This window comes from Pseudoalteromonas aliena (genome assembly GCF_038155085.1).
GTDB classification, from domain to species: domain Bacteria; phylum Pseudomonadota; class Gammaproteobacteria; order Enterobacterales; family Alteromonadaceae; genus Pseudoalteromonas; species Pseudoalteromonas aliena_A.
This window is the reverse complement of sequence record NZ_JBAKAU010000004.1, coordinates 1-57,671: the sequence shown is the minus strand read 5'-3', so window position 1 is coordinate 57,671 and position 57,671 is coordinate 1. Positions and strand designations below refer to the sequence as shown.

Here is a 57,671-nt window from a genome sequence, read left to right as displayed (position 1 = left end):
AGACAAGTAATGTATCGCCTTTTTTAAAGCCTACTTTGGTTTTATCGAGTTTAATAACACGGTACTGCGTGTTGCTTTGCTTACCATTAGTTAAGCGTTTAGCTTGCTGCGTTTTTACGTCAAACGCCCAAATATCGTATTTACTATAAGCAAGCACTTGGCTGCTATCGATCATCCAACCAGCAAAACCGTAGCCAGGTTGAGTCGATGGGTAGTCGTGCTTGTCATCTGCAAAGATTGCTTGAATCGCTTTTGTAAGCGATGTTACTTTATTCTTTTTTAAATCTTTTAGCTGTATTTGGCTATCGCTAAAATAAGCCGCAAACTCACCATTAGGGGCAAGGCTCGGTCTAAACGGATAGTTACTTATAATTGGCGTTTGTTTACCGGTATTTATATTTACTGCAAAGTAATCAGCAAAAAAACCGCCATACATTATTTTTTCTAGGTAGGGAATGTTAGATGATCCAAGTAAAGAGGCATCTCGCTCAGGGTTTAGTACAACCTCTGGCATATTAGTGGTACTTAGTTGTACCACTTTTTGCGAGTTAACGTGGTATACCGCGCTGTAATGGCGGTTTTTGTTAACTTCGTTCCATTGCTGTTCTTCACGCGGTTTTATTTGCGCATCTTTGTTGTGCCATATATTAAGACCTTTGTGTTCACGAATGGTGTCAAGGTCGTACAATGAAGCTTCGTCGGTATATTCTTTAGTTTCTACTTTAGCGGCAAGCTTTGGATGGTTTTCAAAATATAAACGCTCGCCATTTTCAGACCACTCAAGGGTGGCTGTTTTACCTAAAGTCCAGGTTTTATCAGGTGAATCTATAGTTAAAAGCTTTTCGTTTTTGTATAGTTGTAAAGTGTAGCTTCGGCGACGCGTGTCATCATTTACATAGTTACCCAATGTAAATGCTGCAATATTGTCAGTGGGGTGCCACGCTATTTTATTTGCGATTACGCCCGGTTCATCAATTAATACGCTGCTATTAAAGTCACTTAGCTCAATTAACGCTATTTGGTTGTTATTACCATCGCTGTAACTTTGACTCACTAATAGCTGGCTGTTAGCTGAGTTAATAGCGTAGCTAAATACGTTTTCTATTGAGTGGCTGCGTTTATCAGATAAATTTACGATAACAAGCGGATAGCTCTTATCTTTTTTGTCGGGCGTGATAGCGCTATCGGTTTTATCTGCTACTTTTGCGCCATCGTCTTTTTTATTCAAACGATAAGTAAGCCACATACCGTCATCGGATAATGTGTAATCTTTTACATCAGCAAAGCTTTGTTGAGCACCCGATTGTGTGTTTACGAGTACCAGGTTGTTTTTAAGGGTATCTTTTTTTTTGGTTGTTTCTTTTTCAAGTAAGGTAGGTACTTGTGTAAAAGCGACCCAGTTAGCGGCTTTATTAATATGAGGCTTAATGCCGCGCTCCACTTCTGCGATGAGTGTATTGCTTTGTAGTGAGTAAACTTGGCCGGTTGCATTCCCACGATACGGCGTTGCACTAAAAGTGAGTACTTGACCATTGTCAGATAGTTGCGTGCTTTTAGCTGATTTAAAACTAAATACATCTTTAAATTGTAATGCGTCTTTTGCATAGATTGTCGTGCTAGCTAAGCTAGCAATGAGCGCGGAGCTTAATAGGGTGAGCTTTGTATTCATTATTGCATCTCGTTTTTTAACATTAATTTATTGTAACGAGTTTTGTTTATATTTCGACTAGATCAGACAGGTAGCAGGCTAGGGAGATAAGTAACATAGAGATATAAAAAAACGACCAAAAGGTCGTTTTTTTAAGCAAAGTTAATTATAAAGTTGACTAATATTTACAGCCAAATTTTTTGCAACTCAAGCCATTGTTTTTCAAATTGAACACTTGGCCTTGCTTTAAAGTCGCTACGTACAAACTGATTCATTTTACCTTCAACGTAGGCAAGTAAAAAATTTGCAAGTGTAAGCTCATCACTTTGAAAGTTTTTACCTTCACGTAATTTACGTTCACGAAGTACTTGTTTAAACTGAGTTTCTAGCTTTTCAAACAAGCTTTGTACGCGCTCGCGTAAACGATCCTGCTCACCCTGTAAAGCATCGCCAGTTAAAATACGGGTAATACCTGGGTTTTTTTCAGCAAAGGTTAAAAGTAATAAGAGAATGTTATAAATACGCGCTTGGCTTTCTTTTTCGTTTTCAATAATAATATTTATACGAGATAAAAGGGTGTCTTCAATAAACTCGATTAAGCCTTCAAACATACGCGCTTTGCTAGGGAAATGACGGTATAGCGCAGCTTCAGATACACCCACCTCAGCTGCTAGTTTTGCTGTAGTGATGCGTTGCCCTAAATTAGTTTCTAACATCTGTGCGAGTGCTTGCAGTATTTGCTCTTTGCGATTACTTCTTTTTGTCGCAGGCATGAACATTCCTTTTTTATTAGTTATTCTTAGTGGCGCAGTTAAGAACCCTAATCATTTTTTGTTCAAATGAATGGCTTATGTTAATGTTTTATTCAGTTTGTTTCCAGCCTTTTATAGATGTTTAGCTAGCTGTTCGATCACCTTGCATGCTATTTCTGTTTTGCTTGCTATCGGTAATTCTAGTTGTTCATTATGCCAGTATAGAGTTAAAGCATTATGATCGGAATTAAATCCTAAGCCACTTTGTGATACATCATTAGCGCAAATCATATCGAGATTTTTATTTTTTAGTTTACCCTTAGCGTAGCTTTCTACATGTTGAGTTTCGGCCGCAAAGCCAACAGTATAAGGGCGTTTTTGTTTAAGATTAGCAATCGCTGCAATTACATCAGGGTTTTTAGTTAAGGTAAGTGTAAGTTCGTCGCCTTGCTTTTTCATTTTTTGAGTCGCAACTTCTGCAGTTCGATAATCCGCTACGGCAGCGCAACCTATAAATGCATTTGATTGCGGTGCATAAGTAAGCGATTCAGTTAATAACTCCTCAGCACTTTCTATATTAATAAGGTTTACGCCAGTTGGGGCTTTTATAGTTACAGGGCCTGAAATTAAATTAACTTGAGCGCCCAGTTGTAAAGCGGCTTCTGCAAGTGCATAACCCATTTTACCTGAACTGTGATTTGATATAAAACGAACCGGATCGAGAGGCTCACGCGTTGGGCCTGCTGTTATTGTAATTGTTTTTCCTGCAAGTAATTGCGATTGCTCTTTTGCAGTACATAGCGTAACTAGCTCATATGGCTCTAACATGCGTCCAGCGCCTATATCACCACAAGCTTGCTCACCTTTACCCGGGCCCCAAATAAGAACGTTACGCGCTTTTAATGTGGCTAAATTAGCTTGTGTTGCTGCGTGTGCATACATTTGCTGGTTCATGGCTGGTGCTACAGCTACTTTTGCAGGCGTTGCTAGCAGTAACGTTGTTAGTAAGTCATCAGCAATGCCAGCTGCCATTTTTGCAATAATATTGCAGGTAGCTGGGGCGACTAAAATTAAGTCAGCCCATTTTGCAAATTCAATATGCCCCATTGAAGCTTCAGCGGAAGGGTCTAGTAGTGAGTCAGAGACTGTTTCTCCACTAACTGCCTGCATGGTTAATGGTGTTATAAAGTGCTTGGCTGATTCAGTCATAACCACTTTTACTTCACAGCCACTATCTTTTAATCGTCTTACTAGTTCTGCACATTTATAAGCAGCAATACCACCGCTAATACCGAGTACAATCTTTTTGTTGGTGAGGTTAATCATGGCTTTTCATCAATCTTATTTAATATTGTGGCTAAAATAACAAATCTTTACGTGCACAGCTAAGCTTTTAATTTGAAATAATCACGCTAATTTTTAAATTTGCATTACAGTTAATTAAGATATTTTCGCTCTTTAAGGATGAGTGATGCAACTAACATCTCTACCCAATTCAATGCGCCCGCGAGAAAAGCTCATTGCAAAAGGGGCAAAAGCACTGAGCGATGCAGAATTGCTCGCTATATTTTTGCGTACAGGGCTACCCGGTATGAATGCGATAGAACTTGCCCAGCACTTGCTTAACGAAAATAAAACATTACATAACTTATTCAATGCGAGCATAGATGAGTTTTGTGCTCAAAAAGGACTTGGTACAGCTAAATATGTACAATTACAAGCAGTGCTAGAATTAAGTCAGCGATATATGCAGGAGCGATGTCAACGAGAAGCTGTATTTAATTCTCCAAATTCAGTCTACGACTATCTGACCATTCAAATGCGTGGTTTGCAGCAAGAAGTATTTATGGTGTTGTATCTTGATAGCCAAAACCGGTTAGTAAGAGATGAAGTTCTTTTTTATGGCACAATTAACTCCGCTAGCGTGTACCCTAGAGAAGTGGTTAAGGCTGCACTTAAAAATAATGCCGCAGCAGTTATTTTAGCTCATAATCATCCAAGTGGTATTGCCGAACCTAGCCAAGCAGACAAACTTATAACAAATAAATTACAACAAGCGCTGCAATTGGTTGACATAAATGTGCTAGATCACATCATTGTTGGTGGTGAAACGTGTGTTTCATTTGCTGAGCGAGGTCTTATTTAATATTACTTAGCTAATAAGTGTACTAAAAATGAGCTGTTTAGAGGGTTTTAGTAAATTAGTTTAATTTAAATGCAGTTTTTACTTTCCCTAAGGGCATTCGATCTTTATAATTAGCCGCTATCAAATTTACATATATGAGCTGATTGGATAGATCAGTGTTTGATCTTTGCCTGTAAAAGCTGTATAAAGAGCGCCCTTCGATTTATCTCTAGGGTGGAAATACACGGCCTTAGATTAAATTAAGCTCGAGCGAAGTTATTGGAGATATATAGACATGTCTAAAGTATGTCAAGTTACAGGTAAGCGTCCAGCGGTTGGTAATCACCGTTCACACGCGAGAAACGCGACTAGACGTCGTTTCCTACCTAACCTACAAACACACCGTTTCTGGGTTGAAAGTGAAAAACGTTTTGTAACATTACGCACTACTACTAAAGGTATGCGTATTATCGATAAAAAAGGCATCGACACGGTTCTTACAGAAATCCGTGCTCGCGGCGAAAAAGTTTAAGGTATTGAATTATGCGCGATAAAATCCGTTTAGTTTCAACTGCTGGTACTGGTTTCTTTTACACTACCGACAAAAACAAGCGTAACATGCCTGAAAAAATGGAAATCAAAAAATTCGATCCTAAGGCTCGTAAACACGTGATTTTCAAAGAAGCTAAAATTAAGTAACTTTAGTTTTCTTTCAGAATGTAAAAACCCAGCTAATGCTGGGTTTTTTGTTTTAAAATTAAATGACATAATTTAAAGCGAGTTCACTACAGTGCCTTACTTTATCAGAGGAAGTTATTATGGCTGATATTGAGCACTTAGTGTTAAACCAGAAAAAGTACTGTAAGCATTAACACTTAAATGCCAAGTGCCTGCTTGTGGATTATTAAATGTACATGTTTCTTCATTACCATTTTTATATGGGCGACAATCGTAGCTAGATGTTGTTGGTTGACTACCGTATTTAACGAATAAGTCAGCATCACCAGTGCCACCAGAGGTTGTGACTGTTAAGATACTCATACCCGTTGGCACGTTTAACGTATAATGCTTCCAATCTCCCGTTGTTACACTTACATCACTTACTGAGCCGCCACCACCTGCTTCAGGTGTGCTTGAGTCTCCGTCACTTGCAGCCATAATTGCTGCTGTGGCATCAACAATGCCTGTGCCACAGTTAGTACACGCAGCAGGAAAAGAGCGACTGGTTGATTTTAAAATGCTTTCGATTTCATCGGGTGTTGCATTTGGCTTTGCTTGTTTTATAAGAGCAGCTACACCTGCAACATGAGGTGCAGCCATCGATGTACCTTGTGAAAAGCCATAACTATCGCTTGAAGGAGAAGACGAACCTGAGTTATAGGTAGATAAAACCCCCTCAGAGTCGTTTGCAAAACTTTGCGCACCACCCGGAGCAGCTATATCTATATTACTGCCATAGTTTGAGTAATAAGCTCGTCCGCCATTACGACCCACAGATGCTACATTGACCACACCCTCACAGTTGCCTGGGTTATAGTTTGCAGAATTATCGTTATCGTTGCCTGCAGCAATGACTACAACGGTACCGTTACTGCGTGCTGTGTTAATTGCGTTTTGAGTTGTAGAGCTACATGAACCGCTGCCGCCTAAACTCATGTTAATTACATCGGCAGGATTTGAATTTGTAGGTATGCCTGAAACATTACCGCCCGATGCCCAAATAATACCGTCAGCTATATCTGATGTTAACCCCCCACATTTACCGAGGACACGTACAGGAACCACTTTTGCATCATAGGCAACGCCTGCAACACCTTCGCCATTATTCGTTACTGCAGCGACAGTGCCGGCAACATGGGTGCCATGCCAGCTGGAATTTTGTGCATTATTAGTACCACATTCGTTAGTAGCAACAGCATCGCCAGGATCGCGTGCATCGGTATCGCGACCATCACCATCATTTGCTACTGATAGGTTAGAGATCATATCGTAACCAGGTAAAATATTAGCATCTAAATCAGCGTGTGGACGGTAACCTGTATCAAGTACCGCCACAACTACACCGTTACCAGTAACTGTATCCCACGCGGTAGGCAAGTTTAGACCACCTGCTTGCTCGTAGTAGTGCCATTGATCATCAAAACGAGGATCATTAGGAATAGAAAATGGTTTTAATATTTGATCAATTTCAATGTATTCCACATTTCCAGAGTTAACCATTTCCTGCATGAACTCTTGTGCCTCAGGTAAACTTAATTTTCTATCTGCGCGCATAACATGGTGGTTATTAAGTGCCATTGCACGAATATATCTAGCTTTAATTTTACTTTTCTTAGAAGTAAAATTTGTAACAAAGTTTTGAGCTTGTTTTTTTATGCTTGATGAATGGGTATCTACATTTGAAAAGCTAGCCACTTCGCTATTTTCTTTGTATTTAATGATGAACTGTGTTTCAAAGCCACCTTGGCTTTGCAGTTTAGCCGATGTATCAGCCATGAGACTTGAAGCCGGTAGCGCTATGCCCGGTATTGCTGTTAAAAGTGTACTCATAGTTAGTGCAATTGCGCATTTTTTAAAAACTTTACTTGTTGTCATAATTATCCCTAGGTTTATTTATTATTTTATGATGTCAATCACAATTCGGGTACAAAGGTAGCGTTAATGTTAATTAGGTTAAAATATTAATTAATTATTTGTCTATTTCATTTAGTTATAACTCAGGATTTTAGCGGGTTGCTAGCTATTTGGCAGGTGTAATTAAAATTAAAGTAGGTAAAAAGGCTTGTTTTTATGCATGGCTAATTACTAACTATTAGGTATAGATGCAAATTTTATTGTGTTATTGGTAATAATGTAAATGCTGCGTCGTCAGGATTAAACTTTGCTATAATTGGAAAAATTTTTAATGAGATAAATATATGACCCAAGTAGATGTAATTGTAATAGGAGCGGGAGCTGCAGGTTTGATGTGTGCTGCACAAGCAGGGTACCGTGGCCGAAGCGTTACAGTACTTGATATGGGGAAAAAAACAGGTCGTAAAATTTTAATAAGTGGCGGTGGACGTTGCAATTTTACAAATGAAAACGCAACATCAGATAATTATTTATGTGGTAATGCTCATTTTGTTAAATCATGTTTAAGTCGCTATACACAACATGACTTTATTGAGTTAGTGGATAGGCATGGCTTGGCATATCATCATAAAACATTAGGTCAGCTTTTTTGTGATAACAATGCACAAGATATTGTTGATATTTTACTAACTGAGTGCGAGTGGGCAGGAGTAAATATAAAGTTACGCAATGAAGTAATGGGTGTATCAAAAACGGAAACAGGTTATAAGGTTGTCACTGAGCAGGGAACATTAAGCAGCGAATCGCTTGTCATTGCATCCGGTGGTTTAACTATGCCAAAGCTAGGTGCAACTCCAATAGGCTATAAAATTGCAGAACAGTTTGGCTTAAAAGTATTACCTACCATGGCGGCGCTTGTGCCATTTACTTTGCATCAACACGATAAAGAACGTTTTGAAGGGCTATCAGGCATTAGTATACCGTGTGAAGTTTCAAGCGAAGACGGCACAGTCTTTAAAGAAAATATCTTATTTACTCACCGTGGTTTGTCGGGACCTGCTATATTGCAAATAAGCTCATTTTGGCGAGCAGGGCAGGCAGTAACTATAAACTTGCTCCCTGAACTCGATTTAAAACAGCAATTGGCTGATTGGCGAGAAATACACTCTCAAAAGTCATTAAAAAATAGCCTATCGACTATTTTACCAAAGCGCTTTATAGAAATATTGCATGAAAGCAAAGCGATTCCAGATTGTAATATTAATCAACTTACACATGCTCAAATAGATGAATTAGTAAATTATATTCATGCTTGGAAAATTAAGCCAAATGGAACAGAAGGCTATCGAACAGCGGAGGTAACTTTAGGCGGTGTAGATACCGACGAGCTTAGTTCTAAAACCTTTGAGGCCAAAAAAGCCAAAGGTTTATACTTTATAGGTGAAGTTACAGATGTAACTGGCTGGCTGGGTGGATATAACTTTCAGTATGCGTGGAGTAGTGGCTTTGCTTGTGGGCAATATGCTTAGGTGTTTAGACAGTACTCATGATTACAGTAAGTATATGCTTTGTTTTTTATTTTACTGAAAATAATTGATTTATAAATTTATTAGGTTACGGAACATTACCTCTGTTGAGCTGATTGCATAATATAAAAATCTTTAGAAGATGTTAGGCTATCTCAGAGGGTCTTATAAAGCATTAAATATACTATGTTTAATGCTTTATAAGGGAGCTATGTAGTCCATTAAGCTAAAATCCTCTAACCATACTTAAGAAAATACTATTTAGCTTTCATAAATATTAACTCTCTATTTTTCATATACCTATGAAATCAATCGATATTTTTGTAGTTTGCTATTTGGTTTGTCAGGTATTGTCATTTCTATTAGTGCGGCATCCATTGCTGGTTTTAGGTAGCGTTCTCTAAAGTGCTTCCTATCTTTCAGAGCTAATCTAGCTTGTAATTGTTTTCGATTTAATGCTTCTCCAGCTTCTTCTAATACATTTATTAAGGCTTTAACTTGGAGAGTTTCTGCAGCGCTTTCTTTTTTTGGAAGAGCTTGAGGCTCAGGAGCTTCTGCTTGTAGTTGTAGAGTCAAGTCTTTGGATACATCTAAAATGTTTTTGAGTATGTACTCAATAAACACGGAGGAATCTCCTGTTTTAGTACTGCAATTTATTGCTTCACAGTATTGTTCTTTTGTATTGGCAACAATGCTTTCTATTGGGAGTAAAGTGAATAATGGGTTCCATTGCTGTAATATTTTAGTCTGCCAAATACACCCTATAAGAGTATTTCTATCAACAAATGGGTGAATAAATTTTAGTTCATAATGGAAAACTGAGCTTTTTATCAAAGGGTGTTCGGTTGAGCTTACAAACCAATTTAAAAGCTCGTCTATCATTTTTGGAATATGTAAAGCCTGTGGGGCCATTTGTAACTTTTTACCATTGGCAATATTATTGAGTCGGTAACTCCCAGCAAAACTTTCATTTTTTGGTGTTAATTCTTTATGTAGATTTAACAAATCATTAGATTGATCCTTATCCCAATCAACCAAGTGATTATAAAATTTAATAAATACAATTACTTTTTCAATAAGTTGCTTTGGTAAGTCAATATTATCATTGTGATAAATCGCACTTATTTGAGATTGTGTTAAATGAATATTTTCAACAGCTAAAGCGCTTTGGATTGCTAGCTCTTTGCCTTGCTGAGAATTATCTTTAGTATATAAAACTGATATTTTACCAAGGGCTTCTGCTATATCTGAAATGTAGTGAATTATTTTTGATGTGGTAGTAAAAGGGGGTTTGAAATTACTCATGAGATAATAAATTTTAAGCTTTAATTCGATCTATACGATACTCTAAACATGAGGCTTAGTATAATTAAAATAGTTAGAAAAGTAATTTTCCTACAATACAAATAAAAGAGTTACTTACTTTCACAAGTTTATATTAACTTTAATCTACCTGAAACAACTTAATTAAGGGGCATTAAATTAATTTTCACATATTTTATGTTTTTTAAATTATCCCACTTTTAGCTCTTATTCAGCTTATATATATTTCCCTACTGCTAATTTGATATTGTTTCAAATAAATAACTTAAGGATAAAAATGAAAGTAGTGATCCCTGTAGCTGGTTTGGGTACCAGGATGTTACCAATGACGAAGGCTATTCCTAAAGAAATGTTACCTTTGGTTGATAAGCCATTAATCCAATATATAGTTGATGAATGTATTGCTGCTGGCATTAAAGATATTGTATTAGTAACACATAGTTCTAAAAATGCGATTGAAAACCATTTTGATACCAGTTTTGAATTAGAAGCCACTCTTGAAAAGCGCGTAAAACGAGTGCTACTTGATGAAGTTCGCTCTATTTGTCCTGCGGATGTCACTATTATGAGTGTACGCCAAGGTGAAGCTAAAGGGCTGGGACATGCTATTTTGTGTGCTAAACCAATAGTTGGCAATGAAGATTTCGCCGTTTTATTACCTGATGTTATTTTAGATGCTTATACTGCTGATCAAAAAACTGAAAATTTAGCCGCAATGATTAAGCGCTTTAATGAAACCAAAGCAAGCCAAATCATGCTAGAGCCAGTATCACAAGAAGACGTAAGTAAATATGGTATTGCTGATATTAACGGTGTACAGCTAACACCAGGTAATAGTGCCGCAATTAAAACAATGGTTGAAAAGCCTGATGTAGGTGAAGCGCCTTCAAACCTTGCGGTTGTTGGTCGTTATGTATTAAGCAAAAATATTTGGCCTTTGCTCGCTACAACTTCAGTTGGAGCTGGGGGAGAGATACAGTTAACGGATGCTATTGATGCTTTAATTAAGCAGGATAAAGTTGAAGCATTCCATATGAGTGGTCGTGCGCATGATTGTGGTGATAAACTTGGATATTTGAAAGCAATCGTTGAGTACGGTCTTCGCGATAAAGTACTTGGAGATGAGTTTTCTGAATTTTTAAATCAATTAGACTATGAAAGTAAATAGCCTGTACTTTATTTCAATCATGTAATTGAATCAATTATTGTAGTTCGTTACATTAAATTGTCATGAATAGTTAATACTCTACGCGCGTATCATAAAGGGAACCTAGATTTATGCGCGTGTCATCTTTTACTCGATTGTTGGCTGTATTATTAGCCTTAGCAAGTATCTTGTTGGGGTCTACTTTATTTTGGGCAAGTCAAACCCTAATTAAATTAGAGCAACAGCATACAGCCTATAGTCGGCTAAAAAATACAATTGTAGTAGATTTAGCTGGCTACTTAGCTCGTTACTTAGAGGTTGGAGGCGGTCAAGATCTAAATCGAGCTTCTAATCTAATTGATACGATAAAACAGGAACAACTGCCTGTCTTACCGACTTCATCACATACCCAAATTGCGTTGCAATTAACTTATATCAATACCGATATAAATGGAAAATATCGTGCTCTAGGTAAGCTTTCCGGTAATAAAACAGCTTTGCTCGATAACGCGATTAGACAAATGGCTGGTTCTGCCTCTGCACTAATTAATTAAGCAAAAAAAGCACCAGAGCAAAATGAAATAGTATTGAATTACTATTCACTTGCTAGTGATTATTATCATGAAGTAATAAACCTTTCTTTGTTTACCTACCAGTTAATAACTCAATACGATGAAAGGACTTACCAAAGCCTACAGCAGAGTATTGGAAACTTAAATCGTTTAGCTAAAGTAATTGAAGCATTACCTAATTTAGGTGTAATGAGCGAAGTTGATAATGACGCACTTTTCTTTGATGAGGAAAAAGAAGATTTAGTAGATGAAATTAAGTCAGAGCTTTTTAGTTGGCCTAATCGATATCCTCGTGATCTAATTGGCACTCTTGAACAAAGCCAATTGCGGGAAAAGGGATCTAATAATTTACGTGCTCAAATTGATATACTTTCAAATACAGTAATAAATGCAGAGCAGGGACTTAAAATTGAACAAGATAAATTAAAGCAACAAGTGTTATGGGGATTTTGCGTTGCAATAAGTACATTAGTTATATTGGCTATAAGTGTTTATTTTATGCAACGTAAACAAGTATTAGGTCCATTAAGGCAATTACGTGATGGTTTTGCATTCTTAATTGAAAGCAATGAACTTAAAAAAATAGAAAGTAAAAGTAGTAAGACCGAAGTTGGCGAGATAGCGCTATTTTTTAATCAGTTAATAGACCGCCAACGAGCCGAAGCTGAAGAGCGAGCTCTGATGTTAAAAGTACTTAATGAGTTTATGTTGCAGATGAATGAACATTTGTGTGCAATTAGTAAGCAAACTTCACTTACTCACGGTCAAGTAGAACAAAACCAAAATTTATTGGAAGATATTCAAACTCTTGGTGAACAAGTAAATAATATTAACTCCAAAGTGGCAGACAATGAACAACGTACTTTTACGGCAATGCAAAGCAGTTTAGTTTTTGCAGATAACATGCTTATTGCTAGCTCTGATACGCAAGTACGAGTTGAGCAGGGGATGAATAGCTTGAAGGAGCTATTAACTGGTGTTGAAGGGGTAAATAAAATAATAGAAGTAATAAGTAACATTGCTGAGAAAACAAATTTATTAGCATTAAATGCAGCCATCGAGTCCGCTAGAGCGGGTGAGCATGGGCGAGGCTTTGCTATTGTAGCAGATGAAGTTAGGCAACTTGCAAAGCAAACATTAGGTTCATTAATGGATATAAGTGATCAACTTGGGTTATTAACCGATAGCTCGCGAGTTGTATCTAACCAAATTACTGCATTAGCTAACGGTGCGCAGTCACAAACTCAAAATGCGCAAGAATTGAAGTTAAACTCCGAAGGCGTTGCAATTGATGCACAAAATGCTAACGATGTTGCTTTTGAAGCTATGGAATTAGCTAAACAACAAAATAGTCTACTTGGCAATTTTAGCCAGTCAATGGAAAACATGAAAGGGCAGGTAAGTGAGTCTAGTTTGCTAGTCGATAATATCCGGGAGCAATTACAGCAGCAAATAAAATCAATAAAAGAAAATCTAGGGTTGTGACTAAACTGAGTGGGACTTTTCTAGGCTATGCTGCACTGCACTTAAGTTGTATGCTATCACCTATTTATATAAATGAAATTAAGGACTGATGATGATTAAACAAGGCCAAACGTTACCTGCTATAAAATTAATGCAATTAAGCAGTGATGGAGTGCAAACCCTCACTAATAAAGAGCTATTCGAAGGTAAGAAAGTGGTGCTATTTTCTGTTCCTGGTGCATTCACACCTACGTGTTCAAATGCTCATTTACCTGAGTTTATTACTCTAGCTGATAAAATTAAAGCGAAAGGTATAGACGCTATTTATTGTGTATCCGTAAACGATGCATTTGTCATGAAAGCGTGGGGGAACTCTCAAAATGCGCAAGAAATATTGATGCTGGCAGATGGTAATGCTAGTTTTACTAAGGCTCTAGGGCTTGATAAGGATACTGCTGATTTCGGAGGAGTACGTTCAACACGCTATGCAATGATCGTGGATGACGCTGTAGTAACTGGTTTATTTGTGGAGCAAGATAAAGAGTTCTCTGTTAGTAGAGCACAAAATGTTTTAGATAAGCTATAAAAGTTGGATAGCCTATAGCGGTGAGGCTTACGCCCCATCTTTGAGTACCAAGTGAGTGTTTACTTATTTTTGGTGGATATTATAACTCAAAAGGCGCTACACCTACCGCCTTCATTTTATATCCTACTTGGGCTATTTCGCCCGACCATGTTTCTGTGCTTATTATTCCGGTTACAACGATTGCGTCGTACAGACTATCTATAGGCACACCACCCTTAATCGTTACATGAACTATTTGGTTTGGTGGTGGTGGTGGTACGTGTATACAGGCGCCAAAATAAGGGACGAGTAAAAACTCGGTAATGACTTCGCTATCGCCCTCTAATGGTACAACAAAGCCGGGTAAACTTACCGATTGACCATCAAGCGCTTTTACCACTGGAGCATCTAAATCGGGTTGCACCCAGTTTTGATCGCTACCTTCGTGATTCGCTTGTGCTTGAGTGTCTATTTGCATATGACCTTTGGGAATTAAGTCTTCCCAAAAAATTTCTTTCGGCGGATTGGCATAACTCGCTACACTTATAAATAATAAGCTAATAGCTGCGATGTATTGAAAAGCTGTTTTGAAAAATGTCATAAAATACCTAAAAATTATGCTTTTATACTCATGCCATCGCTGAGTGAATAAAAATAAGCGCGAGTAGCGGGTATTAAGCTAATAATAAAACCTGAGGCCATAATAACCCCGATTAAGCCCAGTTCATAGTAAGAGAGCATTGTGATATTTACGCTTATACCGGCATGGCTTTGTAAGTAACCGCCGGCTGAAAAAATAACTAAGTAATAAAGCGCGCTACCTACTACGCAACCAAGCAAAGTGGTCAGTAGTGACTCAATACTTATAAGTGTAAATAAATGCCAAGGGCGGGCACCCACCGAGCGCAATATAGCAAGTTCGCGACGACGTTGACTCAAGTTCGCAAGCAATGTTGTTAACATGCCAAGTAAGCTTACTAACACGACAACAGCTGAGAATAGCAACAGTACTTTTTCTACTATGGCGAGCATTTCCCATAGCTCTTTAAGTGTTACGGTTGGCATAATGCCAAGTAAAGCTTCTTGCTTATATTGATTTATATTGCGCCTAATTTGTAATGTGTACAAAGGCGAATTAAATCCCATTAAAAATGCTGTAATTTGTTTTGGGTGACCAACTAGGTTGTTATGTTCGTCATGCTCATGCTCATGCTCATGCTCATGCTCATGCTCATGCTCATGCTCAAGGCTAGCTTTACCACCGTGAATTAAATCAATTGCAGCCAAAGGAATATGCAGCGTTTTATCAACTGGTGTGCCTGTAGGGTTTAAAATGCCGACGACTTTAAATGGGTTATCGTCATGATGATGAAAACTGGTATTCCCCATACCGTGCGATATAACAATAGAGTCGTTAAGTTTGTAGCCTAGTTTATTTGCTACTTCGCTACCTAGCACCACTTCGTTAATTGCGGCAAAAGGGCGGCCTTTGTTAAAGATTAAATTTTGTTTTTTTGCAAAGCGATAATGGCTAAAGTAATCAAGTGTTGTGCCTAGTACCGCTTGGCCTTTATGGCTGTCACCTAGGCTTATAGGTATGCTCCATTTTACGCCTCGCTGACTCGTTATGTATTGATAACTTTTCCAACTGACGCCGTTATTAGTATGGCCAATTCTAAATACTGACAAAAGCAGCAACTGTATGTCGCCGGTACGCGCACCGACAACTAAATCAGTGCCAGAGATAGTATTGCTAAAACTACTTTTAGCATCAATTCGTACACGCTCAATACTTAAAAGTAGCATTACACTAATTGCAATAGTAAATAATGTAAGAAGTACACTTGCGCGGCGATTTAATAAGCTTTTGTAAGCAAGTTTGGCGATGATCATACTTGCTCCTGCAAATTTATAAGGTCAATGGATCGGTTAAATAAAGGCTTTAGTGTTTCATCGTGGCTCACAAACACCAGCGTACTATCAGATAACTTTGCCTGCTCAAACAGTAACTTTATAAAGCTTTCGCGGTTATTTGTATCGAGTGCTGATGTGGGCTCATCAGCAATTATTAATTCAGGGCTACCTATAAATGCGCGAGCGGCAGCAACGCGCTGTTGCTGTCCAATACTTAATGTCGCTACGTCTTTATGGTGATACTGCGGTGTAAGTCCTAAAGCATTTAATAACCGTATCGCTTCTTTTTGTAACGCAGAGTTTTTATTTGATGATTGCTTTAATATTGTTTGTTTTCGGCTTTTTGAAAACTCACACCCAAGCGTTATATTTTCAATAGGAGTTAAATAAGGAAGCAGGTTAAAGTTTTGAAAAATATAGCCAATGTGGTCGGCCCTAAAAATATCACGGGTAGTATTACTTAGCGTATTGAGGTTTTGATTTAAAATTGATACCTCACCGCTGGTGGCTTTATTAATGCCAGCAAGAATCGCTAATAATGTAGATTTACCTGAGCCACTAGGACCGTGTAAAAAAATATGTTCACCTTTTTCGATAACTAACTCTTTTATGTTGAGCGTGGGTAGGCTATCGCTTTTATGCCACTTAAAAGTAACGTTTTTTAGGTTGATCATGACTTTATTCTACCATTTCCAATAATTAAGTTTTTTACGCATTTTAAAACTTCTAATTATATTAAGTGGTTTTGGCTTTAGTTTCTCGTTACTTTGTAAAAATTCATTTGCTGCATTTAATACGCGCTGGCTAGATTGACCATCGGTATACGGATGAAGTTCTTGGCAATAGCTTTCAATATTTTGCATTAAATCACTAGGTTTAGTAAGCGCGTGTTCAATGGCTGCTTCTACTTCATCGGCCTGAGTAACATCAAGAAGGTGAGGGAAGGGCTGTCTTGTGCAAAAAGTTACAACGGGCTTGTGCTGTACTAAAAACATTTGCATAACCGATGAGGTATCACAAAGCATTACATCAGCGACTTGGAGTAATGGGAGTACATTATCAGTTTCTACAAAAGTTAAATTTTGATTACTTAACGCTTTATATTTAGTAACCCACTCAGTTTGCATCTTTGGGTGAAATTGAACTAATATCCTCCACTTTCCTTGTGTACTAAAGCTTTTAATTTTTTCATAGAGTCTAGGCGCAAGTGTTAGTCTATGTGAGAAAGTAGAACATATTAATAATGTAGGTCGGGGATCGTCGCTTTTGTAAGGGTTGTCAGTTGTTTTGCTAAATAATGGGTCTAGGGTCGGCCAGCCTGTTTGAGCTACCTTAAAATGACCGTGCTTTTGCGCCGATTTTGCAAACCGCTTTGTTGTATTAGGGCCTTGCGTACAATATAAGTCGAAACAACCTCTAATCGCAAAGTGACCTTTTTCTCCATTTGTATCTCTTTTGTGGGCATCAAAACCATGAAAAACAGCTACTTTTATTCCTGGAAAAAATGTAGGTATTAAATTAGCTGGAGCAAAAGTGGCGTCAGGAGACCATTCATGAATCTCCTCAATCGAATTAAGCTGTTCCTCATGGTTCTTTAAAAAGCTTGGATTTACATCAGTACCTTGCAAAAACCATCGAACTTCACCACCATATGCCAATATTTGCGCCTGCAAAGGCCTCAAAATAGCGTACGAATAATTTTGAGAAATATACATTAAATATTTTTTATTTTTAGTGGCAGTTAAGTAGTTCAAGCTATCTCCTTAGGCTGGTTTGCCCATTAAGTTTACCCCATTGCGACTTGCTTATAAATATATGCCTTTATTTGTTTTAAGCATCCGATTGAGCTTTGAGGTTGGCTAGATTATTATACAGCCCATATAACCCCATACCATACTTTGCTCTTTGAGCATCCCTAACCCCGGAGATAGCATGACTAGCTATAAAGTTTTAGACGTAAACGATGATTTACCCATTCGTACCAAAGGTGAAGTGCACAGCGGTAAAGTTCGTTCAGTTTATTGGTTAACTGATGAAGACAGCGCTCGATTAATTAAAGATAAAGGCTACCAAGTACCGACTGGTACTGAGCTTGCGATTATGGTTATTTCAGACCGTATTTCTGCATTTGATTGCATTTGGCAAGGCGAAAATGGTTTAAATGGCGTACCGGGTAAAGGTATAGCTTTAAACTCAGTGGCAGCCCATTGGTTTAAGTTATTTGATAAAGCAGGTCTTGCGGGTAATCATATTGTTGATATTCCACATCCGTATGTGTGGATTGTACGTAAAGCCAGTACCGTAAAAGTAGAGGCAATTGCTCGCCAATATATTACGGGTAGCATGTGGCGTGACTACGCTAAAGGCATACGTAACTTTTGTGGTATTGAATTACCAGAAGGTTTAAAAGCAAACCAAAAGCTTGATAACGTTTTAATTACGCCATCAACAAAAGGTATTATTGAAGGCGTTGCTGATATTCCACCTGTTGATGATGTAAATATTACTCGCGCTAATATTACTAACAACTTAGACGTATTTAACTTTAAATCGGCAGATGATGTAACCAAATACGAAAAACTGTTAGTTGAAGGTTTTAAATTAATTAGTGATGAACTAGCGAAGCTTGACCAAATTTTTGTAGATACTAAATTTGAGTTTGGTTATGTAGAGGATTTAAATGGCGCGCAACAGCTTATATATATTGATGAAGTAGGCACGCCTGATTCGTCACGTATTTGGGATGAAGTAGCTTACAAAGATGGTAAAATTGTTGAAAATTCTAAAGAAGGTTTTCGTCAATTACTTATTAATAACGTGCCAGAGAGCGACGTATTATTAAATAAAGATCGCATGAGTGAGCGTGAGAAATTAGCTAAAGATTATATTTTACCAGAATCAGTAATGCTTGAAGTGTCAAATACCTATGTTGACATAGCAAGCAAAATTGTTGGAAAAGATATAGTGATCCCAGAAGATCCTCGCCAAGAAGTAATTACTATTTTAGATACCGACTATGGACTTATTATTAAATAGTAATACTAAAGGATGTTAGTAATATTTATATTTCAATAACTGGATTATAATTCTTGCAATTAGGTCCCGTCTTTAATTAACTTAACCTTATATTAATATTTAGGTTCTGTTACGTTTGGGCGGGCATTGAAATAATAAGTTTACTTTTATCGCTCTCATTTTATTATTAATAGAAAGCCAGTATGGTTTAGTACATTTGAATAATGTAATTAAATTGAGCAAGCTTAATACACGTTACTTATTTCTGTGGTGAGGCTAGTTAGCTTTACTTAACTTTAAGCACTTGATAAAGCCCTGCTAGCTTGCTGTAAAAATATGAACAGTGTCAAGTTAGTATGCGACATCTCTTTTAAAGTGTGACACTGGAGAATAAAAATCATAATAATAAATTCTCAAAAAAAATTATTGGTAGTTATAAATATCTCCATACCAGTACCTACAAACATATTTTTCAGAAATTTTAAGGCTGGTAATGACTAATAGTTTACGAAACCGTATAACCATTTTATGTGTTGGCTTAGTGCTATTGACCACTATGGTTAGCTTGTTTGGTTTTTGGTGGTCTACGAGTAAATTTCAAGAAGAAAAAGTAAACCAGGATATTAGCGTTGCACAAAGTGTCTATAAGCAATATTTAAAGTCAAAAGAAAGCTTATTGCTAACTGCTGCAAAAGTTCTAACCTCAGATTTTGGTTTTAAACAAGCTGTCGCAACCCGTGATGCTGCCACAATAAGTAGCGTGCTATTTAACCACAGCCAACGTATTGATGCAGAGCTAATGTTGCTAATTGACTTGTCGGGTAAATTAATCTCAGCTAATACAAACGAAGATGTCTTTGCTCATAATTTACAACCTTTAATGAAAAAGTTGTTGAGTGCGCCAGAAGAATCGAAATTTGTGGTTCTTAATAATGCTCTTTATCAAGTTATTTTATTACCCGTTAGAGCACCAAGGACTGTTGCTTATAGTTTGGTTGGCTTTAAAATAGATGATGACGTTGCTAATGAGCTAAAAAGCTTAACAGGAATGGATGTTAGCTTTATTGGTAGTGCTGATGATGTTGTTATTAGCTCTTTAGTCAATCGTCCCGAGCCATTTGAACCGGTTAGTTACTTTAGTACAGCGACTACATCACGTTTTTTAGGAGAATATCCAGTTTACAGAAACCTTGATATAGAGCTGCCCTCCTTGTTAACTCATCCTATTATTATTTTATTAAGTGCGGATTTAACGCAAAGTTATAATGATTTTGAAAAGCTCTTATTCACATTAACTATTTTAGCTATATTAACTATATTTGTGGGGGTTATAACAAGTGGTTTATTTGCAAGTAATTTAACTACACCACTTTCTCAGCTTGCTATTATTGCAAAGCAATTTGCACAAGGTAACTATAGATTTGAGTTTAGTGATAAAAAGCAAAGTACTGAAATAGCTACATTAGTGGCTGCGTTCGATAGTATGGGTAATGATATAAATGAGCGTGAGCAGCAAATTAGCTTCCAAGCCCGCCACGACTCTTTAACTGGCTTTTATAATCGTTCTGCGATGCTTGAAATACTAGATAATGAACTAGATAAATTGGTTGAGTACACATTAGTGGCAATTGATATCAAAGGGCTTCGGCACATTAATGATAAGCTCGGTCCGCGGGTAGGTGATGATTGTTTAAAAGCTGTTGCTTGTAGAATAAGTGAGTTTTCAGATGAATTAGGTGGTTTTCACGCTCGTATTGGGGGGGATGAGTTTTTAACAGTGTTTCCTACCGCTGCTGCTCGGGATCAAAAAAGCGGTATTGTTGGCTTAATGGCACAGTTACAAGCTTGTTATACGATCCAAAAGTTAAAAATTAACTTACATTTTAGCGCAGGTATTGTGCAGTACCCTATGCAAGGTATGGCAAGTGATGATTTAATGCGCCGTGTATTAATTGCTGTAGAAAGTGCTACAAACGCTCAAGAGAGTATACATTATTATAAAAGTGGTGAAGAGGAAGCTCATTTAGAGCGTTTAATTATGCTTGATGAGTTAAAACAAGCCATTACTGAAAATGATGGTCAATTGTTTATGACTTATCAGCCAAAACTACACATGAAAACGCAAAAAATAGATAAAGTTGAATCACTTATCCGCTGGCAGCGAAAAGATGGTAGTTGGGTAAACCCAGAGTTGTTCATTGATTTAGCAGAGCAATCAGGGCTCATTGTGGAGTTAACAGCGTGGGTTGTTAATACGGTTGTTGCACAAGTTGCTGATTGGCAATCAAAAGGTCTTGAGATACAAGCGGCAATTAATGTATCGGCACAAGATATCGCCTTTTCAGGATTTCATTCCGCGTTAGTGCGTACACTTAAAAAATACAAAGTAGACCCTCGGTTGATCACAATAGAGCTTACTGAGCGTGATATGATCGAAAACGAAGAAAAGGGCATCAAAGCGCTTGAAAACCTAAAAGCAATTGGCGTTAAAATATCGTTAGATGACTACGGGGTAGGGCAAACATCACTAGGGCGTTTAAAAATGCTACCCATTGATGAGCTAAAGCTAGATAAATGCTTTATTTTAAAATTGGATGAATCAATGGAAGACCAATTTATTGTACAGTCATCAATTACACTAGGTCATCAGTTAGGGTTTTCTGTTGTAGCCGAAGGGGTGGAAACTCTGAGTTCGTTAGAACTGCTAAAAGGTATGCAATGCGACCATGCTCAAGGTTACTACTTAAGCAGGCCTTTAAAGGCCGACTTATTAGAAGTTTGGCTGCACGAATATTATAAAAAACATTAGGGCGTGTTGATCTTTGTGGATTGAAATTTGTTCAATCTAGGGGCGATTAAATCGCGGCGCGAGGTTTGTAACCTAGTGGGCTAAGTAAAAACCGAGCAACAAAGAGTTAATCGTCCCTAGAAAGAACCCAAAGGGCAGCGCATGTTTGGTATTTATGCTGCATTATCGCCTATTCATGGGGAATAACCACACTACATAGGCTCCGCCTTGCCTAAAAACCAAACATACTGCTGCAAATTCACCCACCAAAGATCAACACGCCCTAGGGTCAATATATCGAGTGCTATCAGCTATAGCCTGTTTAAAATGAAAATATAGAAACTTAGCCTTATTTTTCTAGTAAAAAAATGCTCGCTTCAGCTATTTTTTCTGGCGTGATTTCTTCGATTATTTCGGTATCATTTAGTCTATTCCCATTCGCGACTAGGGATACTTTATTTTCATACTTGGGTTCCACAATACTCCAGGGTGAAGTGCCTAAACCAACTACGGCAACAAATGCTGTTTTTGTTGCAGATGCTATATGCATTGCGCCAGAATCAATGGTAATCAATAAATCTACGCTGGCAATTATGTCGACCAGTTCGGTTAAATTTGTTTTGCCTGTTAGATCTTGAAAATCGATATTATTATCGCTTAAGTCTTGTGATATTTTAGCATTTTCGGATGTCTCTTGATTGTCTCCGACAAGTATAAAGTGAGATGGCGATATTTGATCTATAAGAGCTAAAGATCTAAATGCTTGAGGAGATGGATAATGCCTACATTTTTTTACCAAGCCACCATAATAAACAGCAATTACAGGTTTGCTGTGATTCGCTTTAATTAACTCACTCTTTTTGCTAAAAATATAGGTTGAAGGAGATGAAGAAAATGGTTGGCCGTGGGGTTCATTTACTAGGCGGCAATACCTATTTATGTAGTGATGACTATTATTTAGCTTATATTTGTGACTTAGTAGCCAAGAGCGTCCATTCTTTTTGTAGCCAATTTTGTATTTGATATTTGCTAAAGTGCATAGCAAGGCCTCAGAAAATGCACTTCTCATAATTACTGCAAGTTGAACATTGTGCTCTTTTATTTTTTTAGCTTGATAAAATATAGATTTTTTTTGTTTTTTATCATAACGTTCATCTACCATCACCGTTAAATTTAAACGATCGTCACGTTCGAATATAGGTGCCAAAAGGGGCTTAACTAGTACAATTATTTTATTGTTAGGATAAAGCTTTCTTAATAGTGATATAGCAGTCATATTATTAATGGCATCACCGATAAACTTTGGCTGAATGACTAAAATGGCGCCAGTTATTTTTTTATTTATTGGCCGTGTCATAATTAATATGTTTTCTCAATTAAATTTATTAATAATATTAACTCAATTCATTGAAGTTTTTAAGTATTATGTATTTCTTGGATATAAATAATGAAGAATCTAATTACCTGCCAGCAATTACATAACCGATTGAATAACCGTTCGTTAGTAGTATTTGATGCTGGTATGCTGCATCCAGGCGTTTTAGGTATTTATTCACCGCAAGCCATGCTCCCTAATGCTAAACGTTTTGACATAAAAAACGAGTTGGCCGATAGTTCAAACCCCTTGCCAAGTACTGTATGCAGTGAGCAGCAATTTACTCATGTTATGCAAAATGCAGGCGTAAATAACGATTCGTTTATAGTTGTATATGAAGATGGCGGTTTATTTAGCGCAGCACGGGCATGGTGGATGTTAAAGGCTATGGGGCATCAAAATGTAAAAGTACTCAGTGGAGGCCTTAAAAAGTGGTTAGAGTGCGGTTACGCCACGCAGCAAGGTTATAGCAAATCGTTAGATAAAGGTGATTTTACGGCAAGCTATAATTGTGAGTATTTTATTAATAGCCAACAAGTGTTTGACGCAATAGATGAGCCCAACACTGTATTGCTAGATGCACGTGCTTATAAACGATTTACAGGCGAAGAAAGTGAACCCCGAAAAGGTATGCGTAGCGGGCATATCCCAAATAGTCGCTCGTTGCCCTTTATGGATTTACTTAATAAAGGTGAAGCCAAACCACTCACTGAAATTAAAGCGATACTTGGTGATGTGGTCGATGATGCGCAGCAGTTACAATTTAGCTGTGGCTCAGGTATTACGGCGTGTGTTTTAGCGTTATTTGCCACCGAGTGTGGCTACAGTAATTTAAGTGTTTATGATGGCTCGTGGAGTGAGTGGGGCGCAAGTGATTCATTGCCCATCGCCACGGGAGAAAAGTAGATGTGTTGTGGGTATAGAGCTTGCTCACGTTAAAAGCGTAGCTTTTGTGGTTTAATTTACTACGTACTTTATTTTTTAAAACCATAAGGGCAGTTTTTACAACCATTTTTGCAGCACGAACCACGCTTTAAAAAAAACCACTTACTAAATATCATGTAACCACTTTGCATGGTGTAGTCGAGTCCTTCAATTAAATTCTCGTTACCTCTAAATTGCTTTGCAAAGTCTATTTGGGTTTTAATTGGCTGTGTATAAACACCCTCTAAAAAAGTATTTATTTTATTAAGCGTGCACTTGCGGCATAAACAACTTGTTGCTGTGATATCAAGCGGTAAAATAGCTGGCAGCTCATTGCACCAACACGCTGATATATCGTCTACATTACACGTTAGAGTCCTGTGGCATTGAGTGCAGTTAAGTTGAGTCATTATAATTCTTTTTAGTAACAGTGAGTCAAGAATAACAAATATTATGAATACACAAAAAGCATTAGCTGAGTTTATTACGTTTGGTGAGCAAAGGGACGAAGCTATATCGGTTATCGTTTCAAGCCCTGCTGATAGCAATAGAGCTCACTATACTCTCTCAGCCGAGGTTTTAATTGATGTACTTAAGCGCTGTTTAAGTAACGAAATAGATGTAGATGATTTAGAGCTTTGGGCAAACGTAATTGAATCGCGAGATGATATTGATTGTGCTGAGCTCGAAGGTTTTATTTATGCGCTCAGTAATAGCGAGCAAATGGGAGAGCTTAATCATCAAAAGCTTGCTCAAATAGTTGCGTTAGTAAAAGTTTGATTTGTTTAAAAAGCAAGGTATAAAACTCACCGACAACACGGAGCATAAACCTGTAGGTGCGAATTTACTTTGCGCTCATATAACGTGGCTTTGGTGGTTAAAAAGCGAGGTGTAAAACCTCACCTACAAAAAAACCGCACTTCAATTGAATGCGGTTTTTAAATTGAAGGCAATCGTTTTAAGCGATTATTTATGATATCCCAAGCATGTTTCTACTTCGTTTTTAGAACCTAAAATAACGGCTACGCGCTGGTGGATTGCATCAGGCTGAATATCCATAATGCGCTCGGTACCGGTTGATGCAATACCGCCAGCTTGCTCTACCAACATAGCCATTGGATTTGCTTCGTAAAGTAGGCGTAATTTATTTGGCTTTTTAGGATCTTTAGTATCGGTAGGGTAAGTAAACAAACCACCACGGCTAAGTACGCGATGCACATCGCCCACCATTGCTGCAATCCAGCGCATATTAAAGTTTTTAGCGCGAGGGCCAGTATCGCCTGCGAGTAAATCGTTGATGTAGTTTTGCATAGCTGGTTGCCAATGGCGCTGATTAGATGAATTAATAGCAAATTCGTTAGTATCAGCAGGAATGCTTGCAAAATCTTGTGTAAGTAAAAAGCTGCCTTGTGTTTTATCAAGAGTAAACATGCGCGTGCCTTTACCTGTAGTTAGCGCAAGCATAGTTGATGGGCCGTAAAGTACGTAACCTGCTGCAACTTGCTTGTGGCCTGGCTGCATAAATATGCTTTGATCAGCAGCGTCAGAACCTTCAGGCGCTTCCATAATAGAAAATATAGTACCGACTAGCGAGTTAATGTCGGTATTTGACGAGCCATCGAGTGGATCAAATGCCACTATAAATTTAGCGTCTGGATTACCTGCTACTGTGTAGTCTTCTTCTTCAGAGGCGATTGCTTTAACCGTACCTGATTCCAGTAAAATATCTTTTAACAGCTGATTAGATAATACATCGAGCTTTTTTTGAGTTTCACCTTGAATGTTTTCATCAAGGGTTGAGCCTAATACGCCAGAAAGCGCGCCTTGACCAACGCGAAACGAAATTTCTTTACATGCCGCTAAAACTGTTCGAATTAACGATAAAAGTTCTCTTGAACAACCATCTTCAAGTAATACTGGAGGGAGTCTACGCATTCTATTTTCCTGATAACGTGTTAAAACCAATCATAATGTGAGAGAGATTAGCTTAGAGCGCTGAAATTTGTCTTAAATACCTGTATTGTTTAAATAGCACCCTATAATGGGACCACCTAATCGTACTTAAAACACAAATAACAAAGATAAGATTATGAAAAAAATACCACTACTAAGTTACATATTCTTTACTGTGCTGTGCTCTATCATAACTCAAGCGCACGCAGCAATTAAGTCAATTGATGAATTTACTACGCAAATGAATCATTTTCCGGGCTATTATTCGTTTTTTTACGATACCCAAAACGGAAAAGTATATTTAAAAGTTGATAAGTTTGAACAACAATTTTTATTACAGCAAAGTTTGCCTTACGGTATTGGCTCTAACGACATAGGCCTTGATAGAGGTCAGCTTGGTAATGCTCACCTTGTGCAGTTTGAGCGTTTTGGTGACAAAGTAATGCTGCGGGCTGTAAATACTTACTATCGTGCTAATACAAGTAACAAGGCTGAACAGCAAAGTATTAAAGAAGCGTTTGCATCAAGTATACTTGCTGGTTTTAAAGTGGTCGCAGAAAATAAAGCCACAGTACTTATTGATTACACGCCTTATTTATTAAGTGATGTACATGGCGTAAGCCGAACGCTTGCTGCACGAAAACAAGGTAACTTTAGCCTTGATGAATCACGTAGCGCCGTTTATATGAATCGCTCAAAAGCATTTGTAAAAAACACCGAGCTTGAAGCTGTACTTACATTCAAGGGCACAAACCCAGGTGAATTTGTTCGCCAAGTAAGTGCTGACCCTTATGCGCTTACCGTTCATATGCATCATTCACTAATTCAACTACCAGATGATAACTACACGCCTCGTAAGTTTAATCCGCAATCAGGTTTTTGGAGCATAGAACATAAAGATTACGCAGCGCCGCTTGGTGAGTCTATGTACGTACGTTACATACCACGCCACCGTCTAACTAAAAAAGACTCAAGTTTACCTATTAGTGAACCTGTTAAACCAATTGTTTATTACCTTGATCCTGGCGTTCCAGAGCCCGTTAAAAGCGCTTTGCTTGAAGGTGGAAAGTGGTGGAACGATGCATTTACTGCTGCAGGATATAAAAACGCATTTATAGTAAAAGTGCTGCCAAGTAGCGCCGACCCGATGGATATTCGTTACAACGTAATTCAATGGGTACACCGTGCAACCCGAGGTTGGTCATACGGTAGTTCGGTAATTGACCCACGCACGGGTGAAATACTTAAAGGGCATGTAACGCTCGGCTCACTGCGTGTTCGCCAAGATATATTAATTGCTGAAGCACTTGCTGCTCCTTATTTAAAAGGCAATGAAGTTGCTAAAAACTTGCAAGCAATGGCGCTTGATCGTATTCGCCAATTAAGCGCACATGAAATTGGCCATACTTTAGGTATTGCTCATAACTTTGCGGCATCGGTAGGTGATAGAGCTTCTGTAATGGACTACCCACATCCGCTACTTAGTTTTAATGAACAAGGTAAGCTTGATGTAACGCGCGGTTATGCAACAGGAATGGGTGTGTGGGATACCCAAGTAATTAAATATGGCTATAGCGATTTTACTAACCAAGATGAAAGCGCAGAACTCACTGCTATTTTAAAAGAGAACAAAACTAAAGGCCTTGAGTTTATATCTGACAGCGACGCTCGTGCTAAAGGTGGCGCGCATCCAACAGCTCATTTATGGGATAACGGCACTAATCCTTCTCAGGAGCTTTTACGCGTACTCGACGTACGAAAAAAAGCGCTTTCGCAGTTTGGTATTAATAATATTAAAACGGGCGATGCATTATCGCAATTAGAAGAAAAACTAGTCCCGCTTTATCTGTTTCATCGTTTTCAGGTTGAGGCTGCAGTTAAGCTTATAGCCGGTGTCGATTACGAATACGAAACACGCGGTGACTCACCCGTAAAAGGCGCACAAGTCGTTAATAAAAAAACACAGCAAGAAGCGGTAAACGCTATTTTTGCAACACTTAAGCCAAGTAACTTATTACTTCCTGAATCTGTGTTATCGCTAATTCCGCCAAAAGCATATGGCGAGTCTAAATCGCGCGAGAGCATAGTTGGGCGCACTGGGTTAACGCTCGATGCAATGGCATTACCCGAGGTTGCAGTGCAGCACAGCTTGTCGCTTTTATTAAATGCACAGCGTTTAAATCGCTTAGCGCAGCAACAAACGCGTAGTAATGACTTTTATAGTTTAGATGAGTTACTTGAGGAGCTATATGGCCATGTGTTTAACGCGTCATCACCTAATACAATGACAGGTAAAATCACTCAGCGCGTGCAATTTTTAACTGCAAAAACCATGGCTGATTTAGTAGCAAGCGATAGTGCAAGCCCTGAAGTACAAGCACAGTTACGGTACTACTTAGTTAAGTTAAGTGAAGACTTTAACCAGAACTCAATGTTGAGCCATACAAGTACTGGTGAGAGTGCATTTAAGCAATATTTAGCTGAACAAGTGGATCAATTTTTGAATAAAGGACAATGGCCTAGTAATTTCAAAGCATTACCTATTCCACCGGGTTCACCTATTTAGGGTAAAACTTTAAGTGCTCAGTTTTAATAAGTTACCAGTAAAACAGCGAGTATATGTATACTTGGTGTTTTCCTGATAGCTTTACTTTTACTTGCATAAAGTTGGTTTTTTGTTAACCTACTTACCTTCCATTTTAGTCTTTTTGAGGTGTTTATGGCGTTTTTATCTCGTTCGATATTGGCGTTGTCCATAGCACTTTCAAGCCCCAGTGTATTTGCGCAAAAGCAATGTGATGTAGAGCTAAGGCATGGTTTAATAATTACCGACGATGTAATTCGAATTGTTGACAAAGGTCAAACTCGTGTGCAAATCAACAATAATAACCAATTATTTATTCGAGGTTATTGGGTTGATTTAAGTGATGATGAAAGCAAAGTACTTGAACAATTTAGTAATGGTATTCGCCATACCGTTCCGGAATTAGTAAACCTAGCCACCGATGGTGTTAATTTAGGTTTAAGTGCGATTGAGCACGTAGTCGAAGGCATGTCAGATAAAGAACCAGAAGTACTTAAAACTCAACTGCAATATGTAGAGCGTGCGCTAATGGATAAATTTAAGCGTGGTGATGACTTCTTTTTTATAGCTCCGCAATCACTTTCACAAATAGATGATTTTTTTACTAAAGAAATTAGCCAAAAAATTCACTCCGCAGTGCATGGTTCCCTTGGTGCTATTTTAGTGTCGTTAGGGGATGCATTTAAATCCCGTGAAGGTAATATAGAAGATCGTATTAACGACATGGGCCAGCGCATGGATATCATCACAAAAGAGATTGATAAGTCTTTACAAAAAAAAGCACATCAGCTTGAGCTTAAAGCGTCTGAATATTGTGAATGCTTAAATGCCCTGGATGTTACTGAGTCACGTTTGCAAGCTATTGTGCCAGGCATGGCTGACTTTGACTTAGTGCAGATAAAATCGTAACTTGAGCCTTTGCTATCAATTAATAGTTATCAGAAAGTAGATTATTTCTTACACAGATAGCATTTTCACCAGTGAATCTATATTTTTGACAACGTTTACAACTTAATTTCTTCGAGTGTTAATAATCGATATTCACCACTAGCTAAGTTTTCATCTAGGGTAATCCCTGCAATCTGCTCGCGATGCAACTCAATTACTTTGTTATCTACCGCATAAAGCATGCGTTTAACTTGATGATATTTACCTTCACTTATTGATAAACGCAGGCCGTAATTAGCAAGCTTCTCAGCAATAGCTGGGCGAGTTAAATCTTTTTCGTTATGCAGCATGACACCTGTGCGTAATTGCTCAAGGGCTTCATCGGTAATAGGTTCTTGGGTTTCAACGAGGTAGGTTTTAAATTTATTGCTTTTAGGTGACGTAATTTTATGTGACCAATCGCCATCATTGGTAATAATAACTAACCCTGTGGTATCTATATCAAGGCGCCCTGCAACGTGAAAGTCGCTCATATTTGGCTCATCAAGTAAGTCAAAAACGGTTTTATGTAGCTCGTCACTGTTAGCACATACATAGCCAACCGGTTTATTTAGCATGTAGTAGCGCTTACCTAAAAATACCAAAGGCGTACCTTGGTGCAGTACTTCATCTTGCTGGGCTAGCTGAAAATTATGTGAGGTAATTATTTCCCCATTAACGCTTACTTCTTTACGCTTAATGCTAGCGCGAGCTTGCGTGCGCGGTATTTCAGCTAAGTGGCTAATAAATTTATCTAAGCGGCAAGGGAATTTCATTTTGGTTCACATTTTTAGTCGGCTACAATGGGCGCGATTATAGCCGATAGTGAAATACCATGACAGTGTACAGCACACAAATTTTAAGCCTTTACCAAGCAAAAATAGACACAGGTGAACTGTGTTTTGATGCGGCGCAGCAAAATGCAGTGGAGGCTTTAAATACGCTAAGCGAGCAACTTCAAGCTCACACACTATGGTGGCAAAATACCCCCCAAATAAAAGGAATTTATTTATATGGGCCAGTAGGGCGTGGCAAATCCATGCTAATGGATTTATTTTATAAAAACCTACCTATTGAGCAAAAGCAGCGCCTGCATTTTCATCATTTTATAGCGCAAGTGCATGCTCAGCTTTCGCAGCTACAAGGTCAAAAAAATCCACTAATCCTAATTGCAAAACAGTGGGCTAAAAATATTCGTGTATTGTGTTTTGACGAGTTTTTTGTGAGCGACATTGGCGATGCCATGATTATGTCCAGATTGTTTAATGCGTTGTTTGAACAAGGTGTTGTGCTGGTGGCCACATCGAACGCAAAGCCAGAGCAGCTTTATTACAATGGCCTGCAACGAGCGCGATTTTTACCTACTATCGATTTAATTAATAACCATTGCCATATAATTAACGTGGCAGGGGAGGACGATCACCGCTTTAGATATGGTAAAAACAGTCGTCACTATTTTATTAATTTATCAAATCACGATTTTAAAAATGAGTTTTTAGCTTCGCATTCAGTAGTAACATGTAGCAATACAATTACTGTACATGGCCGCGATTTACCTTATTTATTTAAAGCAGATAATGCCTTGATGATTGATTTTATGGCGCTATGCTCAGGCCCTCGTAGTGCTAACGATTATATGTTTTTAGCAACGCAATTTGATGTGTTATATGTATCGAACGTGCCGCAAATGGGTGTTAAAGCAACGGGTAAAGTTATTGTGCATGGTATAGAAGATAGCTATCAACGCGAAAAGCAAATGCTTGATGAGCACACTTTTGATGACGAAGCACGGCGCTTTATAGCATTGGTTGATGAGTTTTACGATTGCCATAAATTACTGGTAATAAATGCGCAAACCGACATTGAACATTTGTATAAAGGTAAAAAGTTGAGCTTTGAATATGCACGCACGCAATCACGCATAGTCGAAATGCAAAATTGGTAACGCTTTAATATATTATAAACGAGCTTGCTCAATTGAGAAGCGCAGCTTCTAATTATGAAGTTATTTTAAAAACTGCGTTTTACACGCCAGCAAGCTAAGCGCCTACAAGTAAATTGAACTACGGTGTTAAACTTACCCTTCTTGGCGCACTATATTCTCAAGAGCGCGAATGTTGGTAATTAAGTCTTGGCGCTGTGGGTTTGCTTGTAATGCTTTTCTAAGATGTTTTAGCGCACTCGGGTAGTTTTTAGAGTCAATTGCTATTTGCGATAAGCCAAGCCACGCCGATAGTTGGTAATCAGGTAGGGCTTGTGCGCGAACATACATAAGTTTAGCTTGGGTTAATTGATTTTTACTACGGTAGATACTGGCTAAACTAAGTAAAGCATCACCTAAATTCGGGTTTATTTTAAGTGCATTATTTAAGCTTTTAAGAGCTCGATTAGTATTACCTTGTTGCATCGCTATTTGTGCGCTGTATACAGAAAACTGCGCTTGTTCATCACGGGGTAGTTGTTTGGTTAATCTTTTTGCGTTGCCTATTAGCTCTTTAGCTAAATTCCATTTTTGTTGCGATACAAGCCAGCCCAACGTTTGCATTGTGGTATTAATAACCTCAACTTGCTGTTGTTTAGTGGCGTGTTTTAAACCTTGTTTTAATAAACTAACCGCACGTTCACTGCTGCCTTCACTTAAATGCAGCTGGGCTGCTAAAAGCTGGTTGCTGGTGTCTTTAGGGTTAAGTTTTAAGGCCACTTCAATAGCAGCAAGCGCTTGCTTTTTTTGATCAAGCTGTAATGCTATTTGGGCACGTTGCAGCCAAAGTTCAGCTTTGTCAGGGGTTTTATTGAGTAATTCTTTTAATAATGCATTTGCCTGATTTAAATCACCCGATTCAATTAACGCAAACAATAGTCCTTGTTGATATTGGCTTGTTTCTGGCGCAAGCATGAGCGCCTGGCGGTACGCCGCTACTGCGCTCCAAGGCTGGTTGTGCTGCACGTGTATATAGGCAAGTTGCGCATAACTTTGTGCGTCAGCTTGACCAAGTTCAATACTGTGTACTAAGTGTGTTTGCGCTTTATCATACTTTGCTTGTTGCATGTATAAAAGGCTCAAACCTTGGTGTGCTTTTACTAAATCAGGTGAGGCTTTTAAACACGCTAAGTAAGCTCGTTCAGCATTATTGAAGTCTTTTGTGGAAAGCAAAACCTGTGCACGTAATAAGTTTAAAGCGGTGCTATCTTGTTTTATATCACGGCCTTTAAATAACGCCGCAACTTCACTGTAATTACCTGCTTGTAAAAGTGGTTGCACTTGGCGAGCAAAACCGCGCTCGGTCGGTTCAATAAGAACTTCTGTAGGCCCTAGTAATTTATTATTTATAGCTAATTGCCATGTTGGATCGCTAGGCGATAACGTTACTTTTAGTGGCGCACTAGTATCACTGGCAGCGCTTGCATTTACGTTGCCTGCGCTAAATAAAGGTAATGAGCACATTGCAGTTGTAAATACTGCGCGAGTTAATAGTTTTAGCATTTTAGATATATTTATATTTTTCATTTTAATAGGCTTAAGGTTTAAATTCGATTGGTAAAGTGAAGCGAGTACGAACCGCTTTACCTTCTTTTTTAGGTTCACTAAAGCGGATTTTTTTTATGATGCTGTCGACAACGGGTTTAATTTCAGGGTATGGGTTTTGTAATACTTCGATTAAAGTAACTTTACCGTTTTCATCTATAAAAACATCGAGCTTTACAATAAATATATCGACACCTTGGCGGGTTAAACTTTTTGGTATTACCGCTTTTACAGGTGTGAGTGGTACGGGCGGGCTATCAAGGTCGCTTAGGCTAAATGCATCCCAATTTACACTCATTGATTGCCATTGTGGCGCGCTTACTTTTACGTTAGGTGTATCGGGTTTTACAATACTTAAATCACTGTTTATCTTAATTTTTACGGCTTGAATAGACGCGCCGGCACCTTCTACCGCTAAGCTTTGCGTTGGCTCACTTGTTTGCTGTTGCGATATTGATGGAGGAGGGGGCGGTGGCAGTGCCACCATGGCAATCTCACGTACAACCACTTTGTCTTGTATATGATGCTCGGCAAGTTGCCCAAGCCATAAAAGCAGTAATGCAACACTAAGCACAATGAGGCTAAGGCCAAATGCAAACAGCGGATGGCGATTGTTTTTTGTTTTTTGAAGCGGGTTAATCGTGTGCATATTATTGCTTCGTAGCTAAGTTAACTTGCGCCGCGCCTGCCAGCTTTGCTTCGTCAATTACTTGAACAAGTAACTCAGTAGGTACTGTTTTATCAGCTTGAATAACCACAGGGCGTTGTTGCTGTTTTAACATTTGCTCGACACTACTACGTACACCAGCAACACCAATTTGGCTGCCATCAAAAAATACTTGTTGGTTGTCGGTTATTGCTAAAAATATAACTTGCTGCTCAAGACGACTGGCCGATACGGCTTGTGGTTTATCAACTTCAACGCCGCTTTCGCGTACAAATACGGTTGTAACAATAAAAAATATTAGCAATATAAATACCACATCAAGTAGCGGCGACATATCGATATGTTGCCCCGCTTCTTGCTCTAGCTTGTGCTTTAAACGTGATTGCATAGTGTTACCCTAACTGTTTACTTAACGTATGTAATTTAGGATTACGTTGTGAATATGCTAAGTAAGCTTGCATTAACCACGCAGGAATAGCGCAGACAAGGCCCAATTGAGTTGTTAGCAATGCATCACCAATGGCGTCACTCATTAACTCGTTATGGCCCAGCGCCATTACTTTAAATGTATCAAGCAAACCAACAATGGTGCCTAATAAACCAAGTAGCGGAAGCGCTGCAGTTAAAATAGAACTAACTTCTTGCCAATAACCTTTGCGCTGCGCTTGGTATTGTTTAAGGTGCAGTAAGTCATGAAAAATAAGCTGGTATACAAGTAAAGCGAGTAAAAGAATACACCAGCAAATAGGGTTACTAAGGATTTTTTCAAACATTGGTTTCTCCTTTTTCTAGTTGACTAAGCTGTAATGCAAAGCCTTCTAGTTGGCTGTAGTACGCTTTTGCTTTACGTGATAGCAATGCATTTAACACAAGTGCTGGTATGGCCACGACTAAACCCAGTTCGGTTGTTATTAGTGCTTGTGCAATACCGCCCGATACAACTTCTGGGTCACCTGAGCCAAACAAGGTCATCATTTTAAATGTTTCGATCATGCCGCTAACCGTGCCTAATAACCCGAGTAATGGGGCTACTGCTGCAGTAACAGCAATTGCACCAATAAAGTTATCGAGTTTATGCTTATCATGAATTAACTGATTAAATAATTGATCGTCTCGTACTTGGCCTTTTTCGCTTTGCAGCGTTAAGTTAAATAGCTGCTGCTGCATGCCTGCAAATTCACTGCTATTTTCAGCTTTAAAAAATTGCTGTAATTGCATTTGAGAGTGCATTTTAATTTTACTTAAATGTAGTAGCTGTGCGGCTTTTAATAGTGCAATGGTTAGTGCAAAGCAGGCAAATAAAATAATAGGGATAGCCCATAAACCGCCTTTTACTAGGTGTTCAAGCGGACTTTCTTGTTGGGCTTGGCTAGTCACTAAGTGCGTTAAACTAGGATCAAAAGTAAGTAATGTAGAGCCTACACCGTTTTGCTTTAAAGTATTATCGAGTGGGTTATCGTCACTTGTAGATTGTACTAACGCTACTTTTAATGCATTAGATTCATCATCTAAATTTAATAAACCCATAAGTTTAGGTGTTTGCGTACTAAACCATGCAACAGGGCCTACTTGAAGGGTATTAGCTTGGCTTAATTCGCCATTACTTAGCACAACCGATTGTTTTTTAAACTGTGGATAAAGTGCCTGTTCTTGATTATTAATTTGCGATATAACGCGGCTTAATAGCTCGTTCTGATTATTAGTCGACTCGTTACTGTTAGCACTATTGCTGGTATTTTGGCGTACAAAACGGCTAAGTAAGTTTAATTGATATTGCTGCTGTTGTTGCCAAGTGTCTAATCGGGTTTGTAACTGATCGAGGCTTAATGTGTTTTCGTCAGCTAGGCGGCGATTAACTGCGGCTTGCGCGCGCAATTTACTGAGCGATTGCTGCTTGGTAAATATTTGCTTTGCAAGGGTAGTTTGCTCTTTTGAAATACTATTTTGAGTTTTACTTAGAGTACGTTGCGCTGTTTTAATATCACTTAAAATACCCTGTTTAGCATCATCACTGCTAGCTGCAAAAGAAATGTTTGCACTAAAAAGTAACACTGTGACGCTAAATACTTTAATTATGCTGTTAGTAGCCATTATTTAGCCTCTTGCTGGTTTTTATTTACATAACTTAATATTGGGAGTGTTACCCAATCAGCAGCGCGCTTTTTTTGCTGTACCGCAATACCCAGTGCAACTTGCTCAGCATTAATGCTTGGGTCAAATTCCCACTGCCAACCTAAGTCACTTGGAAAACCAATACCTACGTAACTTAAATCTTCGCTTACAAACCATGTTTGTGCTGCACCTAAATAAAGCTGCTTTACCCACACTTCTTGCCCGTCAGGGTGTTTAATAGCCATTTCGTGAATAGAAATACGTTGTTGAAAATCATTAAGAAGGGTCAGCATTTTTAGCGCTGTTTGTAATCGGTCAGTCGTACTGAGTTTTGAATCGCTTAAATCACCGGCGTTTTTCCAACTGCTTAAAACTGGCGGGGGTAATTGGACTTGTAATGAAAGTAATTGCCCAGAAATACGTGCTAGTTGATCATTTAATTGCTGTTGATCATTTTCAAGTTCTGATTGCTGAGTTACAAGTTGTTCGCGTTTTTGGGCAAGTTCACTGGTGTTTTTTTTTCTACGCTGATTAAGCTCGCTAAGTTGCTGCTGCTCAGCATTTAGAAGCGTTAAGGTTTGCTCCATGCTGCTTTTTTGTTCAAGCCAATGAGTATTTAATTCTGTGTTTTGATTTTCTATTTGTAGCCATTTATTAACGAGTTGTTCTAGCTCACTAACAGTGTCGGCTTTTACTGCCATGGTGCTACAAAGCGCGATAACTACGCTAATTGGTTTAATTAAGCTTCGCATTACTTAACAACAATCCTGAAAGTTACGACAAGCAATTACAGGGACGTAATTACTGTTAATTTTTGAGTGTGTATACAATATAGGAATACATACAATAATGCAATTGATAACAGTTATCGTTTACATTGCATTGCTTGGGTGGTAGGATTTCGCCGAAATTAAATATGTACCTTAAATTAACAATCGTTAAGTGCTTAATAAAAACTACGGAGTAACCATGAGTAAGCCATCGAATAAAGGAAATACCTACGTGAAGCCAATTGCAGCAGTTGTTACAGCTACGCTTTCAACTTGGGCAAGTGCACAAGATGTTCAAGAACTGGCTGTAGTGAAAGCACAAACGGTAACTGAGTCTAGCTATGTTGTAGAAAAATCAACGTCGCATAAATACACTCAACCGCTACTCGATACAGCTAAAACGGTAACAGTAATTAACCAGGCGGTAATGAAAGACAGAAACGTAGATAGCCTACGTGATGCTTTGCGTAATGTTTCAGGCATTTCTTTAGCCGCTGGTGAAGGCGGCGCACCGACTGGCGATAGCATGTCTATTCGTGGCTTTAGCGCAACAAACGACATTTTTGTGGATGGTATTCGTGATGTGGCAGGTTACACACGTGATATTTACAATATTGAAGCGGTTGAAGTGGCAAAAGGCCCTGGCTCTGCGGTTTCTGGGCGTGGTGCAACCGGTGGTAGTGTTAACCTAGAAAGCAAAAAAGCAAAGCTTGATAGCTTTAACGACGTATCACTTCGTTTAGGTACAGAAAGCGATTACCGTGGTCGTTTTGATACTAACATTCAAGTAAACGACACAAGCGCACTACGTATCAATCTTCTTACTGATAAAGGTGATGTTGCAGGTCGTGATCATGTTGAGAATGAAACAAATGCTGTTGCATTTGCATTTGCAACAGGGCTTGGTACAAACAGCCGTTTTGATTTAAACCTAGAGTATCAACGCCAAGATAATTTACCAGATTATGGTATTCCTTGGGTCTATAGTGATACGCCAGTAGCTGAACTTGCAGATAGTGCGCGCTCACCTTCGCCTGTCGACTTTGATAACTTTTACGGTAATATTTACCGTGATTACGAAGATATTGAAGCTTACTCAACAACTGCTCGTTATGAGTATGACTTTTCTCAAAACACTATGCTACGTGTGCAAGGCCGTTTAGGTGAAGTTAAGCGTGAGTCAGTAACAACCGCACCGCGTTATTTCTCGGTCACAACAGACACTGATATTACATTTGCTGATGAAAAAACACGTGATACACAAAACTCACTTGCAGCAATACAGGTTGATTTGATAGGTAACTATGAGTTTGCAGGTTTTACTCACGATGTTGTAGTAGGTGTTGAACTAGCTAACGAAACATTTACACGCCACAACTTTGTAGCAACTACGCCAGATAACCTAATTGAAGATGGAATACGTAACGACTTATACAACCCTGATGCCACAATTGCATTTACGGGTGTGTATGGCCGTGACGGTACAAGCATTGAAGCTAAAGCTAAAAACCAAGCTATTTATGCATTTGATACAGTGACACTTAACAAGCAATGGGAAGTTACAGGCGGAATTCGCTTTGATAGCTTCACTACGGATTATCACAATGATTATAATGACCCAAGCGCTTTAATTTCTACAAGTGACGACTTATTTAGCTGGAATGCAGCTGTAGTATATAAACCTACAGAAAACGGCAGTGTATATCTAGGCGCAGGTAACTCATTTAATCCATCGGCTGAAAGTCTTACGGTATCTACGCGTTCAAATGCGGCTGATTTAGACGCTGAAGAAAGTCGCAGTTATGAATTAGGAACTAAGTGGAGCCTAATGGATGGCCGCCTGCAAACTAATGCTGCACTTTTCCGTACTGAAAAAACCAATGCCCGTACTGATGACCCATTTGCAGATAGCTCAAGTGACGAAATACTCGGTGGTGAGCAGCGCGTACAAGGTTTAGAGCTTTCAGCAACGGGCCTAATTACTAAAGAGTGGACTGTAATTGCCTCATACACTTACCAAGACAGTGAAGTAACTAAAGCATTAGGCGACGACGCAACTCAAATTGGTAACGAGCTTGCACGTACGCCTAAAAATAGCGCAAGTGTTTGGACTACGTACGATATGTCGGATAAGTTATCGTTTGGTTTAGGTGCGCAATATGTTGGTGAACGCTACAACGGCACTACGTCAACACGTTCTCGTGCGCCAGGTTATACTATTTTTGATTTAATGGTGGCGTACGACGTATCTAAAGATCTTAGCTTACAACTAAATGGTGAAAACCTTGGTGATAAAGACTATGTTGATCAGTTAGGTGGCGGTCACTTTGTACCAGGTGATGGTCGTAAGTTTAGCTTAACAGCAAGCTACTCTTTCTGAGAGTAAAATAAGTACGGCATAAAAGGGCAGAGTTAACTCTGCCCTTAATTATTTGATGAAAATGTGAGAGGGCGCACATGCTAGTTAAAATTCCAGAACTACTAACTAAAGACGAAGTGGCTTATTGCCGTAATAAATTACTGACGGCGCAGTGGGCTGATGGCAGTATTACTGCAGGGCATCAGTCAACCAAAGCAAAAAATAACTTACAATTGCCAGAAAGTAGCCCAGAAGCACAAGAGCTGGGTGAAATTATTATGGGTGCATTAGCGCGTAGTAATCTATTTATGTCGGCAGCGCTGCCTGCAAAAATTTTTCCGCCGTTATTTAATTGCTATCAAGGCGGCCAATCGTTTGGTGTACATGTAGATAATGCAATTAGACAAGTACCTGGCACGCCTGTAAAAATTCGTACAGATGTATCTATGACTCTGTTTTTTAACGAACCCGAAGATTACGATGGCGGCGAACTCGTTGTGGAAGATACCTACGGCTCGCACAGTGTAAAATTACCCGCAGGTAGCATGGTACTTTACCCATCGACGAGTTTGCACCGCGTGATGCCTGTAACTCGCGGGCGTAGATTAGCTTCGTTCTTTTGGCTGCAAAGCATGGTAAACAGCGATGAAAAACGCGGATTATTATTTGATTTAGATATGTCGATTCAAAGCTTGCGCAGCAAAGTAGAAGATAGCCCAGAGATTATTCAATTAACAGGTGTGTACCATAACTTATTAAGACAGTGGGCACAGACATAAAGAATATACTCGTTATTTAATACTGGATATAAGTAATTAAAAGCTGCGCTTTTCGCGTGAGCAAGCTCTTCGCCTACAACACAGCTATAAAATTGAATTCAATGTATAAAATACTCGGTATGCGCGGCTTGATGCCGCGCACTTATTTTAAGCGTGAAAGTTGTTTTACCTAACCTTTATAACCATTTGGATTATTTGACTGCCAACGCCAGGTATCTTCCATCATGGCATCAATTCCGCGTACTGCTTCCCAACCTAACTCATTAAGGGCTTTTTCAGGCGCTGCATAACACGCTGCAATATCACCAGGGCGACGAGGGGAAACCTGATAAGGCACAGCCTGATCGCTTGCTTTAATAAATGCATTAACCATTTGTAATACAGAGTAACCGTTACCAGTACCTAGGTTATAAACTAATGCCCCCGTGCTGTTGGCAATTTTATCAAGCGCTTTTAAGTGGCCAATAGCTAAATCTACAACGTGTATATAGTCGCGCACACCTGTACCGTCAAGTGTGTCGTAGTCATCGCCAAATACGGCAAGTTGCTTTAATTTACCCACAGCAACCTGTGCAATAAACGGTAAAAGATTATTTGGGATACCGTTAGGATCTTCACCAATTAGGCCTGATTCATGTGCACCCACTGGGTTAAAGTAACGTAAAATAGCAAATGCAAAGCGCTCATCTGATTTAGCGATATCTTGCAGCATCATTTCAACTATCAGCTTAGATGTGCCGTAAGGGTTGGTAGTTCCGCCTACAGGGAAGTCTTCTTTGATTGGTAAGCTAGCAGGATCGCCGTAAACCGTAGCTGATGAGCTAAATACCAATTTAAATACACCCGCATCACGCATCGCATCAATAAGCGTAAGTGTACCTTGGACGTTGTTTTGATAGTACTCAACTGGCTTTGAAACCGACTCGCCCACTGATTTTAAACCCGCAAAATGTATAACACTATCAACAGTGTGTTTAGCAAATACTGAATCTAAAAAGAATTTATCGAGAATATCGCCTTGGTAGAAAGTGGCCTCTTTGCCTGTAATATTCTTTACGCGCGCAAGGGATTCTCGTGATGAGTTACTTAAATTATCAATAACAACAACATCGTTACCTTGCTGTAAAAGTTCTAACACAGTGTGCGAGCCAATGTAGCCTGCACCACCGGTTACTAAAATAGCCATGAATACTCCGTGGATACCTTTTTCAATTACCTTAATTTCACCATAAATACTGATAATTTACATGCTTTATTTATAACTTTTATCGTTTATAGCGGTCATAGTGAGGGGGAATTGAGTTTGGTTGCGTAACGTTCAATTAGTTCAATTAGTTCAATTAGTTCAATTATTAAGTTATAGTTAATAAGTGACTGCTAAACTTTAGTATATTATTGCAGGGCTTAGTCTAAATAATTAGCAACAGCCCCTTTGGAGAGTGTTATGAATTCAGTAAAAAAAATAGCTATGGTAATGTTTCTCACTTTACCTGTATTTGCTAACGCTGGAGAGTCTGTTGTTAAGTGGCAAGATTTTAAAGATTATCGTGATGTACGCGCTTCTAACCAAGGTAAATCGTCGTATCATAAACAGATAAAAATACAGTTTGAAAAGCATTTTTCTAAATTGGTGGAGCAACTTCCAAAAGATTATAAGCTAAACATAGAAATAACGGATATTGACCTAGCTGGTGATGTACGCTTTGGCGGCGTGGATGAAATACGTGTCGTAAAACCTATTTATTTTCCGCGCTTAAAGCTTAATTACTCGCTAACCGATAAAGACGGTAGCGTAATAAGCGAAGCAAACGATGTAGAGCTTAAAGATATGGGCTTTATGGATAAAATAAAAATGGGTCGTGATGAGTCATTTTATTATGAGAAACGCTTAATTACAGAGTGGTTTGGCGAGCAAATATTACCAAATTTAGATTAAATAATAATGCCGCTAAATAGCGGCATTTGTTTTACGCTTTACTTAAACGTCGCTAACAGCGTTAGTAACTGCTGTAATTTAAGTACTGTTGTTTTAAGCTTTTCTTCATTAAAACCATCAGTGCTTAAGCTTTCTACATCGGCTGCTACATCAAGTACGTATGGTTTAAAGCGTTTAGCTTCAAAACTAAATCCGGCATCAGCTGGGAACAAGGCTTTAAATTTACCATGGCCTTGTTGCTGTAGCTCATCTAGTTTTTTGTCTGCATCAAGTGCTTGACGATAAACAATTTTTAAGTTTGTATTGAGTTGTTCAATAATAGAGTCCATGGGTTTCCTAAAGCTTTGTACTGCATGGCCGATATAATACTTGGATTACATTTAAAAGTCAGGTGGATTGTTTATATGAATATATCAGGTGGAAATTTACCAGTAATGTCTGGTGCTGGCGAAGGTGCTGAAGTTTTAAGTGCTGCACTTGCAAAAAGACAGCAAAAGGTTGATGGTTCTGCCGCACTTGCTCTTATTGAAGGCGCAGCAAAGCCAGAAAGTGCGCAAACACCGGCAAAATCGGTGACTGCAACACTGGGTAATAACGTAAATGTATACGTTTAAATAAGCTTAAGATCGATAGGTGTTTTACTTTTTTGACCACCTATCTCTCTCACTAATTTAGGCACTAAAAATCCAGGCAGAGCTTTTAATAGCTCTGCCATTATTCTTATTGCGTCCTCTTCGTTAATATCAAAGTGGCTGGCTCCTTCAACTTTATCTAACAAATACAAATAATACGGTAATACGTCTGCGTCAAATAATGCTTCGCTTAAATTTATTTGAGCATCGAGTGTATCATTTACATCCTTTAAAATTACAGCTTGGTTTAAAAGCGTTACGTTTGCTTGTTTAAGCTTTTGCATGGCGGCTTTAAACTCGTCGTCTATTTCGTTGGCGTGATTTATATGGTTAATAAATACAATTTTTAGCGGTGAGTGTTGTAGCCTCGCGCATAGCTCATCGGTAATACGCGCAGGTATTACAACGGGTAAACGGCTATGTATTCGCATACGCTTAATCTGTGGTAACTGCTCAAGCTCATCTAAAAACCAACTAATAGCATCATCTTTGGCCATTAGCGGATCGCCACCACTTAAAATCACTTCGTTTATATTGGCATCTGATTTTATGTAGTTTAGTGTTTCAAGCAGGCTTTTTTTATTAAGTTGGTTTTCTTGATACGGAAAATGCCTTCTAAAGCAGTAACGACAATTTACCGCACAGCCGGTTTTAAACATCACTAAAACACGTGATTTATACTTATGTAAAAGCCCTGGTTGGTCGTTGTCTTGCTCAAGTAGTGGATCTTTATTAAAACCCGACTTAGTCAAAAATTCTTGGTGGCGTGGCATAACTTGTAGTAATAAAGGATCGTTTGCATCACCTTTGCGCATTTTTTTTATAAAAGGGACTGGCACGCGCACCGCAAATAAACTGCGAGCTTTTAGGTCGTTTTCATGGGCTTGGCTCGATAAACCGACCATTTCAAGCAAGGTTTTTGGGCAGGTAACTACATTTGCTAATTCTTTTTGCCAGTTTTTATGCAAATTTGTTTCATTTCTTTGTATCATTGGCACGTAGATTACTCGAAAAAATATAAATAGAGGAAACGATGGCGAATTATAGCACCAACGAGTTCAAGGGCGGCCTAAAAATTATGATGGACGGCGAACCTTGCAGTATCTTAGAAAATGAAATGGTAAAACCAGGTAAAGGCCAAGCGTTTAACCGTGTTCGTATCCGTAAACTTATCTCTGGTAAGGTGCTTGAAAAAACCTTTAAATCGGGTGAATCAGTTGAAGGCGCCGATGTAATGGATACCGACCTAGCGTACCTATATACAGACGGTGAGTTTTGGCATTTCATGAACAACGAAACATTTGAGCAAATTGCCGCTGACGAAAAAGCATTAGGTGATGCAGTTAAATGGTTAGTTGAAAACGATGTATGTACAATTACATTATGGAACGGCAGCCCAATTGCAGTTACTCCACCTAACTTTGTTGAGCTTGAGATCACTGAAACCGATCCAGGCCTTAAAGGCGATACAGCTGGCACAGGTGGTAAACCTGCAACGCTTACAACGGGTGCAGTAGTACGTGTTCCATTGTTTGTACAAATTGGCGAAGTAATTAAAGTAGACACTCGTAGCGGTGAATACGTAGGCCGTGTTAAGTAAGCTTTAACATTGTTTATAAAATCCCGGCTTAAGCTGGGATTTTTTTTGGAGAAAATATGTCAGCAACACTTTGGGCTCCAAGCGCAAGCATAGAAACACTTAAACAGCGCGCGGCAATATTACGTACTATTCGTGAGTTTTTTTATACGCGCAATGTAATGGAAGTTGAAACACCTAGCTTAAGCGGTGCAAGCGTAACCGATGTACACTTAGCGAGTTTTAAAACTACTTTTGTAGGCCCTGGCCACGCTGGTGGCTTGCCGCTTTATTTGCAAACATCGCCTGAATTTGCAATGAAACGTTTACTAGCAGCAGGCTCAGGGCCAATATTTCAGCTTTGTAAGGCATTTAGAAATGAAGAAGCAGGTAGCCATCACAATCCTGAATTTACAATGCTAGAATGGTATCGTCCAGGCTTTGATGAATTTGCACTTATGGATGAAATGGATGAGCTAATGCGGCTCGTTCTAAATGTCGAGCCGGCAACAAGGCTTACCTATCATCAAGCGTTTGAACAAGCACTTGGACTAGACCCGCTAACTGCAAATATAGAGCAATTAAAGCAACTTGCGTGTGAGCACGGGTTTGCTGATATAGCCCAAAATGAAACGCATAAAGACACTTTACTGCAATTATTGTTTTGTATGAAAGTAGAGCCCACAATAGGGCAAAATAAGCCATGTTTTGTGTATCACTTTCCAGCTTCTCAAGCGGCACTTGCACAAATTTGTGAACACGATGAGCGTGTAGCAGGGCGCTTTGAGCTTTATTATAAGAATATGGAATTGGCTAACGGCTTTAACGAACTCACAAATGCCAGCGAGCAAGCTAAACGTTTTAATGAAGATAACGCATACCGCGCTGAAAATGGTTTAAAGCAAGTGCCAATGGATACGCGTTTAATTAAAGCGCTGGACCATGGATTACCACAATGCGCAGGGGTTGCTTTGGGAATCGATAGGTTGGTAATGCTTGCAACAAATAAAGAAAAAATTAAAGACGTAATAGCGTTTGATGTAGAGAGAGCCTAATGCCTAGCCTGTAGGCGCAAAGCTTGCTGGCGCGTTAAAGCGAAGCTTTAAAAAGTTGTTCGATTATATGTCGTTTATGCTCAATTTAAGTAATTAGAAGCTGCGCTTCTCACGAGAGCAAGCTCTACGTCTACAAATAAAAACACCGCGCTTTAATTAAGCGCGGTGTTTTCTAATCTTTAACTGACAACTATCAGTTTTATTTTAAAGCTCTAGCGTAAACGTTACACCCGCTACGCGAGGTTCGCCTAACTGTACGTAGGTATGCGTTTCGTAACCATCAAGTGGATCGTTACCAAACTCAAAGCCGCGTGTTGGTACTGTTTCGTCAAATACGTTACGAGCCCATGCACGTACTGCCCATATATCGGCTTCGTAGCCAAAACTCAGGTTAACTAAATTGCTGCTTGGCGCTTGTGAGTTATGGCTATCTGAGAAGTAATAATCGTCCTTACCTTCAACACCGATCATCCCGTACAGCTCATTAGTAAAGTTGTAACGTGCGCTAAATGCATATTGGTATTTAGGTGATTGCGCTTGCTCACGGCCGTCTTGGTTTAAGCCCGATTGCGTTACAAAGTCGTCAATTTCTGTATTTAAGTAACCAGCACTGCCCGTTAAAAATAAATCTTCAGTAAGTTGGTAGCTACCTTCAACTTCTAAGCCGTAGTTGCTACCCGAGCTTGCGTTATCAACATAGCCTGTGAACTGCTGGTTTTCTACTTGCCATGCTTTTAATTGAATGTTGTCGCGATGCATATAAAATGCCGCTAAACGCAGGGTGAATTTATCATCAAGGGATGAGCCCTTAACGCCAAACTCGCTGCTCCATAGGTATTCAGGATCAAAGCTTGTGTGTTGCTGGAAAAAATCAGCATCTAGGTTTAAGCCTTCATCTTTTGCTTTAGCGAGTGCTTCTGAGTTAATGCCACCAGCTTTATAGCCACGAGTGATGCTTGCGTAGATCATGGTACGATCAATTACTTGGTACTCAAGTGCTACTTTACCGCCAACCATTACATCGTCTGTATCTTCGATAAAGCCGTTACTGTCGGTGTAATCACCTTGATACTGTTCAACACGTAAACCTGTAATTAACGTAGTCTTAGGCCCAATAGGCGTAGCTAATTGGCCATATAGAGCTAAATTACTGGTTTCGTAAGCTGACGCAAATGAGCTTGCAAGCCATGTGTATTCACGCTCTAAATCTACATCGCGGTTTTGGTAATAAACACCTGCAACCCAGTTACCTGTTTTAGAATTAAATTGTAAGTTAACTGATTGATCGTCACGATCGCGTGTATAAACATCCGTAGAGCTATAGCCCCAAGGGTGCAAGCCTGCTGCACATAATTGTGGTTCGCTCGGATCGTTACACACCCAGTCTTCATCAAAGCTGTAAAGTAGCTCTGTATCAATGGCCGATACGTTTAAGCTGATATCAAAGGCATTAAAACCTGTGTAGGTATTATTAATACCAATGGCGTAGCTTTGCTGGTTATCTTGACCTGGTTCGTCCGCAACACTGTTACGGCTGTTATCGAGCGTGAACGCATCGTAACCGTTGTTTATATCAATGTAGTGAAGGTTTAGTTCAGTGTTTAAATGCTCGGTAAGTTGGCTATTTAATTTAAAGCGGGCTACTTGCTCATCCTGTTGTTGAGTTTCGTCATTTAAATATAGGTTATCAACGTAGCCGTCTGATTTTCTACGAAAGTAGCTTAAGCGTGCGCTTGTGTCATCTGTTAAGCCTGTACTTGCTGCAAGGCCTGCTTCACGTGAGTTGTACGTGCCCATACCTACTTGTAGTTTTAAACTAGGATCGGCAGTGGCTTGAGCTGATTCCATTTGGATCATGCCAGCCATGCCATCTGCGCCAAAACGTGTGCCTTGCGGGCCACGGTAAATTTCGACTTGGTCAATATCAAACAATAATGAGCTGCCACCAAGGCCTGAGTAGTTTATTCCATCAATAACTAAACCAACCGATGGATTAATTGGATCTACAAATTGTGAACGAAGCCCCACACCACGAATTTGAATATAACGACCACGAGAAGCACCCGACGTAAAGTTTACATTAGCAGTACTACCTAGCATTTCGTCTAAGAAATTTGCACCGCGTTGGTTAATCTCGCTGTCACTAAATAAGCTTGCGCTTGCGCTTAAAGTTTGAATGCTTTCACGTTGAAAGTCGCCAGTTACAACGATTTTTTCAAGGTCACTGTCATCAGCGTTAGCTACAAGTGGTGCACTAATTAGCGGTAAAAGTGCTGCAGTAATTAAAGACAAACGTAAGTTCATTGGGTTACTTAACTCCATTTTAGGGACTCGTATGGTAGCAATTATTTAAACACATGTGCTATAAACGCGGCAATTATACGTTAAATAATCAGGATTACTAATATGACCTTCAAAGTTGACTTTAAAGTACGTGACTATGAATGTGACTTACAAGGTATTGTAAACAATAGCGTCTATTTTAATTATTTAGAGCATGCTCGACATGAATTCTTGTACGCACACGGTATTGATTTTGCTCAGTTAGCGAAAAATAAAATTAATCTGGTCGTGATGCGCAGCGAAATGGATTATAAGCATTCTCTATTACCAGGTGATGAATTTTATGTGGCTGTAGAGCCGCAGCGTATTAGTCGTTTAAAATTTGCCTTTAAGCAAACTGTTATACGTAAAAGCGATGAAAAAGTAATGCTCAATGCACTGATTATAGGAACGTCTGTTAATGAAAAAGGTAGGCCATTTTTACCAGAGCAAATAGATAACGTATTCAAAATTACAACTTAGCACTTAACCTCATGTCTTTTAGACTACCATAGGACAAAAATTTACATTTAAAACATGCATTTTTAACGGATAAATGGCATAAATGTTGTTACTATTACACTAATTAGACAACGTTAGTTAGTATTAGCATGAAATTAGCAGCAATACCGATATTTATAGTCGGTTTATGTGTTGGTTGCACATCAACAGGTAAAGTTACCAGTGAGCAGCTTAAATATACCCAATGGCAATTATCACGAGTAGATGGGCTAGCGGTTCCACCATCGTTTAATGCATCAATGAGCTTTATTGAAGCGCTGCAAGTAAACGGTTTTGCTGGCTGTAACAAATTTTTTGGTGAAGGCTCGCTTGAAGAAAGCAACCTTACCGTAAGTAAGTTAGGAATGACGCGCAGGTCGTGTGGTGGAGAGCTTGATGAGTTTGAGCAACAGTTATTACAGGCCTTAAAGCAAGGTGCTGAGCTTAAAATTCAAGATCAGCAATTAGTCATGCAAGGCGAGCAAACATTTGTGTTTATCCCTAAATAATTTTAAATTTTTGAAAAACAGCCCCTTGCGGGCAGTTTTTAACTGACGTACACTCAGCGCAGATTTGTTGAATAATACCTTCGAATCGACGAACAGAATTTATATATCAATACTTGTCGGAGTGCCAAAGCTAAGTAATTAGTTTTTGGCTGAGATCGCGAAAGCGGGATCCGTGAACCTGATCAGGTTAATACCTGCGTAGGGAACAAGCTGTCTAAAATAGGACGCTTGTGCGTCTTTTTTTATGCGCACAATAAAGTGATTTTGTTTTTTAGGCTGCAAAGTAGTATGTACGCTACTTTACGATCTTTCTCTATTCCTTTGGAATATCTGACAAGACAACCCTTAAGCAATGAGGCAAGTCATGTCAAACACTACAAATAAAGCGTCACGCCGAGAAACTCGTGCTGCCGCGTCTGAATATATTTATAACTTAACGGGTCAACCGTTTCCAAATTCTCATAAAGTATACGTTGAAGGTACTCAACCAGGCGTGCGCGTTGGTATGCGTGAAATCACATTAAGTGATACGTTTATTGGCGGCACAGATGAAAACCCTGTTTATGAGTCAAACGATCCGCTTCGTGTTTACGACACGTCGGGCCCGTATACCGATCCTAATTTTGAACTAGATGTGCGCCAAGGCTTACCAAAATTTCGTGAGCAATGGATTGAAAACCGTGGTGACACTGAAATTTTAGAATCAGTGACGTCGCAGTTTTCGCAGCAGCGCATGGCTGATGAAGGGTTGGATCATATTCGCTTTGATCATCTGCCAAAAATACGCCGTGGTGTCGCTGGTAAAAACGTAACGCAAATGCATTACGCACGCCAAGGAATTATTACCCCTGAAATGGAATACGTAGCTGTTCGTGAAAATATGGGACGTGCAGAAATTCGTAAAGAACTACTTGCGGCGCAGCATAAAGGCGAGTCGTTTGGCGCGAGTATTCCTGAATTTATTACCCCAGAATTTGTACGCGACGAAATAGCCCGTGGTCGCGCTATTTTACCAAATAATATCAATCACCCAGAAACAGAGCCTATGATTGTAGGGCGTAACTTTTTAGTTAAAGTTAACGCCAACATTGGTAACTCATCGGTCAGTTCATCTATTGAAGAAGAAGTAGAAAAGATGGTGTGGTCTACTCGCTGGGGCGCAGACACCGTTATGGACTTATCAACGGGCCGTTACATTCACGAAACGCGCGAATGGGTTGTGCGTAACTCGCCTGTACCTATTGGCACAGTACCGATTTATCAAGCGCTTGAAAAAGTAAACGGTGTGGCTGAGGATTTAACGTGGGAAATTTTCCGCGATACGCTTATAGAGCAAGCCGAGCAGGGAGTTGATTATTTTACTATTCATGCCGGTGTATTGCTTCGTTATGTACCAATGACGGCAAAACGCGTAACCGGAATTGTGTCGCGCGGTGGCTCAATTATGGCTAAGTGGTGTTTAGCACATCATAAAGAAAATTTTTTATACACGCATTTTGAAGACATTTGTGAAATTTTAAAACAATACGATGTGTGTTTTTCACTCGGTGATGGCCTGCGCCCAGGTTCGATTGCTGATGCCAACGATGAAGCACAATTTAGTGAACTACGCACCTTAGGTGAGCTGACTAAAATTGCGTGGAAGCACGACGTACAAGTATTTATTGAAGGTCCAGGACATGTGCCAATGCACATGATTAAAGCCAATATGGATGAGCAATTAGAGCATTGCGGCGAAGCGCCATTTTATACTTTAGGCCCGTTAACGACCGACATTGCACCAGGGTACGATCATATTACCTCGGGTATTGGTGCGGCTCAAATAGCATGGTACGGCTGTGCAATGCTTTGTTATGTAACACCTAAAGAGCATTTAGGTTTGCCAAATAAAGAAGATGTTAAAGAAGGCTTAATTACCTACAAAATTGCAGCGCATGCCGCCGATTTAGCAAAAGGTCACCCGGGCGCGCAAGAGCGCGATAACGCCTTATCAAAAGCGCGCTTTGAGTTTAGATGGCATGATCAATTTAATATTGGTTTAGATCCAGAGCGTGCTCGTGAGTATCACGACGAAACCCTTCCGCAAGAATCAGGCAAAGTGGCTCACTTTTGTTCTATGTGTGGTCCTAAATTTTGCTCTATGAAAATTAGCCAAGAAGTACGTGATTACGCTAAAGATTTAGAAACACGCGGTATTGATCCAAATGATGCTGGCGAGGCTATTGAAATCAAGATGATTGATGTAGAAGCCGAAATGAAGGCTAAATCTGCCCAGTTTAAGCAAACAGGCTCAGAAATTTACCACAAAGCGGTATAAAACAGTTTACGCAAGAAGTTAGATACAGATGTAGGTGAGGTTTTATACCTCGCTTCTTTAAATATTGAAGAAGTGCGAAGTAAATTCGCACCTACTAATAACTGCTTTTGGAGGTTTTATGTTTTATAACATTGCTGTGGTGGGTTTTGGTTTAGCAGGGCGCTTAGCTGCCCTTGAGCTAAGTAAGTTGCATCATGTAACGGTGTTTGAAGCTGACGATGAGCAAACCCCAAATAGCGCCGGTAAAGTGGCAGCAGCCATGCTGGCACCGCTTGCTGAGTCGGTATTGTGTGAGGCTGATTTAGCTTTAATGGGGCTTGATTCAATGAAGCGCTGGCCCAGCATTATTGCCGAGCTTGAAAGTGAGGTTTTTTTTCAGCAGCAAGGCACTTTGGTCATTGCGCACCAACAGGACAAAGGCGATTTACAAAGCTTTGCACAGCGTATAAAACCGCTAGCTGATCATACTGGCAAATATATAAATGCTCAACAAATTACAATGCTTGAACCTGAACTTGCAGGGCGTTTTAATCAAGGCTTATTTTTACCCTGCGAAGGGCAAATAGATAACCAAGCATTTTATAAAGCCAGCTTTACACAGCTCAACAAACGCAAAGTTAAGTTTGTATTTAATCAGCGCGTAACCATTAACGACAACAAAATAAACAATCGAACTTTTGACTACATTATAGATTGTCGTGGGCTTGGTGCTAAAGGCGATAAACCACTTAGAGGTGTACGTGGCGAAGTAGCAAGGTTATATGCACCTGAAGTAAGTTTAATCAGGCCCGTGCGTTTAATGCACCCGCGTTATCCAATTTATATAGCGCCTAAACCTAACAGTGAATATGTAATTGGTGCGACCGAAATAGAATCGCAAGACAGCGGCGCCGCAACAGTGCGCTCAACCCTTGAGTTACTTTCAGCGGCTTATACCGTACACAGCGGATTTGCCGAAGCACGGCTACTTAATATTCAAACTGGATTACGCCCTGCATTTAGCGATAACCGACCAGAAGTATCACAAGTTGGCAATGTAATTAGCATTAACGGCTTATATCGACATGGCTATATGTTAGCGCCGGCATTAGTGGCGCAAGCAGTTTCGCAAATACAGTAAAAATAGAGTGAGAATAAAATGAACATTACAATTAATGGCAAGCCACTTAATGTTAATAGCAAAGCACTCGTTGAGGTACTTCAAAGCTTTGGTGCAGTTGCGCCTTTTGCTGTGGCTGTTAATGGCGAATTTATTGCGCAAAGTCAGCACAGTAACTATGTACTTAATGAAGGCGACAGTGTTGAGTTGCTGTCACCCATTCAAGGCGGATAAAGCCCATGCAAAATAAAGACTGTTTAACTATTTATGGTGAGCAAATAAAGAGTCGTTTATTAATAGGCTCTGCGCTTTATCCGTCGCCCGACATTATGACCCAATCGATAGTCGCCTCTGGCGCTGAAATTGTAACCGTGTCGCTTAGGCGTCAACAAAGTGCAGCAGCCGGTGATGACTTTTGGCAGTTAATAAAAAATACTGGTTTAAAAATACTCCCTAATACTGCAGGGTGCCACAGTGTCAAAGAGGCGATTACACTTGCAAAAATGTGCCGAGAGGTATTTTCCACAGATTGGATTAAGCTAGAGCTGATTGGCGATGATTACAATTTACAACCCGATCCTTTTGCATTGCTAGATGCGACAAAAATATTAATTAACGATGGCTTTAAGGTACTGCCTTATTGCACCGACGATTTAGTATTATGTCAGCGTTTAAGTGATTTAGGTTGCGAGGTGCTTATGCCATGGGGCGCACCAATTGGTACCGGTAAAGGTTTGTTAAATAGTTATAATTTAAAAACTATTCGAGCGCGCTTACCCCATACAACATTAATAGTAGATGCAGGTTTAGGTTTGCCATCGCATGCCTGCCAAGCACTCGAAATGGGGTATGATGCGGTATTATTAAATTCAGCCATTGCAGGGGCGGGCTGCCCAATCACTATGAGCCGCGCATTTAAAGCCGCAGTTGAAGCAGGGCGCTTTGCATATCAAGCAAAAGCAATGCCTGAAAAAGATGTTGCAGCCCCATCAACTCCAACAATGGGTATGCCATTTTGGCATCAGCAGTAAGGAAAAAATATGAATAACGTAGTATGGACAATTGCCGGATCTGATTCGGGCGGCGGTGCAGGTATTCAAGCTGATATAAAAGCAATGCAAAGTTTTGGTGTACATGGCTGCACGGCAATTACGGCGCTTACTGCACAAAATAGTTTAGGCGTAGAGGCTATTAATGCAGTGTCTACCGATATTATTGAATCGCAGTTACTAGCGCTTGAAAAAGACATGAAAGCCAAAGTGATAAAAATTGGCATGTTAGCCAATGTGCAGCAAATTCAGTTGATCAGCGAACATATAAGTCATTATAAAGCTAAATGGCCTGTGCCTCCCGTTATTGTATATGACCCTGTCGCTATTGCCTCAAGCGGTGACTTACTAACAGAAGAAGACACTGTAAGTGCAATAAAAGAATGTTTACTGCCGCTGGTGGATGTAATAACTCCAAACACACACGAAACACAGTTATTAACCGGTGTGTATTTAATTGGCCCGGCTGCAATAAAAGAAGCGGCTAATAAGTTATTAAGCTGGGGCGCTAAAGCCGTTGTTATTAAAGGCGGGCATTGGGATTACCCAAGTGGCTACTGCATTGATTATTGTATTGATAGTAATACGCAAAATGGTGAAGAATACTGGTTAGGCAATCAAAAAATACAAACACCGCATAACCACGGAACCGGGTGTAGCATGGCTTCGGTAATTGCAGCGTGTTTAGCTAAAGACTACCCATTAAAAGATGCCTTTATTTTAGCTAAAGCGTATATAAACCAAGGGCTAAAACAGTCGGTACGCTACGGTGAGGGGATTGGGCCGGTTGCTCAGACCTCGTTCCCTACTAATTTAGCTGACTACCCACAAGTTATTGAGCCTGGTAGTTGGCTGGGTGATGAACTAGATTTTGATGTGCCGCTTGATTTTAATATGGCGGCAGATTTTGCGCCTTGTGAAAGTAAATCGATGGGCTTATATGCGGTTGTTGATAGCACCGATTGGTTAGATAAGTGCTTACAACAAGGCATTAAAACAGCGCAGTTACGCGTTAAAAATAAAACGCAAGACGAGCTTGATGCGCTCATTAAGCAAGCTGTTGAGCTGGGCAAGCAATACAACGCACAGGTATTTATAAACGATTACTGGCAGCTAGCTATTAAGCATGGTGCGTATGGTGTGCATTTAGGGCAAGAGGATTTAGATATTGCCAATTTAGCCGCTATTAAAGACGCTGGGCTAAGGCTTGGGCTTTCTACTCATGGCTTTTATGAAATGCTGCGTGCGCATAATTATCGCCCTAGTTATATGGCATTTGGTGCTATTTACCCAACCACAACAAAAGACATGACAGGGCAAATACAAGGTCTTGAAAAGCTGATTAAATTTGTACCGCTTATGCAAAGCTATCCAACAGTGGCAATAGGCGGTATTGACTTAAGCCGTGCTGAGCAGGTAGCGAAAACCGGCGTGGGTAGTGTTGCCGTAGTGCGTGCGATTACCGAGGCTGATAATTACGTAGAGGCTATAAGTGCTCTGCAAGTGGCCATAAGCAGTGCACATTAATATTAACAAGGGCAATACTAACAAGGCTGGTAAACGTGAATGAGCTAAGCGAAAAAGAAACTCTTCGTTATAGCCGCCATTTATTGCTAAAAGAAGTTGGGCTTGAAGGGCAGTTAGCACTTAAATCCTCAACGGTTGCAGTAGTGGGGGCTGGTGGGTTAGGTAGCCCCGCACTTTTATATTTAGCCGCTGCGGGTATTGGAACGCTTATTTTAATTGACGATGATGAGGTTGAGCTTTCAAACTTACAGCGCCAAGTGCTTTATAAAATAAATCACTTAGGGCAAAACAAGGTCGCTGCTGCAGGTAAAGTATTAGCGAGTCTTAATAATCAAATAGACATAGTAACGTATTGCCAAAAGTTGGATGAGAGTAATGCAGTTAACATGTTTAAAGGTGCTGACATTGTACTTGATTGCTCTGATAACTTTAGTACTCGCTATAGTGTTAATCGTTATTGTATTAGCAATAAAACACCGTTAATTTCTGGTGCTGCACTCGCAACCAAAGGGCAGTTAATGGGCTTTGATTTTAGGCAAAGTGATAGCCCGTGTTATGGCTGCGTTTTTCCACAGGGCGAAGCTACACCGGTTATAAATTGCAGTAACGCAGGGGTGATTAGCCCGTTACTTGGTGTAATAGGCTCTATGCAGGCGCAACTTACACTCAATTTATTGCTGGGGCATTCAGAGGGAGTTGTGTTTATAACCTTTGATGCGCTTACGTTAAAGCAGCAGCACTTTAAAGTGATTAAAGATTCAGAGTGTAAAGAGTGTGGAAAATAGGTTTTTGAGTGAGTTGTGCCTTTTATTAATTGTGACGTTAAAGGCTTTTTGCGTGAGCAAGCTTCACGCCTACAAAAATTAAAAAACCGCGTTTAAATGACGCGGTTTTTTGATTTCTAATTAACGATTGATTTTAATCGTTAATCTTTGCAAACGCAGTACCTAAGCGAGTAACCATTTCTGGTAGTTGATCTTCCAGTATTTCAGCTTTATCAGCACCCCATGCAAGTACCACAGTAGAGCCTAATTTAAATCGACCCATTTCTTCACCCTTTTTAAGCGTGATAGCGTTATCGCCAGTGGTTGGGTATTTCCAACTAAATACATCGCTACCAGCTGGTGGCGTGACAGTACCTGCCCAAATAGTTTCTATGCTGGCTACAATTGTTGCGCCAACAAGCACCATTGCAAGCGGACCAATCTCAGTTTCAAAAATTGCGACTACTCGTTCATTACGTGCAAACAAGTTAGGCACGTTTTGCGCTGTAAGTGGGTTTACTGAAAATAAATCACCTGGCACGTAAATCATTTTTCTTAGTGTGCCAGCAACTGGCATATGAATACGGTGGTAATCTTTAGGTGCTAAATAAATAGTGGCAAACTTACCGCCTAAAAAGGGGGTTGTATCATCTTGTGAACCGCCTAGTAGCGCTTGTAAGCTGTAATCGTGACCTTTAGCTTGTATTAGCTGTCCGTCAACAGTATCGCCTAGCTGGCTGATTGCGCCATCCACTGGATGAATGATGATATTGCTATCTTCTACCATTGGGCGCATGCCGTCTTTTAAAGGGCGAGTAAAAAATTCATTAAAGCTTTTATAATGAGCCGGATCTGGGTATTGGGCTTCGCTCATATCTACTTTATATTGCTTAATAAATAGTTTAATTAAAGTTGTTGTTAAAGCACCTGCTTTAGCTGCGGCTAATTTACCCACTACGCGTGAAATAAAATGTTTTGGCATTGCGTACTGCATTGCTATTTTAAATTTGTCTAAACTCACAGTATTTTTCCTAAATTATACGCGAGGCGCACGGGCGCCTGCACGGCCATCGGCCATTGTTTCTAAAATTCGGTGGTAGCTGTCAAAGCGCAATTGAGAAATTTTGCCATCTGCTACAGCTTCTTTAATTATACAGCCCGGATCGTTTAAATGTTTACAGTCCCTAAAGCGGCATCCGCCAATAAATTCTCTAAATTCTTTAAAGCACCAGGTAACACGCTCAACATCTAAGTGCCATAAACCAAACTCACGAATTCCTGGCGAGTCGATTAAATTACCGCCGCTTGGTAAATGGTGAAGGCGTGAAACAGTTGTTGTATGCTGGCCTAGGCCGCTGTTTTCAGATACTTCTTTAGTTAATATTTCAGCGTTAGGTAATACAGTATTAACGAGGGTTGATTTACCCACACCACTTTGACCAACAAAAATGTTATTTTTACCAACAAGTACTTCTTTTAATTTATCAATACCATTGCCCGATATATTACTAACAAGGAGTACTTGGTAATCAAGTTTACGGTAGATATCGAGAACTTTTTGTATTTCACTAAGACCAACATCATCAATTAAATCTATTTTATTGAGTACTAAAATTGGTTCAATGCCCATGTCTTCACAGGCTATTAAATAGCGGTCAATAATACTTGGGGTAAACTCTGGCAATACTGCCGATACCATGAGTATTTGATCAATATTAGCTGCAATAACTTTTACGCCGTCGTAAAAGTCAGGGCGGGTAAGTTGTGAGCGACGTTCTTGCGTGGCTTCAATTACTCCGGCTAAATCACCTTCACTTACTTTGGCACGACGGAATAATACTTCATCACCACACACTAAATTAGAAACAGTGCGGCGTATATTACAACGAAGTACATCGCCGTTCTGTGTTTCGACATCGGCGTGTTGGCCAAAACGACTGATCACAATTGCGCTCTCGACCTGACCTAAATTATCTGTTTGCCACTCTTGCACGCCTTTTTTAGCAGGTCTTGAGTCTGCGCTATTAATGCGCTTTTGGTGGTTGGCCTTGATCTGACGCGATTGGCCTTTACTTAATTTTTTCTGTTTTGCCACTGGAGGCCTATAACCTTAGTTAAATGTCGCTTTTCCTAAAAAAAGCTTTAGCTCGACGGTTGATGCTAATATGATATATCGAAATGCGTTGGATCTAAAGAAAAGCACCGTTTAAGGTAATTATGACTATTAATAAATCAAATTTAATTTGGCTCGATCTGGAAATGACCGGACTTGAACCAGCGAGCGACAAAATACTTGAAATTGCAACTGTTGTCACTGACGCCGACTTGAATATATTAGCCGAGGGGCCAACTATTGCTATTCATCAAAGCGATGAATTACTTAATGGTATGGATGAGTGGTGTACTACACAACATGGTAAATCAGGATTAACAGCGCGCTGTAAGGCGAGTACTTTTGACGAAGCGTACGCTGTAGAGCAAACACTAAACTTTTTAAAGCAGTGGGTGCCAGCGGGGGCATCGCCAATGTGTGGTAACTCGATAGGCCAAGACAGACGCTTTATGAATAAGTACATGCGTGAGCTTGAGGACTTTTTTCATTACCGTAACTTAGATGTAAGTACTATTAAAGAATTAGCCCGTCGTTGGAAGCCTGAAGTTTTAGCTCAGGTGAATAAAAAAGGGTCACACCTTGCACTTGATGACATTAAGGATTCGATTATGGAATTAAAGGTTTATAGAGAAAAATTCTTTAATTTGTAAAAAACACTTGCAAACACCCCGTATTATTGTAGAATCCTGCCCCGCTTAAGACGATAACCCACGCGGGGTTGGTGTGTTTAAGTGGTTAAATTACCATCAGTAAATGCGATGCTAGCTCAGTTGCTAGAATGTTGAACGCGACCTGTCGCACACCAACGTAAAATAACTGAAGAAGTAAAAATGCGGTACTAGCTCAGTTGGTAGAGCGCGACCTTGCCAAGGTCGAGGTCAC

General features: G+C 39.4%; 53 protein-coding genes, 1 pseudogene and 1 riboswitch (1 of these 55 running past the window's edge). Of the genes and pseudogenes, 29 read left to right on the top strand and 25 right to left on the bottom strand.

Annotation, left to right across the window (positions count from 1 at the left end):
* The 3 genes from V6260_RS05915 to coaBC form a co-directional block, all read right to left on the bottom strand.
* Nucleotides 1–1,669, bottom strand: partial view of a S9 family peptidase gene (locus V6260_RS05915; protein WP_341593125.1) — the 5' portion only. Its footprint begins 1,079 nt before the window's first position; only the first 1,669 of its 2,748 coding nucleotides appear in the window; the start codon lies at nucleotides 1,667–1,669; the stop codon falls past the left edge of the window.
* A gap of 164 nt (nucleotides 1,670–1,833) precedes the next feature.
* Nucleotides 1,834–2,421, bottom strand: coding sequence for a nucleoid occlusion factor SlmA (gene slmA, locus V6260_RS05910; RefSeq protein ID WP_341593124.1), 588 nt, complete (start codon nucleotides 2,419–2,421; stop codon nucleotides 1,834–1,836).
* A 111-nt stretch (nucleotides 2,422–2,532) separates the two neighbouring features.
* The gene (coaBC, locus tag V6260_RS05905) at nucleotides 2,533–3,726 is read right to left on the bottom strand and encodes a bifunctional phosphopantothenoylcysteine decarboxylase/phosphopantothenate--cysteine ligase CoaBC (RefSeq protein WP_341593123.1); all 1,194 of its coding nucleotides are present in this window, start codon (nucleotides 3,724–3,726) and stop codon (nucleotides 2,533–2,535) included.
* A 145-nt stretch (nucleotides 3,727–3,871) separates the two neighbouring features.
* On the opposite strand from coaBC, the gene radC reads away from it, so the two are divergent.
* From radC to rpmG, 3 genes are all read left to right on the top strand, one after another.
* Entirely contained in the window at nucleotides 3,872–4,546 is a 675-nt protein-coding gene (gene radC, locus V6260_RS05900) for a RadC family protein (protein WP_341593122.1), read from the top strand.
* A 274-nt stretch (nucleotides 4,547–4,820) separates the two neighbouring features.
* On the top strand, nucleotides 4,821–5,057 hold the full coding sequence (gene rpmB, locus V6260_RS05895; RefSeq protein WP_016708423.1) for a 50S ribosomal protein L28: 237 nt from the start codon (nucleotides 4,821–4,823) through the stop codon (nucleotides 5,055–5,057).
* Between the two features lie 11 nt (nucleotides 5,058–5,068).
* Nucleotides 5,069–5,224, top strand: coding sequence for a 50S ribosomal protein L33 (rpmG, locus tag V6260_RS05890; protein WP_004587947.1), 156 nt, complete (start codon nucleotides 5,069–5,071; stop codon nucleotides 5,222–5,224).
* 117 nt (nucleotides 5,225–5,341) lie between these two features.
* Here rpmG and V6260_RS05885 read toward each other — a convergent pair whose 3' ends face one another.
* On the bottom strand, nucleotides 5,342–7,120 hold the full coding sequence (locus tag V6260_RS05885) for a S8 family peptidase (protein ID WP_341593121.1): 1,779 nt from the start codon (nucleotides 7,118–7,120) through the stop codon (nucleotides 5,342–5,344).
* Between the two features lie 323 nt (nucleotides 7,121–7,443).
* On the opposite strand from V6260_RS05885, the gene V6260_RS05880 reads away from it, so the two are divergent.
* Nucleotides 7,444–8,628, top strand: coding sequence for an NAD(P)/FAD-dependent oxidoreductase (locus tag V6260_RS05880; protein WP_341593120.1), 1,185 nt, complete (start codon nucleotides 7,444–7,446; stop codon nucleotides 8,626–8,628).
* Nucleotides 8,629–8,925: 297 nt separating this feature from the next.
* Here the strand turns inward: V6260_RS05880 and V6260_RS05875 are convergent, their stop codons facing one another.
* Nucleotides 8,926–9,930 carry a Fic family protein gene (locus V6260_RS05875; RefSeq protein WP_341593119.1) on the bottom strand — a complete coding sequence of 335 codons (1,005 nt, stop codon included), beginning with the start codon at nucleotides 9,928–9,930 and terminating at the stop codon, nucleotides 8,926–8,928.
* Between the two features lie 295 nt (nucleotides 9,931–10,225).
* Here V6260_RS05875 and galU point away from each other — a divergent pair, with 295 nt between their 5' ends.
* The 3 genes and pseudogenes from galU to V6260_RS05860 all read left to right on the top strand — a co-directional run bounded on the left by galU (nucleotide 10,226) and on the right by V6260_RS05860 (nucleotide 13,717).
* The gene (gene galU, locus V6260_RS05870) at nucleotides 10,226–11,116 is read left to right on the top strand and encodes a UTP--glucose-1-phosphate uridylyltransferase GalU (protein WP_341593118.1); all 891 of its coding nucleotides are present in this window, start codon (nucleotides 10,226–10,228) and stop codon (nucleotides 11,114–11,116) included.
* A 110-nt stretch (nucleotides 11,117–11,226) separates the two neighbouring features.
* Nucleotides 11,227–13,152 (top strand): annotated as a pseudogene (locus V6260_RS05865) (methyl-accepting chemotaxis protein).
* A 91-nt stretch (nucleotides 13,153–13,243) separates the two neighbouring features.
* Nucleotides 13,244–13,717, top strand: a complete 474-nt coding sequence (locus V6260_RS05860) for a peroxiredoxin (protein ID WP_341593250.1) — start codon at nucleotides 13,244–13,246, stop codon at nucleotides 13,715–13,717.
* A 79-nt stretch (nucleotides 13,718–13,796) separates the two neighbouring features.
* Here the strand turns inward: V6260_RS05860 and V6260_RS05855 are convergent, their stop codons facing one another.
* Genes V6260_RS05855 through V6260_RS05840 form a run of 4 tightly spaced genes read right to left on the bottom strand, consistent with a single transcriptional unit; the run spans nucleotide 13,797 to nucleotide 17,364 of the window.
* Nucleotides 13,797–14,297, bottom strand: coding sequence for a DUF3299 domain-containing protein (locus V6260_RS05855; protein WP_004335523.1), 501 nt, complete (start codon nucleotides 14,295–14,297; stop codon nucleotides 13,797–13,799).
* A gap of 14 nt (nucleotides 14,298–14,311) precedes the next feature.
* Nucleotides 14,312–15,589, bottom strand: a complete 1,278-nt coding sequence (locus tag V6260_RS05850; protein WP_341593117.1) for an ABC transporter permease — start codon at nucleotides 15,587–15,589, stop codon at nucleotides 14,312–14,314.
* Nucleotides 15,586–16,284 (bottom strand): ABC transporter ATP-binding protein, encoded by a 699-nt coding sequence (locus V6260_RS05845; RefSeq protein WP_341593116.1) that lies wholly within the window; start codon nucleotides 16,282–16,284, stop codon nucleotides 15,586–15,588. The genes V6260_RS05850 and V6260_RS05845 overlap by 4 nt, the downstream gene beginning before the upstream one ends.
* Before the next feature lie 9 nt (nucleotides 16,285–16,293).
* Nucleotides 16,294–17,364 (bottom strand): CDP-glycerol glycerophosphotransferase family protein, encoded by a 1,071-nt coding sequence (locus tag V6260_RS05840; RefSeq protein ID WP_341593115.1) that lies wholly within the window; start codon nucleotides 17,362–17,364, stop codon nucleotides 16,294–16,296.
* A gap of 178 nt (nucleotides 17,365–17,542) precedes the next feature.
* Here V6260_RS05840 and V6260_RS05835 point away from each other — a divergent pair, with 178 nt between their 5' ends.
* Nucleotides 17,543–18,646 (top strand): phosphoribosylaminoimidazolesuccinocarboxamide synthase, encoded by a 1,104-nt coding sequence (locus V6260_RS05835; RefSeq protein ID WP_341593114.1) that lies wholly within the window; start codon nucleotides 17,543–17,545, stop codon nucleotides 18,644–18,646.
* A 472-nt stretch (nucleotides 18,647–19,118) separates the two neighbouring features.
* The gene (locus tag V6260_RS05830; protein ID WP_341593113.1) at nucleotides 19,119–21,434 is read left to right on the top strand and encodes a bifunctional diguanylate cyclase/phosphodiesterase; all 2,316 of its coding nucleotides are present in this window, start codon (nucleotides 19,119–19,121) and stop codon (nucleotides 21,432–21,434) included.
* 328 nt (nucleotides 21,435–21,762) lie between these two features.
* Here the strand turns inward: V6260_RS05830 and V6260_RS05825 are convergent, their stop codons facing one another.
* Nucleotides 21,763–22,770, bottom strand: a complete 1,008-nt coding sequence (locus V6260_RS05825) for a glycosyltransferase family 9 protein (protein ID WP_341593112.1) — start codon at nucleotides 22,768–22,770, stop codon at nucleotides 21,763–21,765.
* A gap of 90 nt (nucleotides 22,771–22,860) precedes the next feature.
* Here V6260_RS05825 and V6260_RS05820 point away from each other — a divergent pair, with 90 nt between their 5' ends.
* Entirely contained in the window at nucleotides 22,861–23,694 is an 834-nt protein-coding gene (locus V6260_RS05820; protein ID WP_341593111.1) for a sulfurtransferase, read from the top strand.
* Nucleotides 23,695–23,762: 68 nt separating this feature from the next.
* Here V6260_RS05820 and V6260_RS05815 read toward each other — a convergent pair whose 3' ends face one another.
* Nucleotides 23,763–24,122, bottom strand: a complete 360-nt coding sequence (locus V6260_RS05815; RefSeq protein ID WP_341593110.1) for a DUF5522 domain-containing protein — start codon at nucleotides 24,120–24,122, stop codon at nucleotides 23,763–23,765.
* Between the two features lie 43 nt (nucleotides 24,123–24,165).
* On the opposite strand from V6260_RS05815, the gene V6260_RS05810 reads away from it, so the two are divergent.
* Nucleotides 24,166–24,492, top strand: a complete 327-nt coding sequence (locus tag V6260_RS05810) for a hypothetical protein (RefSeq protein ID WP_341593109.1) — start codon at nucleotides 24,166–24,168, stop codon at nucleotides 24,490–24,492.
* A gap of 186 nt (nucleotides 24,493–24,678) precedes the next feature.
* Here V6260_RS05810 and V6260_RS05805 read toward each other — a convergent pair whose 3' ends face one another.
* A complete protein-coding gene (locus V6260_RS05805) occupies nucleotides 24,679–25,647 on the bottom strand; it encodes a class 1 fructose-bisphosphatase (RefSeq protein ID WP_341593108.1) in 969 nt (322 codons plus the stop codon).
* Nucleotides 25,648–25,801: 154 nt separating this feature from the next.
* On the opposite strand from V6260_RS05805, the gene V6260_RS05800 reads away from it, so the two are divergent.
* Complete coding sequence (locus tag V6260_RS05800) at nucleotides 25,802–28,231, top strand: zinc-dependent metalloprotease (protein ID WP_341593107.1); 2,430 nt, start codon at nucleotides 25,802–25,804, stop codon at nucleotides 28,229–28,231.
* Nucleotides 28,232–28,384: 153 nt separating this feature from the next.
* Nucleotides 28,385–29,158: a YggN family protein gene (locus tag V6260_RS05795; RefSeq protein WP_341593106.1), complete on the top strand. Its 774-nt coding sequence runs from the start codon at nucleotides 28,385–28,387 to the stop codon at nucleotides 29,156–29,158.
* 95 nt (nucleotides 29,159–29,253) lie between these two features.
* Here the strand turns inward: V6260_RS05795 and rsuA are convergent, their stop codons facing one another.
* A complete protein-coding gene (gene rsuA, locus V6260_RS05790) occupies nucleotides 29,254–29,952 on the bottom strand; it encodes a 16S rRNA pseudouridine(516) synthase RsuA (RefSeq protein ID WP_341593105.1) in 699 nt (232 codons plus the stop codon).
* Between the two features lie 59 nt (nucleotides 29,953–30,011).
* Here rsuA and zapE point away from each other — a divergent pair, with 59 nt between their 5' ends.
* Nucleotides 30,012–31,121 carry a cell division protein ZapE gene (gene zapE, locus V6260_RS05785; RefSeq protein ID WP_341593104.1) on the top strand — a complete coding sequence of 370 codons (1,110 nt, stop codon included), beginning with the start codon at nucleotides 30,012–30,014 and terminating at the stop codon, nucleotides 31,119–31,121.
* A gap of 132 nt (nucleotides 31,122–31,253) precedes the next feature.
* Here zapE and V6260_RS05780 read toward each other — a convergent pair whose 3' ends face one another.
* Genes V6260_RS05780 through V6260_RS05755 form a run of 6 tightly spaced genes read right to left on the bottom strand, consistent with a single transcriptional unit; the run spans nucleotide 31,254 to nucleotide 36,233 of the window.
* Nucleotides 31,254–32,684, bottom strand: coding sequence for a tetratricopeptide repeat protein (locus V6260_RS05780; protein ID WP_341593103.1), 1,431 nt, complete (start codon nucleotides 32,682–32,684; stop codon nucleotides 31,254–31,256).
* 10 nt (nucleotides 32,685–32,694) lie between these two features.
* Nucleotides 32,695–33,351, bottom strand: coding sequence for a hypothetical protein (locus V6260_RS05775; RefSeq protein WP_341593102.1), 657 nt, complete (start codon nucleotides 33,349–33,351; stop codon nucleotides 32,695–32,697).
* Nucleotide 33,352: 1 nt separating this feature from the next.
* On the bottom strand, nucleotides 33,353–33,757 hold the full coding sequence (locus tag V6260_RS05770; RefSeq protein WP_036981164.1) for an ExbD/TolR family protein: 405 nt from the start codon (nucleotides 33,755–33,757) through the stop codon (nucleotides 33,353–33,355).
* Between the two features lie 4 nt (nucleotides 33,758–33,761).
* Entirely contained in the window at nucleotides 33,762–34,142 is a 381-nt protein-coding gene (locus tag V6260_RS05765; RefSeq protein ID WP_341593101.1) for a MotA/TolQ/ExbB proton channel family protein, read from the bottom strand.
* The gene (locus V6260_RS05760) at nucleotides 34,135–35,460 is read right to left on the bottom strand and encodes a MotA/TolQ/ExbB proton channel family protein (RefSeq protein ID WP_341593100.1); all 1,326 of its coding nucleotides are present in this window, start codon (nucleotides 35,458–35,460) and stop codon (nucleotides 34,135–34,137) included. The genes V6260_RS05765 and V6260_RS05760 overlap by 8 nt, the downstream gene beginning before the upstream one ends.
* A complete protein-coding gene (locus V6260_RS05755) occupies nucleotides 35,460–36,233 on the bottom strand; it encodes a DUF3450 family protein (RefSeq protein ID WP_341593099.1) in 774 nt (257 codons plus the stop codon). The genes V6260_RS05760 and V6260_RS05755 overlap by 1 nt, the downstream gene beginning before the upstream one ends.
* A 217-nt stretch (nucleotides 36,234–36,450) precedes the next feature.
* On the opposite strand from V6260_RS05755, the gene V6260_RS05750 reads away from it, so the two are divergent.
* A complete protein-coding gene (locus tag V6260_RS05750) occupies nucleotides 36,451–38,631 on the top strand; it encodes a TonB-dependent siderophore receptor (protein WP_341593098.1) in 2,181 nt (726 codons plus the stop codon).
* 77 nt (nucleotides 38,632–38,708) lie between these two features.
* Entirely contained in the window at nucleotides 38,709–39,389 is a 681-nt protein-coding gene (locus V6260_RS05745; protein WP_341593097.1) for a Fe2+-dependent dioxygenase, read from the top strand.
* A gap of 169 nt (nucleotides 39,390–39,558) precedes the next feature.
* Here the strand turns inward: V6260_RS05745 and galE are convergent, their stop codons facing one another.
* Nucleotides 39,559–40,575: a UDP-glucose 4-epimerase GalE gene (gene galE / locus V6260_RS05740; protein ID WP_341593096.1), complete on the bottom strand. Its 1,017-nt coding sequence runs from the start codon at nucleotides 40,573–40,575 to the stop codon at nucleotides 39,559–39,561.
* Nucleotides 40,576–40,833: 258 nt separating this feature from the next.
* Here galE and V6260_RS05735 point away from each other — a divergent pair, with 258 nt between their 5' ends.
* Complete coding sequence (locus tag V6260_RS05735; RefSeq protein WP_341593095.1) at nucleotides 40,834–41,325, top strand: DUF3016 domain-containing protein; 492 nt, start codon at nucleotides 40,834–40,836, stop codon at nucleotides 41,323–41,325.
* 38 nt (nucleotides 41,326–41,363) lie between these two features.
* Here V6260_RS05735 and V6260_RS05730 read toward each other — a convergent pair whose 3' ends face one another.
* Nucleotides 41,364–41,654 carry a prephenate dehydrogenase gene (locus V6260_RS05730; RefSeq protein WP_341593094.1) on the bottom strand — a complete coding sequence of 97 codons (291 nt, stop codon included), beginning with the start codon at nucleotides 41,652–41,654 and terminating at the stop codon, nucleotides 41,364–41,366.
* 75 nt (nucleotides 41,655–41,729) lie between these two features.
* Between V6260_RS05730 and V6260_RS05725 the strand changes: the two genes are divergently transcribed.
* Nucleotides 41,730–41,939, top strand: a complete 210-nt coding sequence (locus tag V6260_RS05725; protein ID WP_341593093.1) for a hypothetical protein — start codon at nucleotides 41,730–41,732, stop codon at nucleotides 41,937–41,939.
* On the opposite strand, the gene epmB is transcribed toward V6260_RS05725, so the two are convergent.
* A complete protein-coding gene (gene epmB, locus V6260_RS05720) occupies nucleotides 41,936–42,949 on the bottom strand; it encodes an EF-P beta-lysylation protein EpmB (protein WP_341593092.1) in 1,014 nt (337 codons plus the stop codon). The two genes, V6260_RS05725 and epmB, sit on opposite strands and share 4 nt — an antisense overlap.
* 41 nt (nucleotides 42,950–42,990) lie before the next feature.
* On the opposite strand from epmB, the gene efp reads away from it, so the two are divergent.
* Together efp and epmA are read left to right on the top strand one after the other, a co-directional pair.
* Nucleotides 42,991–43,557, top strand: coding sequence for an elongation factor P (efp, locus tag V6260_RS05715; protein ID WP_058546947.1), 567 nt, complete (start codon nucleotides 42,991–42,993; stop codon nucleotides 43,555–43,557).
* 56 nt (nucleotides 43,558–43,613) lie between these two features.
* A complete protein-coding gene (epmA, locus tag V6260_RS05710; protein ID WP_341593091.1) occupies nucleotides 43,614–44,588 on the top strand; it encodes an elongation factor P--(R)-beta-lysine ligase in 975 nt (324 codons plus the stop codon).
* A gap of 204 nt (nucleotides 44,589–44,792) precedes the next feature.
* On the opposite strand, the gene V6260_RS05705 is transcribed toward epmA, so the two are convergent.
* Nucleotides 44,793–46,910, bottom strand: a complete 2,118-nt coding sequence (locus V6260_RS05705) for a TonB-dependent receptor (protein ID WP_341593090.1) — start codon at nucleotides 46,908–46,910, stop codon at nucleotides 44,793–44,795.
* Between the two features lie 84 nt (nucleotides 46,911–46,994).
* Here V6260_RS05705 and V6260_RS05700 point away from each other — a divergent pair, with 84 nt between their 5' ends.
* From V6260_RS05700 to V6260_RS05665, 8 genes are all read left to right on the top strand, one after another.
* Nucleotides 46,995–47,393, top strand: a complete 399-nt coding sequence (locus V6260_RS05700) for an acyl-CoA thioesterase (RefSeq protein WP_341593089.1) — start codon at nucleotides 46,995–46,997, stop codon at nucleotides 47,391–47,393.
* A 128-nt stretch (nucleotides 47,394–47,521) separates the two neighbouring features.
* Nucleotides 47,522–47,920: an META domain-containing protein gene (locus V6260_RS05695; protein WP_341593088.1), complete on the top strand. Its 399-nt coding sequence runs from the start codon at nucleotides 47,522–47,524 to the stop codon at nucleotides 47,918–47,920.
* Between the two features lie 107 nt (nucleotides 47,921–48,027).
* A riboswitch (TPP riboswitch) is annotated at nucleotides 48,028–48,142 on the top strand.
* A gap of 142 nt (nucleotides 48,143–48,284) precedes the next feature.
* Nucleotides 48,285–50,237, top strand: coding sequence for a phosphomethylpyrimidine synthase ThiC (thiC, locus tag V6260_RS05690; RefSeq protein WP_341593087.1), 1,953 nt, complete (start codon nucleotides 48,285–48,287; stop codon nucleotides 50,235–50,237).
* 118 nt (nucleotides 50,238–50,355) lie between these two features.
* Nucleotides 50,356–51,357: an FAD-dependent oxidoreductase gene (locus tag V6260_RS05685; RefSeq protein WP_341593086.1), complete on the top strand. Its 1,002-nt coding sequence runs from the start codon at nucleotides 50,356–50,358 to the stop codon at nucleotides 51,355–51,357.
* A gap of 18 nt (nucleotides 51,358–51,375) precedes the next feature.
* The gene (gene thiS, locus V6260_RS05680) at nucleotides 51,376–51,570 is read left to right on the top strand and encodes a sulfur carrier protein ThiS (protein WP_341593085.1); all 195 of its coding nucleotides are present in this window, start codon (nucleotides 51,376–51,378) and stop codon (nucleotides 51,568–51,570) included.
* 5 nt (nucleotides 51,571–51,575) lie between these two features.
* Complete coding sequence (locus V6260_RS05675; RefSeq protein ID WP_341593084.1) at nucleotides 51,576–52,367, top strand: thiazole synthase; 792 nt, start codon at nucleotides 51,576–51,578, stop codon at nucleotides 52,365–52,367.
* 9 nt (nucleotides 52,368–52,376) lie between these two features.
* Nucleotides 52,377–53,912 (top strand): thiamine phosphate synthase, encoded by a 1,536-nt coding sequence (thiE, locus tag V6260_RS05670; protein WP_341593083.1) that lies wholly within the window; start codon nucleotides 52,377–52,379, stop codon nucleotides 53,910–53,912.
* A gap of 35 nt (nucleotides 53,913–53,947) precedes the next feature.
* A complete protein-coding gene (locus V6260_RS05665; protein WP_341593082.1) occupies nucleotides 53,948–54,697 on the top strand; it encodes a HesA/MoeB/ThiF family protein in 750 nt (249 codons plus the stop codon).
* A 133-nt stretch (nucleotides 54,698–54,830) separates the two neighbouring features.
* Here the strand turns inward: V6260_RS05665 and asd are convergent, their stop codons facing one another.
* Nucleotides 54,831–55,697 (bottom strand): archaetidylserine decarboxylase, encoded by an 867-nt coding sequence (asd, locus tag V6260_RS05660; protein WP_341593081.1) that lies wholly within the window; start codon nucleotides 55,695–55,697, stop codon nucleotides 54,831–54,833.
* A gap of 15 nt (nucleotides 55,698–55,712) precedes the next feature.
* On the bottom strand, nucleotides 55,713–56,771 hold the full coding sequence (gene rsgA / locus V6260_RS05655) for a small ribosomal subunit biogenesis GTPase RsgA (protein ID WP_341593080.1): 1,059 nt from the start codon (nucleotides 56,769–56,771) through the stop codon (nucleotides 55,713–55,715).
* A gap of 122 nt (nucleotides 56,772–56,893) precedes the next feature.
* Between rsgA and orn the strand changes: the two genes are divergently transcribed.
* Nucleotides 56,894–57,439: an oligoribonuclease gene (orn, locus tag V6260_RS05650; protein ID WP_341593079.1), complete on the top strand. Its 546-nt coding sequence runs from the start codon at nucleotides 56,894–56,896 to the stop codon at nucleotides 57,437–57,439.
* The last annotated feature ends 232 nt before the right edge of the window (nucleotides 57,440–57,671 follow it).

Coding starts and splice junctions, on each gene's coding strand:
- slmA (WP_341593124.1), bottom strand. CDS start 2,421: ATGCCTGCGACAAAAAGAAGTAATCGCAAAGAGCAAATACTGCAAGCA.
- coaBC (WP_341593123.1), bottom strand. CDS start 3,726: ATGATTAACCTCACCAACAAAAAGATTGTACTCGGTATTAGCGGTGGT.
- radC (WP_341593122.1), top strand. CDS start 3,872: ATGCAACTAACATCTCTACCCAATTCAATGCGCCCGCGAGAAAAGCTC.
- rpmB (WP_016708423.1), top strand. CDS start 4,821: ATGTCTAAAGTATGTCAAGTTACAGGTAAGCGTCCAGCGGTTGGTAAT.
- rpmG (WP_004587947.1), top strand. CDS start 5,069: ATGCGCGATAAAATCCGTTTAGTTTCAACTGCTGGTACTGGTTTCTTT.
- V6260_RS05885 (WP_341593121.1), bottom strand. CDS start 7,120: ATGACAACAAGTAAAGTTTTTAAAAAATGCGCAATTGCACTAACTATG.
- V6260_RS05880 (WP_341593120.1), top strand. CDS start 7,444: ATGACCCAAGTAGATGTAATTGTAATAGGAGCGGGAGCTGCAGGTTTG.
- V6260_RS05875 (WP_341593119.1), bottom strand. CDS start 9,930: ATGAGTAATTTCAAACCCCCTTTTACTACCACATCAAAAATAATTCAC.
- galU (WP_341593118.1), top strand. CDS start 10,226: ATGAAAGTAGTGATCCCTGTAGCTGGTTTGGGTACCAGGATGTTACCA.
- V6260_RS05860 (WP_341593250.1), top strand. CDS start 13,244: ATGATTAAACAAGGCCAAACGTTACCTGCTATAAAATTAATGCAATTA.
- V6260_RS05855 (WP_004335523.1), bottom strand. CDS start 14,297: ATGACATTTTTCAAAACAGCTTTTCAATACATCGCAGCTATTAGCTTA.
- V6260_RS05850 (WP_341593117.1), bottom strand. CDS start 15,589: ATGATCATCGCCAAACTTGCTTACAAAAGCTTATTAAATCGCCGCGCA.
- V6260_RS05845 (WP_341593116.1), bottom strand. CDS start 16,284: ATGATCAACCTAAAAAACGTTACTTTTAAGTGGCATAAAAGCGATAGC.
- V6260_RS05835 (WP_341593114.1), top strand. CDS start 17,543: ATGACTAGCTATAAAGTTTTAGACGTAAACGATGATTTACCCATTCGT.
- V6260_RS05830 (WP_341593113.1), top strand. CDS start 19,119: ATGACTAATAGTTTACGAAACCGTATAACCATTTTATGTGTTGGCTTA.
- V6260_RS05825 (WP_341593112.1), bottom strand. CDS start 22,770: ATGACACGGCCAATAAATAAAAAAATAACTGGCGCCATTTTAGTCATT.
- V6260_RS05820 (WP_341593111.1), top strand. CDS start 22,861: ATGAAGAATCTAATTACCTGCCAGCAATTACATAACCGATTGAATAAC.
- V6260_RS05815 (WP_341593110.1), bottom strand. CDS start 24,122: ATGACTCAACTTAACTGCACTCAATGCCACAGGACTCTAACGTGTAAT.
- V6260_RS05810 (WP_341593109.1), top strand. CDS start 24,166: ATGAATACACAAAAAGCATTAGCTGAGTTTATTACGTTTGGTGAGCAA.
- V6260_RS05805 (WP_341593108.1), bottom strand. CDS start 25,647: ATGCGTAGACTCCCTCCAGTATTACTTGAAGATGGTTGTTCAAGAGAA.
- V6260_RS05800 (WP_341593107.1), top strand. CDS start 25,802: ATGAAAAAAATACCACTACTAAGTTACATATTCTTTACTGTGCTGTGC.
- V6260_RS05795 (WP_341593106.1), top strand. CDS start 28,385: ATGGCGTTTTTATCTCGTTCGATATTGGCGTTGTCCATAGCACTTTCA.
- rsuA (WP_341593105.1), bottom strand. CDS start 29,952: ATGAAATTCCCTTGCCGCTTAGATAAATTTATTAGCCACTTAGCTGAA.
- zapE (WP_341593104.1), top strand. CDS start 30,012: ATGACAGTGTACAGCACACAAATTTTAAGCCTTTACCAAGCAAAAATA.
- V6260_RS05780 (WP_341593103.1), bottom strand. CDS start 32,684: ATGAAAAATATAAATATATCTAAAATGCTAAAACTATTAACTCGCGCA.
- V6260_RS05775 (WP_341593102.1), bottom strand. CDS start 33,351: ATGCACACGATTAACCCGCTTCAAAAAACAAAAAACAATCGCCATCCG.
- V6260_RS05770 (WP_036981164.1), bottom strand. CDS start 33,757: ATGCAATCACGTTTAAAGCACAAGCTAGAGCAAGAAGCGGGGCAACAT.
- V6260_RS05765 (WP_341593101.1), bottom strand. CDS start 34,142: ATGTTTGAAAAAATCCTTAGTAACCCTATTTGCTGGTGTATTCTTTTA.
- V6260_RS05760 (WP_341593100.1), bottom strand. CDS start 35,460: ATGGCTACTAACAGCATAATTAAAGTATTTAGCGTCACAGTGTTACTT.
- V6260_RS05755 (WP_341593099.1), bottom strand. CDS start 36,233: ATGCGAAGCTTAATTAAACCAATTAGCGTAGTTATCGCGCTTTGTAGC.
- V6260_RS05750 (WP_341593098.1), top strand. CDS start 36,451: ATGAGTAAGCCATCGAATAAAGGAAATACCTACGTGAAGCCAATTGCA.
- V6260_RS05745 (WP_341593097.1), top strand. CDS start 38,709: ATGCTAGTTAAAATTCCAGAACTACTAACTAAAGACGAAGTGGCTTAT.
- galE (WP_341593096.1), bottom strand. CDS start 40,575: ATGGCTATTTTAGTAACCGGTGGTGCAGGCTACATTGGCTCGCACACT.
- V6260_RS05735 (WP_341593095.1), top strand. CDS start 40,834: ATGAATTCAGTAAAAAAAATAGCTATGGTAATGTTTCTCACTTTACCT.
- V6260_RS05730 (WP_341593094.1), bottom strand. CDS start 41,654: ATGGACTCTATTATTGAACAACTCAATACAAACTTAAAAATTGTTTAT.
- V6260_RS05725 (WP_341593093.1), top strand. CDS start 41,730: ATGAATATATCAGGTGGAAATTTACCAGTAATGTCTGGTGCTGGCGAA.
- epmB (WP_341593092.1), bottom strand. CDS start 42,949: ATGATACAAAGAAATGAAACAAATTTGCATAAAAACTGGCAAAAAGAA.
- efp (WP_058546947.1), top strand. CDS start 42,991: ATGGCGAATTATAGCACCAACGAGTTCAAGGGCGGCCTAAAAATTATG.
- epmA (WP_341593091.1), top strand. CDS start 43,614: ATGTCAGCAACACTTTGGGCTCCAAGCGCAAGCATAGAAACACTTAAA.
- V6260_RS05705 (WP_341593090.1), bottom strand. CDS start 46,910: ATGGAGTTAAGTAACCCAATGAACTTACGTTTGTCTTTAATTACTGCA.
- V6260_RS05700 (WP_341593089.1), top strand. CDS start 46,995: ATGACCTTCAAAGTTGACTTTAAAGTACGTGACTATGAATGTGACTTA.
- V6260_RS05695 (WP_341593088.1), top strand. CDS start 47,522: ATGAAATTAGCAGCAATACCGATATTTATAGTCGGTTTATGTGTTGGT.
- thiC (WP_341593087.1), top strand. CDS start 48,285: ATGTCAAACACTACAAATAAAGCGTCACGCCGAGAAACTCGTGCTGCC.
- V6260_RS05685 (WP_341593086.1), top strand. CDS start 50,356: ATGTTTTATAACATTGCTGTGGTGGGTTTTGGTTTAGCAGGGCGCTTA.
- thiS (WP_341593085.1), top strand. CDS start 51,376: ATGAACATTACAATTAATGGCAAGCCACTTAATGTTAATAGCAAAGCA.
- V6260_RS05675 (WP_341593084.1), top strand. CDS start 51,576: ATGCAAAATAAAGACTGTTTAACTATTTATGGTGAGCAAATAAAGAGT.
- thiE (WP_341593083.1), top strand. CDS start 52,377: ATGAATAACGTAGTATGGACAATTGCCGGATCTGATTCGGGCGGCGGT.
- orn (WP_341593079.1), top strand. CDS start 56,894: ATGACTATTAATAAATCAAATTTAATTTGGCTCGATCTGGAAATGACC.